Origin of the sequence: Mycolicibacterium sp. Y3, assembly GCF_051188035.1 — a bacterium.
GTDB lineage: Bacteria > Actinomycetota > Actinomycetes > Mycobacteriales > Mycobacteriaceae > Mycobacterium > Mycobacterium fluoranthenivorans.
This window is the reverse complement of the sequence record NZ_JAVQLT010000001.1, coordinates 3,154,120-3,211,790: the sequence shown is the minus strand read 5'-3', so window position 1 is coordinate 3,211,790 and position 57,671 is coordinate 3,154,120. Positions and strand designations below refer to the sequence as shown.

Genomic DNA, 57,671 nt, shown 5'->3' with positions numbered 1-57,671 from the left:
GTCCTTCCATGATGCGCTCGACCTGCTCGTCGCCCGCCGCATCGAGGTCGACCGGCTCATCTCGCACCGCATCGGCCTCGACGGCCTGCCCCAGATCGCTCCACGCGCCGCCCGCGTCGAGGACGGGATCGTCAAAGTACTCGTCGACTTCGACGCACCCACGCCGGTTCACAGGTAGTTCCCGCGGGTGTCACGCTATGACGCCCGGACACCTGCAGGAGAATCGACGAGGTGCAGCTGTCGCCCCACCTCGTAGGCCCGACACTGATGGTCGTGTGCGCGGCGATGGTGCTCGCCGCCGCCGCCATCTACTGGTCAACAGCGCTCGGCTCGGCGTGGACGGTGCCACGCGCCGCGGTGCGTGCGGTGCTGCAGCTTGGTGCGGTCGCCGCCATTCTGGCTTCCGCGCTGAGTAACCTGCGGACGTCACTTGTTGTGTTGGGGATCATGTTCGTCGCCGCGACGGTGACCGCAGCGCGCCGCAGCCGATCCAACCGTTCCTGGCTACTCGCGGTAGCACTTGCGACAGGAATGATTTCGGTGGTGCCACTACTGCTTTCGACCGGGCTCGTGCCGATGACCGGTATCGCCATCGTGCCCATCGCCGGCATCCTGCTGGGAAGCACCATGACCGCCATCGCGGTCGCCGCCCGGCGGGCACTCGACACGCTTGCTACGCGCGCCGGCGAGGTCGAGGCATTACTCAGCCTGGGGTTCAGCGACCGCCTGGCGCGAATGGAAATCATCGGTCCTACCGCCGCGGATGCCCTCCTGCCCAATCTCGACCAAACCAGGACGGTGGGTGTGGTGACCCTCCCAGGCGCCTTCGTCGGGGTGCTGCTCAGTACCGGATCTGCGATGCTAGCCGGCGCTGTCCAGATCCTGATCCTGGTGTCGATACTGCTGTCGCAAACCTGCGCAGTCGCCGTAACGCTGGAGTTGATCGCATCAGGCAAGATCAACCGCACCGACCGAGCTCAAGATTCGCCGTGGCGACATGGGTTGCGGCGCAGTCGGCCACCGGCTGACACACCGGTGTGAGGGGCCACATGGCTCCAGAGTCCGGGTCCAATGGCCCTAGATCCGGCTCAACCGCCGCGCTTACGGTCCGGGTGTCCCGAAAATCGGATCCGGCCCGGATCCCCACGCGGGAGGAGGACACACGGCGATCACTGCCCGCAAGAACACCTACGCTCACGCCACCTGCATCGTGAGAGTGAAAACCTCACCACCACAATCCAATACAGCAGATTCCAGCCACGACCGCTTCGCGGCAATATCGCAGCCCATGGCATGCGACCGCGCCACGGTGAAACCCCGGAAGAGCGTGAAACAGTGCCAAACCTACTTTGCCCGGTATGCCATCGCTCCATCCCGGTGCCGAAAGAACACAACCAGAAGACCCCTGACCACACCGACAACAAAGGACAACCCTGCCGGGGAAGCGGGCGTAAGCCGAGTGACCCGTAAGTGACACGACTTCCTCCTAGCGCCCACGCTCCGGGGCCTTCTCCGTCTGCACACGACGCTGTGGGAGGCGATCACGGGAGATTTCGCAGCAGCCGACTCCGCGGCCAGCTAAGCTCACGGCGTACAGCACGATCAGATCGAGGCGGTGCGCACGCGCCCAGTGATCCGTCCTGATTCTGTGGACCACGTAACGGTGGGCAATGGGTTCGTTTGTCTATGCTCACGCCTTCCTCCCCGGCCCGGTGCCATCGAGGGGATGTCACCGTGCCGGGTGGAAATACCGGGCGCCGGTGAGACATCGGGCAACCGTTGATGACCGAGACCGGGTGGACCGAATCATCCTGACTCCGTTGGATTTCCGGCTGGCCACCCACCGATGCGGCATTCCCCCGTCGCCAGCTGATCGTCGTGTCGAGCCCGCTGTGCCGTTGTTCGATATCGCCGCACTCAGCCGTGAACAGGTCCTTGGCGTCGACGTCAACGCGGTGGAGGACGTGGTGATCGTTGTGGATCACGATGCTGCCCTTGGGGAGAAGGCGGTACTCATGCCGAGTTCCCCTCAACTGAGGAATCTCACCTGGATTCAACAACTCCATTCCGTGAATCGTCCCGGAGCCTGCCTGCTGTGCCGTTGACGATTTCGCTCTCCAGCTGCGCGCCGTCGACTGTCGCCGGCAGGTTGACTCTCAACATGAGACACCCTCGCTCGAGCTTCTACGGGACATCTAGGCCGCGCGGGGCATATCGCCCGCCGCTCGTGCCGCCGGGAGTGACGCCGGACGGCCCACGGAAGTGGCCCAACCGACGATGCTCAGATAGAGCCCGGTCAGGGCGACGATCACCGTGCCCACCTGCCACCAGGGCGCCTGGGCAACGACGTCGTTTCCCCATGACAAATAGGCATAGGGGAAGGTCATCAACGCCACGCCCTTGAATGCGGTGAGCCATCCCAACAGTGAGACGATCGTCGCGGGAGCCCCACGCCAGTACGGGTGCAAAACGATGATGGTCAGACCCATCGGCAGGACGAATGCGCCGGTGACCCACGGCCATACGACGTCTGCGTCAAATTGAGCCAGCAGTGTCCGCAGGGCGGAGGCGCGCGTCAGCATCGTGGACGCGGCAACGAGAAGGTAGGGCCCGAGAACTCGGGCGAACAGGCTCGTGCGGGTGTGCAGGTGCGGTAACGCTCTCATGGTGCGTCTCCTTCGGACAGCGGCTACGCCGGTGGTGACCTGATGGGGACCCACGAGATCCCCTGAGTCATTCGACCCCCGCACCGGCCCCTGGGAGTAGGGACCGATGCCCTGCCTGTGGGGGACGATGGTCCCGAACCCCACCCTGACCTCGGTGTGCAGCGGTACTTCCGCCCAGCCGGCTTTGCCGACCGGACGGCACGTTAATCTCTTGGTCGCGGCGCGTTGCCGCGTTTGCTAGGAGGTATTACCCATGCGCTCTTTCAGCGTGGCAGTGGTCGTCACGGTGGCCGCCACATTCGGTTGCTCTGGCGTGGCGGTGGCAGCCCCGAAGGACTACTGCGCCGACCTCAAAGGCGGCAATACCGGCAGCACGTGTGAGATCCAACTCTCCGATCCCGCGTACAGCGTCGACATCAGCATTCCGCTGGACTACCCCGACCAGAAGTCGGTCGCCGACTACATCTCGCAGGCACGCGACGCGTTCCTCAACTCGGCCAAGTCCGGCGCGCCCCGCACCTCACCGTACGAGTTGAGCATCAAGCCGACGAAGTACAACTCGTCGGTGCCGCCGCGCGGCTCGCAGGCTGTGGTGTTCACGGTGACCCAAGACCTCGGTGGGGGCCAGCCGCAGACGACGTACAAGGCGTTCAACTGGGACCAGAGCTATCGTAAGGCGATCACCTACACGGCCGCGCCGGACGACAAAGAACATGCGCCGTTGTGGCGGGTGGACGATCCGCTGAAGACCGTCGCGCCGATCGTCCAGACTGAACTGCAGCAGCAGCTGGCGCCGCCGCCACCGGTCGCGACCACGCCTCCTACGCAACCGGGGCAGCCCGCCACGACCACGGCCACGACAACGACCACCGCGCCTCCGCCACCGCCGTTGCCGTTCGCGCAGGCCGCGCTGTACAACCCCGCCAACTACCAGAACTTCGCGATCGTCAACGACGGGGTGATCTTCTTCTTCGACCAGGGCGTGTTGCTGCCCGCCTCGGCCGGGGGTTTGCACGTGCTGGTGCCCCGGTCGGCGATCGACCCGATGATCGCCTGACCCCGTCGCGACATTGCCGGTAGTGCGCTCGGCACTCGCACTTTCGCGCAGTAACTGCAATGTCGCGGCGGAAGGTCAGTTCCTCTGGTCCGGGCGGTCGTGAAGCGTGATGTGGTACCCGTCGGGATCGGCGAAGGTGAAGGTTCGGCCGAAGGGTCCGTCGATCGGCGCGGAAACGATGGTGTGCCCGTCGGTGACGAGCGCGTCGTGGATGTCTTGAACGTCGTCGGCGTGCAGCCAGATTGCGGCACCGATGCCAGGCCGCGCAGCGGAGGCAAGATCGGTGCCGGTTACGACGTCGCGCAGCGCGAATGTGATCGGCTTGGTCCCGAAGACGACCGCGTGCGGGGGCCCGACCGGCGAGCGCACGAGGCCGAGGTACTGCTCGTAGAAGGACCGGGAGGCGTCGAGGTCGCGCGCCTGCAGTGAGATGAAATCGGGGCCGGTGACGGACATGGTGCATCCTTTCGTCGTGTCAGTTTTCTGACACCATTGACCGTATGTCAGAATACTGACATGGGTCAAGGCGGTGGTGGCATCGACGTCGGTACGTCACTGGGTTACGCATTGAAAGAGGCCTCGAGTGCTCTGCGTGCAGCCATGGAGGAGGTGCTGCGACCGCTCGGGATGAACATCACGCGCTACGCCTGCCTGGAGCTACTGGCTCAACGACCAGGCTTGTCGAACTCCGAACTCGCGCGGGGTGCGTTCGTGACGCGGCAGTCGATGAACGTGCTGCTGCAGACCTTGGAACGCGAGGGCTACGTCAGCAGACCAGAGGAGGCGCCCGTGGGGAAAGCCCTTCCTACCCAACTCACCCCGCGCGGCCGCAAGGCTCTACAGGAGGCGACGACGGCGGTCCGGGCTGTCGAAGACAGAATGCTGTCCAGCTTGTCCGAGGCCGATCAGGCACGGGTGTTTCACGCACTGCAGAACATGATTCGTTCTCTGCGCGATGGCAGCGCAGGTGCGTAGCTCGGCCCCGGCGACACCCGAACGTCGGGAAAGAGACGCGACGACTGAAGTGCGATGAGACGCGCCGCGAAATACGTTGTCGTGCCAGCCTGCAACGCCTTCAGCTCAAGCTCGCGTCCACCCTGTGCGGCAGCCTGCGCGGTGGAAATCTGCGAGTTGACGGCTCGGAGCTAACATCCGGCCCTGGCGAGCACACCCCCGACTTTGGCTCCGCCGAACCGCACGAAGTCCTCGATGGCCGCATCGGAGCTGGGCTGCAGGACAACGGTGTCCGCAACGGCGTCGACCCAGGGCCGCACATCACAACCCGATACGACCTGGGGCACGGATGTGACGAACGGTCCGTTTGTGCAAGCTCGCTGAACTCGGGCGCGCCGACCCTCTTGCTGTTCGCTCGCCCGAGCGAACAGCAAGAGTAGAGGGCGTCCGTTATTCCGCTTGGCGGAAGTACGGTTCTACCGCGCCGCTGAGCTTGACGACCATCGGATTTCCGCGGCGATCCTTGGCGGTAGGGACTTCCACACGCACCCAACCCTCGGCAACGTCGTATTCGACCACGTTGGTTTTCTCGGCGCCGTTGAAGCGAATACCCACGCCGCGCAGGAGCGCCTCTTCGCTGTAGAACGGACTACGCGGATCGATGGAGAGGTGATTCGGTGGAACGTCGGTGTTCTGATCCTGGGACATGATCGCTTTCGTTGAATGCTGCGTGGGTTTTCGATTTTGATTCTCTGAGAACCTACGCGACCGTGTAATCGCGGGTTCCACGTAGGCCTGGACGTGCGCCGCCCGTGGAGTGCATCGCGTTGGCCGGGGACTCGTCGCACGTCCGGGCGATTCCCCAAAAACAAGAAAGACCAGCTCAAGGCTGGTCTTTTTGTCGGGCTGACAGGATTTGAACCTGCGACCACTTGACCCCCAGTCAAGTGCGCTACCAAGCTGCGCCACAGCCCGCGGTGCCGCCGGGATCGCCGGCAGCGAGCGAAACTCTACCTCAGCCGGGCCGCCCGACCACAATCGCCCCATCGGTTTCGGCTGGGCGCTCGGCCGCGACGGGCTCGGCCGCCTCGGGCGCTCGCGACACCCGCCAGGCGTACACCACCAGCGCCGCCCACACCGCCGCGATGCCGGCGTAGATCACCGTCGACACCGGTGCGTGCACGCCGAAGTACATGAGCAGCTTCTGACTGTTGGTCAGCACGATCACACCACCGACGCCCGTACCGAGTAGCGCGGGACTGACCCGGCTGACCAGCCAGGCGGCCAGGGGTGCCGCGATGACACCGCCGACCATGAGGCCGACCACGACGGGCCAGTGATCCAGGAAATCCTGCCGCAGACCGACCAGGAATCCCAGCGATGCCGACACCGACACCAGGAACTCCGAGGCGCTCACCGACCCGATCACGGTGCGCGGCGCGGTCTTGCCTTGAGATAACAGCGTGCTGGTGGTCACCGGCCCCCAGCCGCCACCACCGGAAGCATCGATGAATCCACCGAACAGGCCCAGCGGAGCGAGGAACTTCGCACTGTGACTGGTCCCCCGCACCCCGAAGTTCAGCGGTGTCCGCATCGAGAAACGAAGGAGCACATACACACCGATGCCCAGCAGGATGGCCGCCATCAGCGGGGCCGCCTGCTCGGTGGACAGCGAGGACAACACCGTCGCGCCCAGGAACGCACCGGCGGCGCCGGGAACTCCGAGCTTGGCCACCAGCGCCCAGTCGATGTTCTTGAACTTCCAGTGCGACATCCCCGAGGCGAAGGTGGTGCCGACCTCGGCGAGGTGCACCGCTGCACTGGCCTGCGCCGCCCCGACGCCGGACAGCACCAGCAGTGTCGAGGCAGTGACACCGAACGCCATACCGAGGGCACCGTCGACAAGCTGCGCGCCGACACCGACGAGCGTGAAGATGAGAAGCGAACGCATGGCTGCTTTCAGGGGGTTCGGTCACCTGGCGGCGACCGGATGGACGGGTGGGGGCGTCAGGGACGCGGACAACACCACTCGTCGAAAGCCATCAGGCGGCGCGACGGCCAGAAGGGCTCCAGCGCGGACAACGCGGACGGCGAGGCCGCAAGAGCGCGCTCAGCCATCGGTGTCCTCCTAATACAAGCCGTCGACAGACTACAGGGACAACAACCGGTAAAGCCCAATCAATCCCACTGCGACGATGACCGCACGCAGCACATTGGGTGACAACCGCCGGCCGTAATGGGCGCCGAGGAAGCCACCGATCAACGACCCGATAGCGATCAGTCCGGCGGCTGTCCAGCTGATCCGGTCGAACGCCACCGCCGTGTAGGCCACCGCAGCAACCACGTTGACCAGCAGCGATAGCAGATTCTTGGCCGCGTTCATGCGCTGCATCGACTCCGGCAGCAGCGCACCCATCGCGCCGATCAGCAGAATCCCCTGGGCAGCGGTGAAGTACCCGCCGTACACGCCGACTGCGAAGGTGGCCAGCACCACCGCAATCATTCGGCGCGTCGAGACGTGCTCTGCGGACTGGCCGGACACCTCAGCCCGCCGCCGCGCCCAATTCTGGATGCGCGGGCCGATGACCACCAGGATCAGTGCCCCGATCAACAGGACCGGCACGATCTGGGTGAACACCTTCTCCGGCAGGTGCAGCAGCAGCCAGGCGCCCAGCGCGGCCCCGGTCAACGAGGCGGGGATCTGCCATTTCAGCCGGTCCCACTGGCCGCGCAGTTCCTCCCGGTAACCCCAGGTACCCGATACCCCGCCGGCCACCAAACCGACGGCGTTGGACATCGTCGCAGTGACCGGTGGAAATCCGAGCGCCACCAGCGTGGGGAACGTGATCAGCGTTCCGGAACCGACGACCGCGTTGATCGCGCCGGCACCGACACCGGCCAGCGCGATGAGCACCATGTGCGCAACAGACACTCAGAGCACCCTACTCACGCGGTGGGCGCACGTTCCGTGACGGTCACCGTGACAAGACGGGCACAGATCACCGGCGTTTGGGCGGAGCTCCGCGCTTCTCCCGGACCCGCACATTGATCCGCACCGGGCTGCCCTCGAAACCGAACGTCTCACGCAACCTGCGCTCCAGGAACCGCCGATATCCGGCTTCCAGGAACCCGGTGGTGAACAACACGAACGTGGGCGGCCGGGTGGTCGCCTGGGTGGCGAACAGGATCCGGGGCTGCTTACCGCCACGCACCGGCGGCGGGTGCGCCGCAACGACCTCCTTGATGAAGGTGTTCAGCCGGCCGGTCGAAATTCGCCTGTCCCAGGACGCCAGCGACGTCTCCAGTGCCGGAACGAGTTTCTGCACCGCACGACCGGTCATGGCCGAGATGTTCACCCGAGGCGCCCACTGCACCTGCGCCAGCTCACGGTCGATCTCGCGATCCAGCTGATATCGGCGATCCTCGTCGACCAGGTCCCACTTGTTGAAGACCAGTACCAGGGCGCGGCCCGCCTCGATCACCATCGTCAGCACCCGCTGGTCCTGTTCGGTGAGTGGCTGCGATCCGTCGATCAGCACCAAGACCACCTCGGCGGCATCGATGGCGCTGTGCGTGCGCACCGACGCGTAGAACTCATGACCGCTGGCCTGGCCGACCTTGCGCCGCAACCCTGCGGTGTCGACGAAACGCCAAGGCTTGCCGCCCAATTCGATCAACGAGTCGACGGGATCGACGGTGGTGCCCGCCACATCGTGCACGACGGAGCGCTCATCACCGGCCAGCCTGTTCAGCAGTGAACTCTTACCGACGTTGGGTTTGCCCACCAGAGCGACGCGGCGCGGTCCACCCGGCCCGCCGCGCACCTCGGAGACCTCGGGCAGGTCCTCGGTGACCAGATCGAGCAGGTCGGCCACTCCCCGCCCGTGCATAGCGCTGATCGGGTGCGGCTCCCCCAGCCCGAGCGACCACAGCGCCGCGGCCTCGGCCTCGGTGCGGTCGTTGTCCACCTTGTTGGCGGCCAGGTACACCGGCTTGCCGGCGCGCTGTAGCCGTTTGGCCGCCGCTTCATCGGCCGCGGTCGCCCCGACCACGGCGTCGACCACCATGATGATCGCGTCGGCGGTCTGCATCGCCACCGACGCCTGCTCGGCCACCTTCTGCTGCAAACCCTTGGCGTCGGGCTCCCAGCCGCCGGTGTCCTGCACGACGAAGCGCCGTCCCAGCCAGCTGGCGTCATAGGACACCCGGTCGCGGGTGACGCCCGGGATGTCCTGCACCACAGCCTCGCGACGCCCCAGGATGCGGTTCACCAGAGTCGATTTGCCGACGTTCGGCCGACCGACAACCGCGATCACCGGCGGCGGCGCATAGACCTCGTCCTCGACCACATCCTCGTCGGAAAAGCCGACCTCCCAGTCGCTCTCGTCGGACCAGGTGCCGTCCGCCGGGGAGTCGGAATCAGTCTCGGTCATGGGCACGCTCCGGCACGCTGGACCACGAGATCCTCCAAGTGGGTGACGACCTCGGACTCCGACATTGCGCTGGTGTCGACGATCAGCGCATCCTCGGCCGCCCGCATCGGCGATACCGCGCGCGAGGAGTCCAGGTGATCGCGCCGCACCACATCGGCGAGCACCGCTTCGTAGTCGTCGGGCAGTCCGTTGGTGATGTTCTGTGCGTTGCGCCGCCGGGCCCGCTCCTCGGCCGACGCGGTCAGATAGATCTTCACATCCGCATCGGGCAGCACCACGGTGCCGATATCGCGGCCCTCGACCACCACCGCGCCCTCGCCGGCGGCCAGTTCGCGCTGCAGTTGCACCAGCTTCGCCCGCACTGCGGGTACCGCCGAAACCGCGGAGACCGCCGCGGTCACCTCGTCGCCGCGAATCTCGCGCGAAACATCCTCGCCGGCAAGGAAAGCGGTGTCGAAATCGGGGTCGTATCCGACGGCCAGATCGACCTCATCGGCCACCTCGGCCACCCGATCGGTGTCCGACAGATCAACCCCGGCACGCAGTACCGCCAACGTGACGATCCGGTACATGGCACCGGTATTGAGGTACCTGGCACCCAATGCGTGCGCCAAACCCCTTGATACCGAAGACTTTCCAGTCCCCGCGGGCCCGTCCAGGGCCACCGTCAACGCCTCGCTCACATCCCCACCGCCTTGTACAACTCGCCGATCTCCTTGCGGGTCAACACCCGGATACTGCCCGGCCGCATCTCACCCAGATTCACCGAACCGATATCGGTGCGCACCAGTGCCTGGACCGGGAAACCCACCGCTGCCAGCAGTCGCCGCACGATCCGCTTACGACCCTCATGCAGCGTCACCCGCACCAGCGTCTTGCCCGGCAGCGTGTCGACCAGGGCGAAGTCGTCGACGGCGGCCGGGCCGTCGTCCAGTTCCACACCGGCCTTGAGCTTCTTCCCCAGCCCGCGCGGCACATTGCCCAACACCGTCGCCACATAGGTCTTCGGCACCTCATAGGACGGGTGCATCAACCGGTGCGCCAACTCACCGTCGTTGGTGAGGATCAACAGTCCTTCGGTGTCAGCGTCCAGCCGGCCGACGTGGAACAGGTGCTTGTTGCCGCGCACCCGGTGCTCCACCAGGTCCCCGACACAGGGCCGGCCCCGGTCATCCGACATCGTCGAATGCATCCCGCGTTCCTTGTTGATCGCCAGATACATCAGGTCGTCGTTCAACCGGACGCGGGTGCCGTCCACCCGGATCTCGGCGTTCTCCGGGTCCACCCGGGTACCGAGTTCGGTGACGATCCGTCCGTCGACCTCGACCCGGCCGTCCAGGATCATCCGTTCGGCCACGCGGCGCGAGGCGACCCCGGCCTGCGACAGCACCTTCTGCAGTCGCACGCCTTCTTGCTCGGTCATGTCAGTCCTTGTCCACATCGATGGCGGGGGGCGCTTGAGGCGGCACTGCTGCCGCACCTTCAAGCTTGGCGAATCTCGGCTCGTCGCTGAGGTTTTCGCTTAGATCGTCGATCACGTCGACATCGGGCAACAGTGGCGCGATATCGGGGAGATCGGTCAGTGACGACAGCCCGAGTCGTTCCAGGAACAGCTCGGTGGTGGCGAAAGTCACTGCCCCGCTGTCACCGTCCGTACCTGCCTCGATGATCAGGCCGCGCGCCAGCAGGGTGCGGATGACCGCGTCGACGTTCACGCCGCGCACCGCACTGACCCGTGCGCGTGTCACGGGCTGCCGGTAGGCCACCACCGCCAGCGTCTCCAACGCTGCCCGGGTGAGCTTGGTTCGGGCACCGTCGAGCAGCAGCCGCTCCACGTACGGGGCGTACTTGGCGCGGGTGTACATCCGCCATCCGCCACCGGTCTCGCGCAGGTCGATGCCGCTGTCGCGGGCAGCCAGCTCAGCCGCCAACTGCCGCAGTGTCGCCTCCACCCGTTCGGCGGACTGCTGCACCGCCGAGGCCAGGATGTCCACCGGTGCGGGGGTGTCGACCACGAGCAGCAGCGCCTCCAGCACCGAGTACAGCTGGGCGTCGTCGAGCTGTACCTCCGGGGCGGGACCCGACTCGTCGTCGAGTTCAGACGCTTCAGCGACCTCGGTGCCCAGATCGACACGTGGTTCCGTGTCGGTCATGTCGTCGGTCATCAGTCTTCTTCCACTGCGGCGGCGAGGTGTTCGTTGGTAGGCCGATCTCCGGTCCACGAAACCTGGAGCACACCAAGCGGTTCTGGTTGCTCGAATGCTACCGCCCTGGCCCGGTAGAGCTCCAATAACGCCAGGAAGCTGCCGACGATCTGCATCACGTCGCAGCCGGCGACCAGCTCGCCGAACGACGCCCATCCGCCGATCCCGCGCGTCTCCAGCAGCCCCATCAGCCGCATCGCCTGCTCGGGCACCGACACCGACTGCACGTGCAGATGGTCCAGCCGCACGGTCGGCACCGGCCGCGGGGTGAACGCCGACGCCGCGATCTCGGCGAACCGCATGGCGTCGACACCCAGTGTGACCTCGGGTAACAGCTCTTCGAAGCGCGCCTCCAACGCCACCGAGCGCGGATAGCTGCGCAGCGCCGCGGCCTCCAGCTCGGCGAACATCTCGGCGACATGTTTGAACGCCCGGTACTGCAGCAGCCGGGCGAACAACAGGTCGCGCACCTCCAGCAACGCCAGATCTTCTTCGTCCTGCACCTCACCTGCGGGCAGCAGCCGGGCAGCCTTGAGATCCAGAAGTGTGGCGGCAATCACCAGGAACGCCGTCGTCTCGTCGAGCTCGAGCTGACGACCGATGACCCTCGTGTAGGCGATGAAGTCGTCGGTCACCTGGTGCAGTGCGACTTCGGTCACGTCCATTCGATGGGCGAAGATCAGCTGCAGCAGCAGGTCGAACGGACCTTCGAAATTGCTCAGCCGGACTTGGAAACCCGTTTGCGCGGCGGCCGGCTCGGGTTCGGCGGTCACACGCCGAACCGGTAGATGACCTCGCGAGCCAACGACCGATACGCCTGGGCGCCACTGGATTTCGGCGCCCAGGTGGTGATGGGCTCGCCGGCGACACTGGTTTCTGGAAACCGCACGGTGCGGGCGATGGCGGTGTCGAAGACCAGATCCCCGAAGCGTTCCACCACCCGGGCCATCACCTCACGCGCGTTCACCGTGCGCGGGTCGTAGCGGGTGACCAGGATGCCGCTGATCTCGAGTTTGGGGTTGAGCCGGTCACGAACCTTGTCGACGGTATCGGTGAGCAGGGCCAGCCCGCGCAGTGAGAAGAACTCGCATTCGGTGGGGATGATCACCCCATCCGCGCAGGCCAGGCCGTTGACGGTGAGCAGCCCCAGCGACGGCTGGCAGTCGATCAGCACGTAGTCGTAGCGGTCCAGCACCGGATAGAGCGCGCGGGCCAGCGATTGCTCCCGGCCCACCTCGTTGACCAGCTGAATCTCCGCGGCAGACAGGTCGATATTGCTGGGCACCAGGTCCAGGCCGCTGACCCGGGTCTTGATGAGCACCTGGTCGATGGACACCCGCGGTTCGATCAGCAGGTTGTGCACCGTGTGTTCCAGCTCGTAGTGCGGAACGCCCAGCCCGGCGGAGAGCGCACCCTGGGGATCCAGGTCGACCAACAGGACGCGCCGTCCGTATTCGGCCAGGCTGGCACCCAGATTGATGGTCGACGTGGTCTTGCCGACGCCGCCCTTCTGGTTACACATCGCGATCACCTTGGCCGGACCGTGCGTGCTGCGCGGGGTTGGCTCGGGGATGTCGCGGGCCGGGCGGCCGGTGAGGCCCACTTCGGGCTGCGGCTCGATACCGAGGTGGAGGCTGCCGTCGTCGCTCATGCGGCCCCTTCCTCCTCGGCGAACATCGCAGCAGAGTCTAGCCGTGGAGATGGGCCTGACACCGCAGACCCGCTGGGTAAGGTCACGATATGGGTCTCACACGGCGTGCCCCCTTTCTGCGCTGGTCCTTCCTACGGCTGGCCTGGGGTGCCCGCAACATCAGCAGGACCGGTCAGATCGGTGACGGTCGCGAAGCCGCGGCGGCCGAATACGTCCTGCGCGAGTCCCGCCCCGGGGACATCGATGACGTGCTGGCCGCCATCGACCGGTTCGCCTACGAGCAGTCCTTCCTCATCAACGTCGGCGACGAGAAGGGCGCGCTGCTCGACGCCGCCGTGCAGCGCGCCAACCCAGCCGTGGCGCTGGAGCTGGGCACCTACTGCGGGTACAGCGCGCTGCGCATTGCCCGCGCCGCCCCCGCGGCCCGGGTCTTCTCGGTCGAGCTTTCGGCCGCCAACGCCGAGATCGCGCGCCGGATCTGGGCGCACGCCGGGGTCTGGGACCGCATCACCTGCGTCGTCGGCACCCTCGGCGACGGCGGCGCCACCCTGGACACGCTCGGCTTCGCCACCGGCTCGGTGGACTTCGTCTTCATCGACCACGACAAGAGCGCATATCTGACCGACCTGCAGAGCATCCTGGACCGCGGTTGGCTGCACACCGGTTCGATCGTGGTCGCCGACAACGTCAAGCTGCCGGGTGCGCCGAAGTACCGCACCTACATGAAGCAGCACGAGGGCCGCAGCTGGCAGACCGTCGAACACCACACGCACGCCGAGTACCAGACGTTGCTCCCGGACCTGGTGCTGGAGTCCCAGTACCTGGGCGCCTGACCGGCGCCGGGCAGGCTCGAAGCCATTCAAATCCACTGCCGGTCAAGGGTATTGGCGGCACGCTCAGCACCCGAGGATGCCGGCTCAGACCGCCCGCGGGTGTGCGCCCGCCCATACCTCACGCAGCGCGTTGACCGTCACCAGCGTGTAGATCTGCGTGGTGGTCACCGAGGAGTGGCCAAGTAATTCCTGCACGACACGCACGTCGGCGCCCCCCTCGAGCAGATGTGTGGCGAAGGAGTGGCGCATCGTGTGCGGGGACACCGCGGCGGTCACCCCCGCGTGTTCGGCGGCGTCCTGGAGCACCTGCCAGGCACTCTGCCGGGACAAGCGGCCACCGCGGGCGTTGAGAAAGATCGCCGGGGTGCCCTTGCCACGCCGCGCCATATCGGGCCGGGCCCGCACCAAGTAGGTATCCAGCGCCGCGACCGCGGGCCGCCCGATCGGGACGAGACGCTGCTTGCCGCCTTTGCCGCGCAGCAGGACCGATCGCGAGGTGGTGTCGACATCGTCGATATCCAGCCCGACGGCCTCCGAGATGCGCGCGCCGGTCGAATACAGCACCTCCAGCAGCGCCCGGTTTCGCAGGCTCAGCGGCCCGTCGGAATCGCGGTCCCCACCGGCGGACTCCAACAGCGCGACCACCTCGTCGACGGTCAGGCTCTTGGGTAGCCGCCGCGAGGGGGTAGCCGGCTTGACCTCGCGGGCGACGTCGACCTCGAGGACGCCTTCGGCCGTCAGGAATCTGTGCAGGCCCCGGACGGCGACCAGGGCCCGGGCAGCCGATACCGCTGACAGGGCTGTCGCCCCGGTCTCCGGGTCGCCCTTGCGCAGCGCGACGAGGAACTCGCTGACATCGGTCTCGGAGACGTCGCGCAGGTCGGCGGTGCCGCGCTCGGTGAGGTGCTCGGTGTAGCGGCGCAGGTCACGCCGGTAGGAGCTGATGGTGTTGGCTGCCACGCCGCGTTCGATGACCAGGTGGTCGAGATATCCCCGCACCTGCTGTTCGATCGCGTTGACAGCCGTGGTCACGGGTGGCCTTGCCGGGCGGCGAACGCCCGCGGCCGGTCCGGCCAGGGTGCGTCCGCCGGTCGCAGGGCGGAACGGTCCGGCAGCGCATGGGCGGCCAGGATTCCGGCGACCGCAAGCGAGTTGACGATCTCGCCGGCGAACACCCGTGCGACGGCGGTAGCCAGCGGCACCCAGGCCAGCGTCAGGTCGGCTTCCTCGTCGCGCACCTCGGGCCGGTCCACCTCGGTCAGCCCGGTGGCCAGGAAGATGCGCACGCTCTCGTCGCTGAATCCCGGTGTGGAATCCACGTCGACGAGCACCGCCCACGACGCTGCCGCGAGCCCGGCCTCCTCCTTGAGTTCGCGGGCCGCGGTCTCCACCGGCGGCTCGCCGCCAAGGTCGAGCAGCCCGGCGGGCAGTTCCCACAGCCGACGCCCGAGGGGATGGCGGTACTGGTAGACCAGAGCGATGTTGTCCTGGTCGTCGAGGGCGACGACAGCCACCGCACCGTAGTGCTCCACCACCTCCCGGCGGGCGGTGTGCCCGCCGGGCATCCGTACCTCGTCGGCGCGCAGCGCGAAGATCTTTCCGACGTAGAGCGTTTCCGATTCGAGGGTGTCGAACTGGTGCTCAGCCACGGTGTGCGGGCTCGGTGAGCGCTTCGGCCTCGGTGCCGTTGGCCCGGGCGAGGGTGAGCTCCTCCAGGGGCAGCCGCTCGCCGGCTTTGTACTGCAGTGCTGCCCCGATGAACGCCGCGAATAACGGATGCGGACGGGTGGGCCGGCTCTTCAGCTCCGGGTGGGCCTGGGTTCCGACCAGGAACGGGTGCACCTCGCGGTCGTACTCGACGAACTCCACCAGATGCCCGTCCGGGGACGTGCCGGAGAACTTCAGGCCGCTCTCCGCGATGCGATCGCGGTAGGCGTTGTTCACCTCGTAGCGGTGCCGGTGCCGCTCGGACACCTCGGTGGCGCCGTAGGCCTGCGCCACGATCGAATCATCCTGCAGCACCGCCGGATATGCGCCGAGGCGCATGGTGCCGCCGAGATCGGCCTCACCCGCGACCGCGTCGAGCTGGTCGGCCATGGTGGAGATCACCGGATCCGGGGTGTCGGGGTCGAACTCCGACGAGCTCGCCTCGGTCAGCCCCACCGACCGCGCAGCCTCGATCACGATGCACTGCAGACCCAGACAGAGCCCGAGCACCGGCACGCCGCGCTTGCGTGCATACCGGATGGCGCCGATCTTGCCGTCGATCCCCCGGATACCGAACCCGCCGGGGATCAGCACCCCGTGCACGTCGTCGAGTGCGGCGATCGCCCCCGCTTCGGTCTCGCAGTCGTCGGAGGCCACCCAGCGGATATCGACCTTTGCACGGTGTGCGAAGCCACCGGCGCGCAGCGCCTCGGCCACCGACAGGTAGGCGTCCGACAGGTCGATGTACTTGCCCACCAACGCGATCCGAACAGTTTCCTGCGGCTCGTGCACACGCTGAAGCAGGTCGTTCCACTGCGTCCAGTCCACGTCGCGGAACGGCAGATTCAGTCGGCGCACCACGTAGGCGTCGAGTTCCTCGCGGTGCAGCACCTTCGGGATGTCATAGATCGACGGTGCGTCCGGAGTCGAGATGACCCCGTCGATGTCGACGTCGCACATCAGCGCGATCTTGTTCTTCAGCGGCTCGGGCACCTCACGGTCGCAGCGCAGGATGAGCGCGTCCGGGGAGATACCGATGCTGCGCAGTGCGGCCACGGAGTGCTGGGTCGGTTTGGTCTTGAGCTCGCCCGAAGGTTTGAGGAACGGGACCAGCGACACGTGCAGGAAGAAGCAGTTGTCCCGGCCGACCTCGTGGCGGACCTGCCGGGCGGCTTCCAGGAAGGGCAGCGATTCGATGTCACCGACGGTGCCACCGATCTCGGTGATGACGATATCGGGCCGGTTGCCCTTGGCGTCGGGTTCGGCCATGGCCAGGATGCGGTGTTTGATCTCGTCGGTGATGTGCGGGATGACCTGAACCGTGTCGCCGAGGTACTCGCCGCGGCGTTCCTTGGCGATGACCGCCGAGTACACCTGGCCGGTGGTCACATTCGCCGAACCCGAGAGGTCGCGGTCCAGGAAGCGCTCGTAGTGGCCGACGTCGAGGTCGGTCTCGGCACCGTCCTCGGTGACGAACACCTCACCGTGCTGGAACGGGTTCATGGTGCCCGGGTCCACGTTGAGATACGGGTCGAGCTTCTGCATGGTCACCTGCAAACCGCGTGCGGTGAGCAGCTGCCCGAGACTACTGGCCGTCAGGCCTTTACCCAGTGAGGACGCCACACCACCGCTGACAAAGAGGTGTTTGGTCGCGGTCTGCGGGTGCTTGCGTAACTTCACTTGACCGGGCAAGAACAACCTCCGTGGCGATGGGGCAAGGCAACTGACTGTTACCTGGGGCCTGCCGACCCACGGAATCTCACCTTAACACCGACGCCGACAAGCTGTCGCTGGCGCGCCGATGGTCTCCGTCACTGCGAGCGTTTCACTGGGGCACGGTCACCGAGGAGGCGCCCCGCCCGATCCCGAACTGGCCGGGCTTGCCTCCGCGTACCAGATCGGCCAACGCCAGCACACTGGTGATCCGCCCCGACTCGGCGTTGACGTCGTCGACGGTGGTGACTGCCGAGGACAGCGCCGCGTCGGACCGGGCCACCGCGACCGCGGCGGTACCCGTCGCCGAGCCGTCCCGGCCGGCCAGCACGGTGCCCGCGCCGTGGGGTGCCAACCCGGCGGCGAACCGGGCCACGGTGGACCCCCGGTTGCCCGCGTCGTCACCGAGGTCGCCGCCGGTGATGATCACCGCGGTGTTGGCGGCGCCGATGTGTTGGGCGTCATAGGAGATGAAGCCTGTCTCGCGCAGAGCGGCGAGCACCGTGTCACGCTGGTCGTCGACCACCGCGGGATCCTTGCCGGACAGCAGCGCGATACCGAGCAGGTCGCCGGCCTGCGAACCCTGGTCCACGGATTTGGTGGACAACTGACGTCCGGCCGGCAGGATCGGCGAATTCACCACCGAGAGCAGCTTTTCCGAGGAGTTGGCATCGACGAACTGCGGGGTCAGCGAGATGGCTCCGGTGACGGTGGCGCCGCTCTGGGTGGCCAGCCGGGTCACCGCGTCGACGTCGTCATCGGCGGCATCCGGGGTGCGGAAGATCACCACGGATTTGCCACCCAGGGTGTCCCGCAGAATTCTCGGCGCCATCATGCTATCGAATTCACCAGCGGCGCTGAGCTTTTCGTTCAGAGCATTCTTGTCATCGGTCAGGGTGTTGATCTGCTCATGCAGATCGGCCTTGTCCTTACGCAGCCCGGACAGCACGGTGTCGGACAACAGGCCCGATCCCAGCACCACTCCGACTGCCAGGGCCAAGAAGACCGCCGCCAGCGAAATCGCGTGTGACCGAAGGGAGATCATCAGCTGACCAGACCCTGAGCCCAGAGCAGGAAGCGGTTCCAGTAGTCGGCCACCCAGTCCAGGACGACGGCATCGGTACGCGACACCCAGAGCGCGACGATGACCGCGATCAGCATGGCCAGCACCAGCAGCGCGATCGCGCCGCCGGAGATCCGGCTGCGGTACAGGGTCGCCACGGCCTTGGCGTCGACCAGCTTCTCCCCCACCTTGAGGCGGGTCAGGAAGGTCGAGGGATTGCTCTGCTGCCGGGAGCGGTCGAAGAACTCCTCGATCGTGGCGCTGTGACCTGCGGTGACGATCAGCGCGGCGCCATGGTGGTGGCACAGCAGCAGCGCCAGGTCGGCGGCCGAGCCGGCCGCCGGGAAGGTCATGGCGCCGACACCGAGGTCCTGGATACGTTCCAGGCCGGGGGCGTGACCGTCGGCATCTGCGGGCAGCACCACCTGGGCGCCGCACCGGAGCGCGTCGCTGCTGATGACGGCAGGGTCGCCGACGATGAGCTGCGGCCGGTAGCCGGCCTTGCGCAGCACGTCGCTTCCGGTGCCGACACCGACGAGGACCGGCTGGTACTCCTTGATGAAGGGCTTGAGGGCTTTGAGATCGTCGGCGGCCGAGGGCCCTTCGGCCACCACCACGACATGCCTGCGATCCATGTCGACGTCGATATCGGGGATGCCCATCCCGTCGATCAGCAACGGGCTCTCGCTGCGGATGAACTCGATGGTGTTGCCCGCGAACGCTTCCAGATGGGCCACCAGACCGCTCTTGGCCTCCACCATGAGCTCGTGGATCTCCAGGTCATTGCGTTCGGTGCCGTGCGCGATCCTGCGGTCGCCGGTGTAGACGCCGCCGTTGTTGACCCGGACCCGGGCGCCGTCCTTGATCTTCTTGAAGACCTCGGGACCCGCTTCGTCGATCAGCAGAATGCCGTTGGCCACCAACACTTCCGGCCCCAGATTGGGATATCGGCCCGAGATCGACGGGGAGGCGTTGACGACGGCGGACACGCCCGCTTCCACGAGGGCGTCCGCGGTGATCCGGTCCAGATCCAAGGCGTCGAGGACGACGACATCCCCGGGACCGACGCGGCGCAGCAGTCGGTCGATGTCGCGATCAACGCGGGCGGTACCGATGACGCCCGGCTTTGAGCTGGCATTACGCGATAGCAGCGCTGACATCTTCATGGGGCCGATTCTGTCGGCCAACCCTCAAGTTGAGGTGGAGGCGCGCCGTAACACCAGCCCCACAAGTTTTCTTTTGTCACATCTGCAACAGCAAGAGCATCTCATTCGCGTTTCGCCGCGTAGTGCCGCGCGGCCTTGGCCCGGTTGCCGCAGGTGGTCATCGAATGCCAGCGGCGGGTGCCGTTTTTCGAGGAGTCATGGAACCAGAGGATGCAGTGCGGATGGGCGCACTGCTTGATCCGGTGGGGAGACTCCGAGAGCAGGTGCAGCAGATTGTCCACGGCCAGCCAGCCGGGCAGCCATTGCGGCTCCGGTACGTCCGGCTCGTCCTGTGGCCCGGAATCGGCGAGCCGGCGCCGGATACGTCCGTGGTCGAGCACCCCGTTCACGTCGTCGGCCGATCCGCCGCTGACCGCCTGCAGGATCGCCTCGCGAGTGAGGATCAGCGCATCCAGGGTCGGCCCATCGGCAGCGCACCGGTCGGCAAGATCGTTGGTCTGCAACCAGCACTGCAACCCCGCCGTATCGGACAGCAGATCCTGTGGACCGTCGGCCGACGCCCACCGGGTGTTCAACAGGTCCAGCGCAAGGGGTTCCCCGACATGCGGGCGCGGATCGCGCATAACTGAGATTAACCACCCCTCCCTCTAACCGTTCAATAACCTTTAGACGGTTGACATCGACCTGTTCCGATTCCAACCTTCGATTGTTGTTTTAATGGTTACTCCGGAGGAGCAAAATGGCGACCACGACCGCACCCGGGCACATCGGCCTCAATGTCACGGACCTGGAACGGTCGGTGTCCTTCTACCGTCGCGCCCTGGGTTTCGACCAACTCGGAGCCAGCACAGAAGGCGAACACCGGTACGCCTTCCTGGGGTCGGACGGCGTCCTGCGGCTCACCCTGTGGCAGCAGAGTGACGGCACGTTCTCCGCACACACGCCGGGCCTGCACCACCTTTCGTTCCAGGTGGACACCATCGACCAGGTCCGGGCGGTGGAGGCGGTATTGAAGGAGTTGGGCGCACCGTTCGCCCACGACGGCGTCGTGGCACACCGCGAGGGCGCAGCATCCGGCGGCATCTTCTTCAGCGATCCCGACGGCATCCGGCTCGAGGTGTACGCCCCGAGCGGTGCGGACACCGAGCCCGCGCCGAACGGCTCGGCACCCACCTGCGGATTCTTCTGAGTCGCTGCGATGACTCTCTATCACGCAGGTGAAGCAGCGGTTCAACAACGCCTGGGACAGAGCGCGATCGCCGAGCGCGTCGGCCGCATGGTGCGCGCGGAGATCCCGGCCGCTGCCGCGGACTTCCTGGCCGAGCAGCCGATGGCGGTGGTCAGCGCGGCCGACGACGCGGGCCGGGTGTGGGCCGGCCTGATCACCGGCCGACCGGGTTTCCTGCGCGCCGAGGACCCGCGGACCATCATGATCGGGGCGCTGCCCGCATCAGGCGATCCGCTTCGCGAGATCCTGGCGCGCCCGCACCGGATCGGGATGATCGCGGTCGAACCACAGACCCGACGCCGGATGCGGGTCAACGGGATGGCCGATCCGGTCGACTTCGGTTCAACGGCCGGCCTGCGCGTCCACACCGACCAGGTGTATTCGAACTGCCCGAAGTACATATCGCGCAGGAACATCGAGCAGGTGCGAGGCGAACCGGCGCGGCCCGCGGCCCGTCATGCGGCGGAACTGGACGCACACACCGCGCAGGTCATCACCGCCGCCGACACCTTCTTCATCGGGTCGGCGGACACCGACGGCAATGCCGATGCCTCGCACCGCGGCGGCAATCCCGGCTTCCTTCAGGTGATCTCACCAACCCGGCTGCGCTGGCCGGACTACCGCGGCAACTCGATGTTCATGACGCTGGGCAATATCGACGTCAATCCGCAGTGTGGGTTACTGATCCCCGACTGGCGCACGGGATCGACCATCCAGCTCACCGGCACCGCCCGGATCGGCTGGGAACGCCACGATGCCGCCGGTGCGCAGTGCTCCATCGACTTCACCGTGTCCGAACTGGTCGAGCTCACCGAGGCAAGCCCGCTGCGCTGGGGTGCCGCCGAGCTGTCCCCCGCCAACCCGGCCTGACCGGCCCTAGGGGGCGTTGCGCTCCTGCTGGGCCGCGTCGAGCAGTTCGCGCGCATGCGCACGACCGGTGTCGGTGTCGCCCAGACCGGCCAGCATCCGGGCCAACTCGGCGACGCGGTCGACCTCCTCCAGGCGCACCACCCGGCTGGACTTGGGCCCGCTCTCCACCACCAAGTGGGTGTCGGCGTAGGCGGCGACCTGCGGCAGGTGGGTGACGACGATGACCTGGTGGGTGCGCGCCAGCCGTGCCAGTCGCCGGCCGATCTGCACCGCGGCCCGGCCCCCGACACCGGCGTCGACCTCGTCGAACACCATCGTGGTGCCGGCCGCCGACGCCGCCAGCACCACCTCGAGGGACAACATGACGCGCGACAGTTCACCGCCGGAGGCGCTCTTGGCCAACGGCAGCAGGTCGGTACCGCGGTGCGCGGCGAACCCGAACTCGACGGCGTCCACACCGTCATGGCCGGCGTGCACGACGGTGCCGCCAGGCAAGGTGACCGGCGCGGAATCGTCGGCACGCGCCGGCAGGGCCGATACGGTGATGCCGAACTCCGCACCGCTCATGGCAAGCCCGGCGAGTTCGGCCGTGACCGCCTTCGCCAGACCTTTGGCGGCCTTGGTGCGGGCCTTGGTGAGATCGGCCGCCACCACGATCAAGCGGGCGTGCAGCTCGTCGACCCGGGCACGCAGGCCTGACAGCGCCTCCTCGGAGACGTCGAGCTGAGCCAGCCGTTCCCGGGATTCCTTCGCCCACGCAAGTACGCCGTCGATATCGGCGGCATACTTGCGCGTCAGCCCGCGCAGTTCGGCCTGACGCGACAGCTTGCTCTCCAGAGTGCTTGCATCACTGGGCAACTCGGCCAGGTAGTCACCGAGCTCGGTGGACACGTCACCGATGACCGCCACCGCCTCGGCAAGCCGCTGCCCGAGCGTCTGCAACACGGAGTCATCGGTGGCCTGTAACGCCGCCTTGGCCTGGGCGACCGCACTGGCGGCCGAGGCGGACTCGCCCGCATCGTCATCGGGTGCGCCGGCCAGCGCGGCCCGGGCGGCCGCGGCAGCCTCGCGCAGGGCGTCCAACTCGGAGAGCCGACGGATATCGGCGACCAGCGCGTCGTCCTCACCCGGCTGCGGTGCCACCTCCTCGATCTCGCCGAGGCCGAAGGTCAACCGATCAGACTCCAGGGTCAGTTCACGCGCCCGCTGCGTCCGGTCGATGAGATCGCGACGGGCCGACAGCCACTCCTCGCGTACGGCTCGATACTTGGCCAGCGGCGCACTGATATCGGCGAACCGGTCCAGCGCCGCGCGCTGTTCGTCCGGGCGCATGAGCCGCAGCTGATCGTTCTGGCCGTGCAGTGCCAGCAGTTCGTTGGTGAACGAACTCAGCGATTTGGCCGGCACGCTGCGGCCACCCAGATATGCCCGCGACGGGCCGTACCGGCTCACCGACCGCGCGGCGATCACACTGTCGTCGTCATCGCGTTCGGCGCCGGAGGAATCGAGGATGTCGTCGATGCGTCCGACCACCTCGGTGTGCACATCGGCGGTGCTGAACCGGCCCTCCACCACGGCGCGCGGCGCCCCGGTGCGCACCCGGTTCGCATCGGCGCGAGCGCCGCCCAATAGGTGCAATCCGGTGACCACCATGGTCTTACCGGCACCGGTCTCACCGGTGAGCACCGTCAGGCCCCGGTCGAATTCAGCGGTCGCGGTGCTGATGGCGCCCAGCGACTCGATACGGATCTCGGAGAGCACTACTGGCCGCGCCATCCCGTGACGGGCAGGCGGAACTTGCGCACCAGCCGGTCGGTGAACGGTGCACTGTCCAGCCGGATCCACTTCAGCGATGTGCCGCAGCGCGTCACCTCGACCCGCGCACCGGCGGGCACCACCATCTCGCGGCGCCCGTCACAGAACACCATCGCGTCGTGTCCCTCGGCTTCCACCTCGATGGCGATCGCGGCATTGGGGCTGGTGACCATGGGTCGGGCGAACAACGCGTGAGCATTGTTGGGCACCACCAGAATTGCCTCCAGATCCGGCCAGAGAATCGGCCCGCCGGCCGAGAATGCGTAGGCGGTGGACCCGGTCGGTGTCGAGACCAGCACCCCGTCGCAGCCGAAGGACGACACGGGCCGGCCGTCGACCTCGAGCACGACGCCGAGCACACCCAACCGCGGCCCCTTCTCCAGGCTGGCCTCGTTCAGCGCCCAGCCGCGTTCCCGGATCGTGCCGCCCTCACGGACCACGATGTCCAGGGTCATCCGGTTCTCGACCCGGTAGTTGCGGTTGATCACGTGTTCCAGGACCGTGTCGAGCACCTCGGTTTCGGCCTCGGCGAGAAACCCGATGCGGCCCAAGTTGATTCCCAGTACCGGGATGTCGACGTTGCGGGCCAGTTCCGCGGCCCGCAGAAACGTCCCGTCACCGCCCAGTGCGAGCACCACCTCGCAGCCCTCGGCCGCCCGCTCATCGGGGTCCACCACCTCGATGTCGATCCCGAGGGCGCGCATATCGTCCGGATTGAGATGCAGCGCACCCCGATCGACGGCTTCGGCGGTGAGCACCCGCAGCCCGATCCCGTGATCGCCGAGTACCTTCTCGACCCGGCGAGCGGTTTCGGTGGCTTCGGCGCGGCCGGTATGGACGACCACCAGGACGGTGCGTTCGCAGGTCATTGCGGTCCTTCGTCAATGGCGCGCGCAATCGCGCGCTCGAGATCGTCACCCTGCAAGGGGTGGTCGGTGGCCGTCCGCAAACGTAAGAAGAACTCGACATTGCCCGACGGCCCCGGCAGCGGACTTGCGGTGACATCAACAGTGTGCCAATGCAATTCAGCGGCCCGCCGCGCAACCCCAAGTACCGCGTCGGCGCGCAGCGCCGGATCGGAGACGACGCCGCCCGCACCCACCCGGTCCTTGCCGACCTCGAACTGAGGTTTCACCATCGGCACGATATCGGCGTCGGCGGAGGCACAGCGGGTCAGTGCGGGAAGCACGGTGGTCAGCGAGATGAACGACAGATCCGCGACCACCAGGTCCACGACACCACCGATCGCCTCCGGGGTCAGCTCACGCACGTTCGTGCGTTCCAACACGCTCACCCTGTCATCCGATCGCAGCGACCAGGCCAGCTGCCCGTACCCGACATCCGCGGCCACGACGTGCGCCGCGTCGCGGTCCAGCAACACCTCGGTGAAACCGCCGGTCGAGGCGCCCGCATCCAGACAGCGGCGCCCCTGCACCGGCACACCAAATGCGTCGAGTGCGCCGATCAGTTTGTGCGCGCCGCGCGAGACCCAGGTCTTCTCGTCGGCCGCCACGGTCAGCGCGGCATCCACCGACACCGCGGTGGCAGGTTTGACGGCGGGCAGTCCGTCGATGCGTACCCGGCCCGCGCCGATCAGCTCGGCAGCCTGCTGCCGCGACCGGGCCAGCCCACGTCGCACCAGCTCGGCGTCCACTCGCGCCCGCCGCGTCATCGGCTCAGTGCTCCCGGATCGCTTCGCCGCGGCCCTCCACCGATTCCAGGGCACGAACCAGCAGGTCGTGAGCCTGTTCCAGGCGGATCGCGACAGCGTCGATATCGAGGGACTCGACGCCAACCACCGCCGGATCGGGCAGGCCGGCCAGCAGTGCGGCGATATCGGTGCGGATCTGCTCGGGATCGGTACTCATGTCAGGAGATCACGCTAGTCGATCCGGTCAGCTCAGCAGCGACCAGCGTTGCAGAGCGGTACGGGCCGTGTCGTCCGCGGCGGTGACATCGACAGGGCCGCCGTTCGGCCCGGCGGACCACACCGCGGAAGCGACGGCGCGCACCACGCTCAGCTCGTCCCCCGCATCGGCGCCGGTGGCGCGCACGGTGACCACGGATCCGTCCGCGTCGACCTGCCAGGCGGGGTGCGCCGCGATCCGCAGTGTGTCGCCCTCTGTATGCAGCGATCGCAGATCGGGCGCGACGAACACCGGCCGCTGGTCCGGGATGGCGTGCACCATATCGGCGGCGGTGTTCACGCCGGTGAGCACCATCAGACTGGGCAACCCGGCGGCATTGGCCCCCTCGATATCGGTGTCGAGGCGATCCCCGACGACCAGAGGGCTGCCGAAGCTGCCGCGGGCCAGGGCATCGTTGAGCAGAGTCGGCGCCGGCTTGCCGGCGACCTGAGGATCCTGATCGGTCGCGGTCCGCAGCGCGGCGACCATCGAGCCGTTGCCGGGCAGCAGCCCACGCTCGGACGGCAGTGTTCGGTCGACGTTGGCAGCCACCCAGATCGCCCCGGCACGAATGGCCAGCGCCGCCTCGGCCAGATCGCTCCATCCGGTCGACGGCGAATGCCCTTGGACCACCGCCACCGGGTTCTCATCCAGGGTGCGCACGGGGCGTAGTCCGACTCCGCTGATCTCCGCGGCCAGCGACTCGGTCCCGACGATCAGGACGGCGGATCCGGCCGGCAGCTGGGCGGCGAGCAGCCGCGCCGCGCTCTGGGCGCTGGTGACGACATCGGCTTCACCGGCGGAGAATCCAAGCTCCTGCAGGTGTTGCGCGACCTCGGAGGCGGACCGGGACGCATTGTTGGTGACATACAGCGCACGCGGGCCCACCGAAGCCAGACTCTGCACCGCTCCGAGGGTGGGTTCGTGGCCGCGGAACACGGTGCCGTCCAGATCCAGGAGCAGGCAGTCGTGCTCCTGTACGAGAGTCCCCATGTCAGCCCAGCTCGGTGAGGCGCTCTTCGGCATCGGTGACGCCTTCGACGTCAGCGGCCGCGGCGTGGATGAAAGCCTGCACCGCTTCATCGTTGCGGCCGAGCGCGACCAGTGTCTCGGCGTAGGCGTAGAACAACCGCGCACCGGTTTGGTCGGTCCTGGTCGGATCCAGCGGTGGGCTCGACAGCAGGGCAAGTGCCTGCTCGTGCTGACCGAGGTCGGAACGAGCGCCGGCGATGACGATACGAAGCTCATCGGCGTCGTCGCCGGTCAGCTGTTCGGCCTCGGGTGTGCGGGCGAGTTCGATCGCCCGTTCCGGCCGGCCGACGCCACGTTCGCAGTCGGCGATCATCGGCAGCAACGACGACTTGCTGCCCATGCGGCGGGCCGCCCTGAGCTCGGCGAGGGCTTGCGCCCAGTCGCCACAGAAATAGGCCGCGATACCGACCGCTTCGCGGACCGCGGCGATACGGCCGGACCGCGCTCGGGCGGCACGCGCATGGGCAAGTGCGGCCTCCGGGTCCTCGTCGAGCAGTTCGCCGGCCGCCACCAGATGCCTGGCCACCACGTCGGCGGTGGATTTGTCCAGGGTGATCAGCTCGCTGCGAATCTCCGGAGAGAGCTGCTTTGCCTCGATCTCCTTGGGAATCGCCGGGCCGGCGGCCCGCTCGGCATCACCGTCGGAAGGGCGGTGCGATTGCTCACGACGGCCTCGATCCGGACCCGAGGAGCGAGGTGCGTTCGGACGATCGCGAGATCCGCGTCGCGGTCCACCGTCGGTACGGCGCGGACGTCGTTCGCCGCTGCCATCCTGCCTGTCCTGCGCCACGCTGGCCTTCCTGGTCGCTCTTCGTAGTAGACACTGTTGCTGGGAAGCCTTGTTCCCCGCAAACGTTGTGTACTGGGAAAGGATAGCCGGGTGCCGGCGAAACGCGACAGTCGCGCGAATTCGGCAGATTAAATCCGGAGAATATTTGTCCGGTGATACACAAATGCCTCGGCCCTCCAACTTTGTGGTTGGAGGGCCGAGGGCTTTAAATTGTGTTCGGCGGTGTCCTACTTTTCCACCCGAAAGGGTAGTATCATCGGCGCTGGTAGGCTTAGCTTCCGGGTTCGGGATGGGTCCGGGCGTTTCCCTACCGCTATGGCCGCCGTAACTCTATTCACTTTTCAGTGACCCCCTTCTTGAGGGGGAAATCTGTGGGTGTGTTTTGGTGGTGGGGTGCAGTCAAAATATTGTTTGATCTGCTGTGGATATTGTGTGGTTGCGGGCAATGTGTTGTGCGTCTTTTTTCTTACACATGGTTTTGATTTGTTACCCCACTTTTGTTGGGGTGTGTGTAAGTTTTCGGCCGGTTAGTACCAGTTCCCTGAACCTATTACTAGGTGTACAGGTCTGGCCTATCAATCCCGTGGTCTGCGGGGGGCCTTATCCCTCTAAAAGGGTGAGAAGCCTGGTCTTGGAAGAGGTTTCCCGCTTAGATGCTTTCAGCGGTTATCCTGTCCGAACGTAGCTATCCAGCCGTGCCCCTGGTGGGACAACTGGTAAACCAGAGGTTCGTCCGTCCCGGTCCTCTCGTACTAGGGACAGGTTTCCTCAAGCTTCTGACGCGCGCGGCGGATAGAGACCGAACTGTCTCACGACGTTCTAAACCCAGCTCGCGTGCCGCTTTAATGGGCGAACAGCCCAACCCTTGGGACCTGCTCCAGCCCCAGGATGCGACGAGCCGACATCGAGGTGCCAAACCATCCCGTCGATATGGACTCTTGGGGAAGATCAGCCTGTTATCCCCGGGGTACCTTTTATCCGTTGAGCGACACCCCTTCCATTCAGAGGTGCCGGATCACTAGTCCCGACTTTCGTCCCTGCTCGACATGTCCGTCTCGCAGTCAAGCTCCCTTGTGCACTTACACTCAACACCTGATTGCCATCCAGGTTGAGGGAACCTTTGGGCGCCTCCGTTACATTTTAGGAGGCAACCGCCCCAGTTAAACTACCCACCAGGCACTGTTCCTGAACCGGATATACGGTTCGAGGTTAGAGGCCCAATACGGTCAGAGTGGTATTTCAACAATGACTCCACACACACTGGCGTGCATGCTTCACAGTCTCCCACCTATCCTACACAAACCGAACCGAGCACCAATACCAAGTTGTAGTGAAGGTCCCGGGGTCTTTTCGTCCTGCCGCGCGTAACGAGCATCTTTACTCGTAGTGCAATTTCGCCGAGTCTATGGTTGAGACAGTTGAGAAGTCGTTACGCCATTCGTGCAGGTCGGAACTTACCCGACAAGGAATTTCGCTACCTTAGGATGGTTATAGTTACCACCGCCGTTTACTGGGGCTTAAATTCTCCGCTTCACCCTTACGAGTTAACGGGTCCTCTTAACCTTCCAGCACCGGGCAGGCGTCAGTCCGTATACATCGTCTTGCGACTTCGCACGGACCTGTGTTTTTAGTAAACAGTCGCTTCTCACTGGTTTGTGCCACCCCCCACCGCTGCCGGCCGCAAAGACCATGACAGTAGGAGGTCCCCCTTCTCCCGAAGTTACGGGGGCATTTTGCCGAGTTCCTTAACCATAGTTCACTCGTACGCCTTAGTATTCTCTACCTGACCACCTGTGTTGGTTTGGGGTACGGGCCGTGTGTGAGCTCGCTAGAGGCTTTTCTCGGCAGCATAGGATCACCGAATTCGCCTCAATCGGCTATGCATCACCTCTCAGGATTCATGAGACCCGGATTTACCTAGGCCTCTCCCTACCGGCTTGCCCCAGTATTACCACTGACTGGTACGGCTACCTTCCTGCGTCACCCCATCGCTTGACTACTACCAGAGAAGGTCCCGCGCAGCCTGTGCAATCCTCACACCCGAAGGTGATCGGTAACGCACATTTTGGGCGGTTAGTACCTCTGATTCATCATGGGCGCGCACACACGGGTACGGGAATATCAACCCGTTGTCCATCGACTACGCCTGTCGGCCTCGCCTTAGGTCCCGACTCACCCTGGGCGGACTGGCCTGCCCCAGGAACCCTTGGTCTTTCGGCGGGCAAGGTTCTCACTTGCCTTATCGCTACTCATGCCTGCATTCTCACTCCCACACCCTCCACAGCTCCATTACCAGGCTGCTTCACTGGGTGCAGGACGCTCCCCTACCCATCCAACAAATGTTGAATGCCGCGACTTCGGCGGTGTGCTTGAGCCCCGCTACATTATCGGCGCACAATCACTTGACCAGTGAGCTATTACGCACTCTTTCAAGGGTGGCTGCTTCTAAGCCAACCTCCTGGTTGTCTTCGCGACTGCACATCCTTTTCCACTTAGCACACGCTTAGGGGCCTTAGTCGGCGATCTGGGCTGTTTCCCTCTCGACGCACGGAGCTTATCCCCCGCCGTCTCACTGCCACGCTTACACTTACCGGCATTCGGAGTTTGGCTGACGTCAGTAACCTTGTGAGGCCCATCGGCCATCCAGTAGCTCTACCTCCGGCAAGAAACACGCAACGCTGCACCTAAATGCATTTCGGGGAGAACCAGCTATCACGGAGTTTGATTGGCCTTTCACCCCTACCCACAACTCATCCCCTCAGTCTTCAACCTAAGTGGGTTCGGGCCTCCACGCGGTCTTACCCGCGCTTCACCCTGGCCATGGGTAGATCACTCCGCTTCGGGTCCAGAACACACCACTACACCAACCCCTACGGATTGGATACGCCCTATTCAGACTCGCTTTCGCTGCGGCTACCCCACACGGGTTAACCTCGCGACATGTCCCTGACTCGCAGGCTCATTCTTCAAAAGGCACGCCATCACCCCACGACAAGTCGAGGGCTCTGACGGATTGTAGGCACACGGTTTCAGGTACTATTTCACTCCCCTCCCGGGGTACTTTTCACCATTCCCTCACGGTACTAATCCGCTATCGGTCATTGGGAAGTATTCAGGCTTACCGGATGGTCCCGGCAGATTCACAGCAGATTTCACGGGCCCGCTGCTACTCGGGGACAGTTCCACAACAGGGTGCACATTTTCGCGTACCGGGCTCTCACCGTCTACGGCAGGCCATCCCAAGACCACTTCCGCTAACACACACCTTTATCACTGTTGCCCTCATCGGCGGATGAGAGAAGAAACGCCCCACAACCCCGCACACACAACCCCCGCCGGGTATCACATGCATACGGTTTAGCCATCCTCCGCTTTCGCTCGCCACTACTCACGGAATCACTTTTGTTTTCTCTTCCTACGGGTACTGAGATGTTTCACTTCCCCGCGTTCCCCCCCACACCCTATATATTCAGGTGTGGGTAACACGACATCACTCGTGCTGGGTTTCCCCATTCGGACATCCTCGGATCCACGCTCGGTTGGCAGCTCCCCGAGGCATAACGCAGCCTCCCACGTCCTTCATCGGCTCCCAATGCCAAGGCATCCACCATGCGCCCTTAAACACTTACAACACAAAAAAACCAGAATAAAGAAAAAAGAAATTGCACATCACAACACACAAAACAATGAAACCACCAACCCGAAGGCCAACAGCCACACATTCTGCGTGCAAGATGCTCGCAACCACTATCCACAAATCAAACACCACACCCCACCACCAAAGCAGGGCAACAACAAACACCACCAACCCCAACGGGTCGAAGGCCGACAACCCCACCCCAAAAGGTCGGGCATCGCAGGGCCTGTTGTCTCAAAGCCCAATAGTGTGTCTGGCAGTTCTAGCCCCCGAAAAAGGGACCGAAGTTTGTCGTGCACCAGACCAACCTCCACTACAGAGGCCGGCCATCCAACGAATCGACCAAGGTCACCGAACTCCCACACGATGTGGGCGGGCCTGGTTCTCGTGGTGCTCCTTAGAAAGGAGGTGATCCAGCCGCACCTTCCGGTACGGCTACCTTGTTACGACTTCGTCCCAATCGCCGATCCCACCTTCGACGGCTCCCTCCACAAGGGTTAGGCCACCGGCTTCGGGTGTTACCGACTTTCATGACGTGACGGGCGGTGTGTACAAGGCCCGGGAACGTATTCACCGCAGCGTTGCTGATCTGCGATTACTAGCGACTCCGACTTCACGGGGTCGAGTTGCAGACCCCGATCCGAACTGAGACCGGCTTTACAAGGATTCGCTCCACCTCACGGCATCGCAGCCCTTTGTACCGGCCATTGTAGCATGTGTGAAGCCCTGGACATAAGGGGCATGATGACTTGACGTCATCCCCACCTTCCTCCGAGTTGACCCCGGCAGTCTCCTACGAGTCCCCGGCATAACCCGCTGGCAACATAGGACAAGGGTTGCGCTCGTTGCGGGACTTAACCCAACATCTCACGACACGAGCTGACGACAGCCATGCACCACCTGCACACAGGCCACAAGGGAACCAATATCTCTACTGGCGTCCTGTGCATGTCAAACCCAGGTAAGGTTCTTCGCGTTGCATCGAATTAATCCACATGCTCCGCCGCTTGTGCGGGCCCCCGTCAATTTCTTTGAGTTTTAGCCTTGCGGCCGTACTCCCCAGGCGGGGTACTTAATGCGTTAGCTACGGCACGGATCCCAAGGAAGGAAACCCACACCTAGTACCCACCGTTTACGGCGTGGACTACCAGGGTATCTAATCCTGTTCGCTCCCCACGCTTTCGCTCCTCAGCGTCAGTTACTGCCCAGAGACCCGCCTTCGCCACCGGTGTTCCTCCTGATATCTGCGCATTCCACCGCTACACCAGGAATTCCAGTCTCCCCTGCAGTACTCAAGTCTGCCCGTATCGCCCGCACGCCCACAGTTAAGCTGTGAGTTTTCACGAACAACGCGACAAACCACCTACGAGCTCTTTACGCCCAGTAATTCCGGACAACGCTCGGACCCTACGTATTACCGCGGCTGCTGGCACGTAGTTGGCCGGTCCTTCTTCTGCACATACCGTCACTCGCGCTTCGTCTGTGCTGAAAGAGGTTTACAACCCGAAGGCCGTCATCCCTCACGCGGCGTCGCTGCATCAGGCTTGCGCCCATTGTGCAATATTCCCCACTGCTGCCTCCCGTAGGAGTCTGGGCCGTATCTCAGTCCCAGTGTGGCCGGTCACCCTCTCAGGCCGGCTACCCGTCGTCGCCTTGGTAGGCCATTACCCCACCAACAAGCTGATAGGCCGCGGGCCCATCCCACACCGCAAAAGCTTTCCACCACACCCCATGAAGAATGCGGTCATATTCGGTATTAGACCCAGTTTCCCAGGCTTATCCCAAAGTGCAGGGCAGATCACCCACGTGTTACTCACCCGTTCGCCACTCGAGCACCCCGAAGGGCCTTTCCGTTCGACTTGCATGTGTTAAGCACGCCGCCAGCGTTCGTCCTGAGCCAGAATCAAACTCTCCAAACAAAAACCCCCACACCCAAAGGCGCAGGCAGAATTCGAATCAGAAAAATCCGATCACTAACAAAAGACACCAAAACTGGCATCCAAAAAAACAGCCACCCACCAAACTCAGGAAGACGGGAATCCCCCCAAAAACGAGTGGCCAAAAAACAACAAACAAAAACCACCAAACACACTATTGAGTTCTCAAACAACACGCCCGATTTCGCTCGCACAGCAATCCCGCGGCTAAAAGCCGCGGTCCGTCCTGCGGGCAGTGAGTAACTCCCCTTTAAGGGAACTTCTCTCGGATTTGGTCTTCGCTCTCCGGCCTTGGCCGTTTCGCTCTGACCTGGAATAAGTTACGGCAGGGCTAACAGCGAGTCAAATCGCCAGGTCAGAGACCTATTTTCGCTGGTCAGAGCCGGTGACCCGGCGCACCCCCGCAATGTGGCGCTTGCCACGCCGCAACACCAACCAACGGTCTCGCAGAAAGTCCGTCGATTGTGGTATCCATTCGCCGTTTTCCACGCGTGCGTTATTGACGTACACCCCGCCCTCCGCGACTGCCCGCTTGGCTTCCCCACGACTCTTGGACAGTCCGGTCGCCACCAGCAGGTCGGTGATGGCGTCCGGATCACCCGGCGCCAACTCGGCGACCTCCCCGTTGGCGGCTTCCGTCAACGCCGCCGTGAGCGTGGATTCGTCCAGGTCAGCGATTTCCGCGCGGCCGAACAGCGCCTGACTGGCCAGCTCCACCGCATCGGTGGCCGCCTGACCGTGCACCAAGGTGGTGAGTTCGCGCGCGAGCCGGCGCTGCGCGGCGCGTTCGTGCGGCCGCTCTTCGGTCGCCTCGCGAAGCTCCCCCAGCTCCTCGGCGTCCAAGAAGGTGAACCAGCGCAGGTAGCCGAGGACATCGGCGTCCCCGGTGTTCACGAAGTACTGGTACCAGGCATACGGCGACGTCAACTCGGGGTCGAGCCACACATTGCCGCCACCGGTCGACTTGCCGAATTTCTTGCCCTCGGAGTCCGTGACCAGGGGTGTCGTCATCGCGTGCACCGTCGCACCGGACTTCTGCCGGACCAGCCGCGCCCCGGCCACGATGTTTCCCCACTGGTCGGAGCCGCCGATCTGCAGCGCGCAGCCGTGCCGTTGGTGCAGCTCGACGTAGTCATTGGCCTGCAACAACATGTAGCTGAACTCCGTGTAGGAGATACCGTCGCCTTCGAGCCGGCGCCGCACGGTGTCACGGTCGAGCATCACGTTGACCGAGAAGTACTTGCCGATATCGCGCAGAAACTCGACGGCCGACAGCTCCCCGGTCCAGGACAGGTTGTTCTCCACGATGGCACCGGTCGGCGAATCGTCGAACTCCACGAACCGCTCCAGTTGACCGCGGATCCGGTCCGCCCAGTCGGCCACGGTATCGGCGGTGTTCAGCGTCCGCTCACCGGTCTCACGCGGGTCGCCGATCATGCCCGTCGCCCCGCCGGCCAGCACGATCGGTCGATGTCCGGCCTGCTGGAATCGGCGCAGGGTCAGCAGCGGCACCAGATGCCCGGCATGCAGGCTGGGTGCAGTCGGGTCGAATCCCGAATAGACCGTCATGGGACCGGCGGCGAGATCCGATGCCAGCGCGTCCCGATCAGTCGACTGCGCGATCAACCCGCGCCATTCCAGTTCTTCGAGGATTCCGGTACTCACGCTGTCGATCTTTGCCTACCGCGCCGCTCAGTCGCTACCGCCCGGCGCCGGAGCCCGCGGGCTGCGCCGGTAGGCCGACACCTCGGGATGGCCGGGCAGCCAGAATCGCCACGGCCGATCGGCGGCGGTGCTCACCCCCACCCTCGGGCCGGCAACGCCGTCGACAGGGCCGGTGGGCGGCTTGAGCCTGATCCGGACCTCGCATGCGTCATCGTCGAGGTCGATTCCGTTGTCCGTCATGAGAATTCCCAAGGCTGAACACAGATTTCCCGGGCCGCGCGCCAGCGCTGCCGTGGGGACGGCCAGACCCCGGCGACTACGCGCCACCTCCACACCCCCGGTGATCACCGCGGACCGCAGCAGCACGGCGGCTGCGAAACCCTCAGTGCCACATACGACATTGGCGCACACGTGGATCCCGTAACTGCGGTAGGTGTACATCCGTCCAGCCGGACCGAACATCACCGCATTGCGCGGGCGCGGACCTCCGTAGGAATGCGCCGCCGCATCCGGCCATGGCTGACCCGGCGGGCCACCGTAGGCCTCCACCTCGACGATGGTCGCCAGCACGCCACGGCTCTCGAGTTCGGCGCCCAGAAGCGACCGCGCGGCGGTCACCGGGTCGACTGCCAGCGCATCCAGGCTCCCCCGTCGCTCCGATCGCCCCATGCCCTCAGATTGTGCCCGGCCCCTTGACAGCCCCACCCACCGGGCGCACTATTCATCACATGATGACTTCATCAAATGATGAATTAATTCACGGGCGTGCGGAGCCCGCGATCTCCATCGAGAATCTGCAGGTCGTCCGCGGCGGCCGACCCGCGATCGCCGATCTGTCCGTGCAGATCGCCCGGGGCACCATCACCGGCCTGCTGGGTCCGTCGGGCTGCGGAAAGACCACCCTGATGCGGGCCGTCGTCGGGACCCAGATCGTTGCCTCGGGCACGGTCACCGTGCTCGGCCGGCCCGCCGGCTCCGCCGACCTGCGCCGCCGCGTCGGTTATGTCACCCAGGACGCCACCATCTACCGCGACCTGCGTGTGATCGACAATGCCCGCTACTTCGCCGCGCTCTACGGTTGCGACGCGCAGGCAGCCGAGGACGCCATCGCCGCGGTGGGGCTGAGCGATCACCGAACAGCGTTGTGCGACAACCTGTCCGGCGGTCAGCGCACGCGGGTTTCGCTGGCTTGCGCATTGGTGTCACGGCCGGACCTCCTGGTGCTGGATGAGCCCACCGTCGGCTTGGACCCGGTGCTGCGGGTCGACCTGTGGGAACAGTTCGACCAGCTGGCCCGGGCCGGAACCACTCTGCTGGTGTCCAGCCACGTCATGGACGAAGCCGACCACTGCGGCGACCTGCTGCTCATGCGCGAAGGCCGCCTCCTCGCCCACACCACGCCCACCCGATTGCGAGAGGACACAGGATGTTCGTCACTGGAGGAAGCGTTCCTGTCCGTCATCCGGCACACCACCGCAGCCGCCACAAGCTGAGCCCACAGGCCTACCTGGCCACCACCGGCAGGATCCTGCGCCAGCTGGCCGGCGATCACCGCAGCGTGGCGATGATCGTCCTGGTGCCCACCTTGGTCATCACGTTGATGTACTTCATGTTCGACAATGTCGCGGGCGGTTCCCACCGCGCGGGCACGCCGTCGCCGTTCAACAACGCCTGCTTGATCATGCTCGGCGTCTTTCCCCTGATCGTGATGTTCCTGATCACCTCGATCACCATGCAACGCGAACGGGTGTCCGGCACGCTCGAGCGGATCCTGACCACCCCACTACGCCGGTTCGACCTGCTCGCCGCCTACGGGACGGCGTTCTCCATCGCGGCAGCCGTCCAGGCCACCCTGGCCTGTGTCGTCGCGTTCTGGCTGCTGGGCTTCGACACCGCGGGCAGCCCGGCGCTGGTCTTCTTCATCGCCATCGTCAACGCGGTCCTCGGCGTGGGCCTGGGCCTGCTGTGCAGCGCATTCGCCCGCACCGAATTCCAGGCGGTGCAATTCATGCCGGTGGTGATCGCGCCGCAGCTGCTGCTGTGCGGCATCGTCGTCCCCAGGGCGGCGTTGCCCGAGTGGCTGCAGTGGGTCAGCAACACGATGCCTGCCAGCTACGCTCTGGAAGCATTGCAGCAGGTCGGCGCGTACAGCGAACCCACGGCGATCGCGCTCCGCTATATCGCGGTGGTGATCGGTTTCGCGGTCGTCTCACTCGCGTTGGCTGCGGCGACCCTGCGACGAAGGACTCCGTGACCGACCACACCGAGCGAAAACGCCCCGGACGACCGCCCGGCGCGTCGGATACCCGCGAGCGAATCCTGGAGCACGCCCGGGAACTGTTCTCCCGCAACGGATTCGACAAGACATCGATCCGGGCCATCGCGACCGCCGCCGGGGTGGACGGCGCGCTGGTGCACCACTACTACGGCACCAAGCAGCAATTGTTCGCCGCGGCCATCCACATTCCGATCGACCCGATGCAGGTGATCGGCCCGCTGCGAGAGACGCCGGTCGACGAGATCGGTCTGGTGCTGCCGACGCTGCTGTTGCCGCTGTGGGATTCCGAGATCGGCAAGGGCTTCATCGCCACCCTGCGCTCACTGCTCGGTGGTGCCGACGTCAGCCTGGTGCGCTCGTTCCTGCAGGAAGTGATCACCGTCGAGGTCGGCTCCCGGGTGGACGACCCGCCCGGTTCCGGGGCCATCCGCGTGCAGTTCGTGGCCTCCCAGCTGGTGGGAGTGGTGGTCGCGCGCTACATCCTGGAGTTGGAGCCGTTCGCGTCGCTGCCACCCGAGTCGATCGCCAAGACGATCGCACCGAATCTGCAGCGCTACCTCACTGGTGAGCTGCCGAGCCTGAGCTGACCAGACGGTCGTGCTCGGCGTCCTCGGTCACCGCGACCGCTTCGTCGATCAGCAGTACCGGAATGTCGTCGACGATCGGGTACATGCGGCGCAACCTGGGGTTGTACAGGCCTTCGCCGGTGACGTACAGCAGCGGGCCGTGATCCTCGGGGCAGACCAGGATGCTCAGAAGTCTGGAGTCGACCACGACGTCGCTATCCGCCGCCCAGCGGCGGGCCACTGATGCTGAAGCCACCCAGAATGCCGCTGTTGGTCGGATCGTAGGTGTTGATGCCGATGGTGGTCGGGTTCGACGGCGCCTGGGTGCGGGCCTGCGTCTTGCGCTGGAAATCGACCGTGGCCTTCAACGCGCTGATCAGCGGCGTCTGATTCGGTCGCCGGTCCAGGCCGTCCTTGAGGTCGGCATAGTTACCCCGCGACGGCATGAACCCCAGGGCCCGAAGCTTGAGCGCATCGTGGATGAGGTTGGAGATCTGGCCGCCGCCCGCCCCGGTGTCGTACTCCGCGGCGATGTCGTCGAGGACGTCGGCGCTGGCGACACCGGATCCGAAGGCGGCCATCAGGCCGGTGGCCACGGCGATGCCTGCGATGGCGCGGCGCCAACCGTTCGGCCGTGAAACTTCCGGTGCCATTGATCCTCCACTGCGTTTCGACGTCACGGGGAGCCTAACAGCGCCGCCGCCACCGGGCACGGGGCTCGTGGTCACGCCGGGTCGCTCCGCCGCTGGCCCGCCGTCACAAGTCCCCAAGCTCAGCACGCACCGCCGCCGTCAGACGCTTGTACTGACTCGTATCGGCGTCGAAATACCAACTGTTACGCGACGCCCTCGGGATCCCCGCCGCACGTAGCGGGCCGACCAGCGGACGATAGGACGCACTGAGGGTCATATGCGGTGTCACGTACACGATGTCCGGGCCCACACCGACGGGCAACGCCGCCAGTGCCTCGGACACCTCCGCGCTCGGCGCGCTGCCGCCCGGGCGCAACGTCACCGCCGTCACCGCGAGGATGCGGCCGCCCGACTCCAGGCTGTAGGTGACCGACAGGTCGACCGCGCCGACGCGGCTGACGGCGTCGTTGACCGCAGCGGTGAACACCGGTCCGCGCTCGGTGCGGATGACGGCGCTGCGGTTGTCGACCAGCCAGTAGTCACCGTCCTCGTCGCGGCGGAACAGCGATTCGGTGGACACCCAGGTGTCCGCCGGCGCGAAGACACCCCGCTTGACCAGGGCGGTCGGGTCGACCGGGCCACGCGGTCGCGCGAGCAGCACACCCACCTCGTTGACCTGCGCCAGTCGCACGAACCCGTGCTCGTCCTCCAGGATGATGTCGTCATCGGCGTCATAGGCGGCCAGCTGCACCCGGCCACCGCCCGGCAACGGCCTGCCCTTGCTGCCGAACTTGACGCCCGACACATTGGCCAACACGGCCTGCCCGTCGGTGGTGGCGAAGAACTCCACCACATGCGCCGGATCGAAGACCTCGACCACCCGCCGCCACAGGCCCGCCGGCATACCGGATCCGATGAACAGCCGCACCGGGTGATTGCCGGACAGCACGAACGACGGATCGTCGATGACCTCACCCAGCATCGCCCAGGTGTAGGACACCACCGTCACGCCGTACTGACGGATCTCGTGCAGGAAGCGATCCGGTGTCAGCCCCCGGGACAGGGCGATGCGCGCCCCGCCCACCACGGCGCCACCCAGGCTCACCAGCAGCCCCGACTGGTGGTGCAACGGGGTCAGGCAGTACACGGTGTCGCGGTTGCCCAGATTGGCCGCCGAAGCCGTGCCGAACGCCGACAACGCCCACCGGAAGTTGGTGATCTGACGGGGCACCAATTCGCCGCCGGCGCTGGCGAACGCCACAAAGGCCAGGTCGCGGGCGTATCCGGGGTTGGGTCGATACCACCCCGGCAGCTCGACCTGATCGGGATCGATCTTTTCCATATCGGTGACGTCCGGGTCGCCCTGCAGATTCAGGTCACGCGATTCACCGCCGCCGAGGACCAGCACCCGGATGCCGAGCCCACGGGCCACGTCGAGGTTGCCCGGGTCGGCGAGCACATCGGCGATCCCGCCCAGGCGCACCACCTCGTGCAGGTCGGCATCCGGTGGGATCAGCACGGCCACCGCACCGAGCCGGGACAGCGCGGCGATGGCGACCAACGCGCTGGGGCGGGTGTCCATCAGCAAGCCAACCCGCACACCCTGCCGGATACCGACCCCGATCAGGCCGCGCACCACGTTGTTGACGCGACGGTCCACCGCTTCGTAGGTGTGCACGCGGCCGTCGAACAACAGGAACTCGCCGTCGGGATTGTGCATGGCCTGTTCGGACATGATCCGGCCCAGCGAGATCCGGGTGTGGTCATTCACCTGCCCCAGACGCGCCAGCCTGGGCAGCGTGCGTGCGGTCTCGACGGCCAGCGTGCGTGCCGATTTCTGCGCTGCCACAACGGCATCCGCGGCGGTGCGGGCCAGGCCGAACGCCACCTCGGTCGCCGCCGCGGTACCCGCGGCCACCCGGGAGGCGAACGCAACACCACTGTCCGTCGCCGCGGTCTCCGACCGGACCGCCATCGGCACCACACCGTCGGGCAGGGCCCCGTCGCCGCCGCGCCATTTGACCCACGCGGCAACCGTCGGCCACGACTGAGCGGCCGCCTTGGAACCTACGACGAGACCGAAATGTCCAGTCCTGATCAGATATTCGTACACATCGGCCTTGGGCGCGGCGCGCTTGATCCCGCGTACCGAGGCCGGCTGGCCGATATCGTCGACCTCACCGACCACCGCCAGGATCGGGCAGTCGATATCGGCGAGGGTGACCAGATCCCCACGCACAGAGAACCCACCGGACATCATCCGGTTGTGCGCGATGAACTGCTTGAGCAGTTCGGAGATCGCCGGTCCCGACCAGGCGATCCAACCCTCGGAGTCCAGGAAGCGTCGCTGCTGTTCCCGCGGCAACAGCGCCTCGCGGTCATGCAACTGGCGCAGGAAGTCCAGCCGGGCCTGCGCGGTCTTCAGCGGATCCAGCATCTGGAAACCGGTGCGCGCCAACCACCCTGGAATGTCGATACGGGAGAAGACGTGGTCGGCCATGAAGTTCGCCGCCACCGCCCCCATGTTCGGGGGGATACCCATCGGCAGCGCGGCCAGGGTGTCCACCGGCGAACCGAAGGTGATGATGCTCGCCAGGTCCTTGGCACGGCGGTAGGCCGCGGTCTGGTAGCAGAACATCCCGCCCTGGGAGTAGCCGATCAGATGGACGTCATGCCCGGTCACTCGTTTGACGGTGTCGACGGCCTCGCTCAGCGCGACCACGTGGTCGGCGAGGTTGCGCTGCATCCCGCCCTCGACCTGGTCGGGTGAGCCGAAGTCGATGACCCAGGGATCGAGTCCCGAGGCATGCAGGATCCCGGCGGCGCCGTCGGCGCGGGTCACGTCCCACATATCGGCCGACATCATCATCGGGTGCACCATGAGCACCGGTGCACCGGGCGCCGCCGCACCCGGACGGCTGTCCGGCGGAAAATAACGGCGCAGCTTGTACATCGGGACGCTCTCGATGATCTGGTACGGCGACGGCACCGCGCCGGTCTCCAGGCCGCCGTAGCGGAGCACCTCGATCCCGTTCTGGGCGGTGGCCAGAAGACGGCCGACCGGTCCGGTGATCAACGAGAAATCGACCAACGCCCGCTCCCCTACGTATCACGAGTTCAATCCCCCGATTGCCCCGACATCATGGCACAGCAACAGCTGCCGGCCACCGCGAATATGGTCGGTGAATGGACGTCACGACGTCCGCCTAGCCTTAGGGGGACATGGCGCATCTTCTCGGGGCAGAAGCCCTCCACCTCGAATACCCGACCAAGGTCGTCTTCGACTCCGTCTCCCTCGGCGTGAACGAGGGCGACCGGATCGGAATCGTCGGCCGAAACGGCGACGGCAAATCCAGCTTGCTGGCCATGCTGGCCGGCCGGGTGAAGCCGGACGGCGGCCGGGTCACGGTGCGCGGCGGCGTACGCATCGGCGTCCTCGACCAGGCCGACACCCTGGATCCCACCGACACCGTCGGGCACGCGGTGGTCGGCGATACGCCCGAGCACGAATGGGCGGGCGACCCACGCGGGCGGGATGTGATCGCCGGTCTGCTCAGCGACCTGGACTGGCACGCGGTGCTGGGCACCCTGTCCGGCGGGCAACGCCGCCGGGTGGCGCTGGCCAGGCTGCTGGCCGGCGACGACGACGTCCTGGCACTCGACGAGCCGACCAACCATCTCGACGTGGAGGGCATCACCTGGCTGGCCGAGCATCTGAAACGGCGGTGGAGCCCGAACGCCGGCGGACTCCTGGTGGTCACCCACGACCGCTGGTTCCTCGACGAAGTGTGCACGGTGACGTGGGAGGTGCACGACCGGATCGTGGAGCCGTTCGACGGCGGCTACGCGGCCTACATCCTGCAGCGGGTCGAGCGGGACCGCCAGGCCGCCACCATCGAGGAGCGGCGGCAGAACCTGGCCCGCAAGGAGCTGGCCTGGCTGCGCCGTGGGGCACCGGCGCGCACGTCGAAACCGAAATTCCGGATCGACGCCGCCAACGCCCTGATCGCCGATGTCCCGGAAATCCGCGACAAGGTGGCACTGCAGTCGCTTGCCGTGACGCGACTGGGCAAACAGGTGATCGACCTGCTCGACGCGTCGGTGAGCTACGACGGCCGCGAGGTGCTGCACGGCGTCGAGTGGCTCATCGCCCCGGGTGAGCGCACCGGCATCCTCGGCGTCAACGGTGCAGGTAAGTCGACGCTGCTCGGCCTGGTCGACGGTTCGGTGCAGCCGACCGAGGGCCGGGTGAAGCGCGGTAAGACGGTGAAGGTCGCGACGCTGACCCAGGGTGTGGACAAGCTGGCCGGACACCTCGACGACCCGGTACGGGTGGTGCTGACCCAGCTGGCCAGCACCTACACCTTCGGATCGGGCTCCAAGGCCCAGGAACTCACGCCCAGCCAACTGCTGGAACGCCTGGGCTTCGCCAGCGCCCAACTGTCCACTCCGATCAAGGACCTCTCGGGCGGCCAGCAGCGCCGGCTGCAGTTTCTGCTCATCCTGTTGGAGCAGCCCAACGTGCTGATCCTCGACGAGCCGACCAACGACCTGGACACCGACATGCTGGCCGCGATGGAGGACCTGCTGGACTCCTGGCCCGGCACGCTGATCGTCGTCAGCCACGACCGGTACTTCCTGGAACGGGTCACCGATCAGCAGTACGGGATCCTCGGCGGCCGGTTGCGGCACCTGCCCGGCGGCGTGGACGAATACCTCCGGTTGCGCGCCTCGCATGCCGCCCAGACCGGCCCCGCGCCGGCCAAACCCGTGGCCCAGGAAGGGCTCTCCGGTGCCGATCTGCGGGCGGCGCAGAAGGAAGTGGCCTCGATCGAACGCAGGCTGGAGAAGCTGACCGGACAGATCGACACGGCACACCAGCGCCTTGCCGAACACGATCAAGGCGATTTCGAAGGGCTGCAAGGGCTTACCGGCAAGCTTCGCGACCTGGAGACCGAGGTCGCCGAACTCGAGGAGAAGTGGCTGGAGCTCACCGAGATGCTGGGCTAAGTCTCGGAGTGCCCCGGTTACGATGAGCCGGTGCGCTACTTGCTGATGCCGGTGACGCTGTTGGTCCGTCACTTTCCACAGCTGGTGGCCTGTTATCTGCTCGGCTACCTCGGCCGTACCGCCGCCATCGAGTGGGCGGCGTGGGCCGGCTACGACAATGACCTCTGGGCATCGCTGATCATGCCGCTGGCCGGTATGGCACGGCTCGGCTCATATGTGGGGATGTTCCTGGTGCTGCGCAGCGGCATCCCCGCACTCGCCGCGCTGCCACCGCGCCCGTCCCGCCAGATCGATGTGTTCGCCACCATCGTCGTGCCGTTCTTCGCGATCTACCTGGCATGGCAGATGTTCCGGGAGGACTGGCTGTCCTTCGAGTACCGCGGCTTGTATTACAAGCTCGGCGCGATGTCCACGTCGAGCGGTCCGGTCGAGTTGCATCCGGAGCTGCTGCCGGTAAGCACGGTCACCATCGTGATCATCGTCGCCGCACTGGTGGCCCGATTCCTGTTCGGCCGGGTGAAGGACAAGATGCCGGCCTGGCTGCTGCCGGTCCGCGTCTACCTGGACACGCTGTGGGTGTTCCTGGTGCTCACCTTCTCGGCGAGTCACGGTGTGACGTTCCTGATCAATCCGTCGGCATGGGTGTCGGAACGACGGATCATCGTGTGGTTCAACGACACCCGCGAAGGCGTGTTCTCGCACTTCCACCCGCTGGAGGCGGCGTGGGACGGCGCGATGTGGGCGCTGAGAACCGTGTTCGGCGGTGCGGCGGTACCGCTCATCTGGCTCGCCGTCGCGTGCATCGTCTACGGCGCCACAGCCAAGCCCGACTGGCACGCCGCCGCCCGGCGTGTCGGCGGGGACCGGGTCGGCAGGTGGATCGAGCGTTCGGCGACCGCCCGGACGCAGCTGAGCACCGGGTGGAAACGCGTTCCCGGCAAGGTGCGCAACGAGGTCCACGATCAGTTCACCGGACAGCTCGGCAAGTTCAAACCCATCACCGATTCGGCCCACGTCATCGCCGCCGGCGGTATCTTCGCGGTGTCGCTGTACGTATTGGCCTATCTAGGCCTGGCCTGGCTGGACATGTCGGGCAGCTTCTTCCGGGCACAATTGGGGTCGGGGTACCTGTTGCGTGGGATGGCCTGGCTGCTCGGTCCGCATGACATCACGTTCTGGTACGGCACGTGGGACCTGATGGCACTGGTCTCGCACTCGATCATCGAGCCGCTGCGGATCTGTCTGATCGCGACCACGCTGGCTTGGTGTCTGGACCGCAGCGCTGCGGCGATACCTGCACGGCCTACAGCCGAAGTCGGATCAGAATCGAGCCATCCGATTTCCTGACGTCGACGGCTGTCGGCTCGGCGCTCGCCGGAATCAGGAAGCTCCACTCCATCGCCGTGGCCGCACCGCACGGCGCCCCGGCGACGGCGCGCCAGGACCGGTCGCCGTCGACGAGGTAACCGGTGCACGGAATCCCGTCGGCCGGCGATCCCGATCGTTGGACGGCGACATTCATCCGGACGGTGCCCTCGGGGACCGGCGCCCCGGACCCGAGCTGCGTCGTCGAGCGACTGACATTGCGGACCGACCAGGTCAGCCCGTCGACCTCGATCGGTTGATGCGCGGCGGCTTCGTGCGCCGGACGGACGGTGCGCGCATAGTCCTCCCACGACGGCAGCAGGGTGAACCAGGTGATCGCCGCCAGCGCGATGGCGGCGACGGCGGTACCGATGAGATTGCGCTGCCACAGTCGCGTCGTCATGTCCCGACCTGCGTTCCCGGCGGGATTTGGATGAGGTCGGTGCGCTGAACCCGCGAATCATCAAGACCAATGGTGAAGACCAGCCGGGAGTCCTGCCGTCCGTCGCCGGTCCACGCGCGCACGGTGATGTCGCCGCGCCCCGGCGCCACGAGTTCGGCGGGCACGTCGAAGACCCACGATCCGCGCACGGTGATACCGGGAGCCAACGAGCCGGCGAGCGGCATGAATCCGAGGCGCTGGGTGAGCGCATACGTGTTCGGCCCGACGAGCAACTGGACGGTGGGCACCTGGTCGGTGTGGGTCGTCATCGCCTCGCCGTCCACCGCCACCCAGGTGCTCACCGCGTCGACCAGGATCGGACGGTACTCCTGCTTGCGGATCCGTGGGCCGATGCGCACGCCGGTGACCTGCGCAGTGAGGGTCCGGCCGGTGGCCTGTTGTCCCATCCCGGCGTCGACGTCGAACGGGGCGTACACGTCGTCAGGGGCGGGCAGGTTGTGCCACATCCACGCCGCGACCGCCACAACCACGGCGGTGGCCAGGGCGTAGGGCGCCCGCATCACGGCCGGCCTCCGACCGGGCCGGTCAATTGGCCACCGACCGGGACGGTCAATTCACCGTAGTCGTTGCCCAGAATCCAGCCCTGTCCGGCGGTCACGTTCAGCCTCCGCATTTCTTTCCAGACCCGGACGGGCAACTCGCTGCCGACCGACAGCGCGGTCTCCGGCAGCTGCCACAGCAGCACGATCTGGTCGGTGAGACCGGGACCGAGCCGCCCCGCGATCGTCCCGTCTGCCACCCGCATCGGCGCCAGCACCCTGGCCCTCGGCTGATCGACCAGTTGCACCGGCTTGTCCACCACGCCGGGCAGCGTGCCGATGTTGTGTGCGGTGACCACCAGACCGAGATAGCGGCTACCCGGTTGCGCGGGGAACAGCAGCCGGTTGCCGGCCCGCACCTCGTTCACCAGCGTGGCGCGCTGCACCGTCATCTCGAACTCGCCGGTGTTGAATTGATCGCCGGGTTTGAGCTCGGTGACCTGCTTGTTCACCGTGTCCAGCCCACCGAACGCAGCGGTGCCCGCGAGTACCACGATCAGCCCGGCCCGCCGCCACTGTGTGACACCCCAGCCCGAAAGCCACCGCCGGACACGCCCGGTGACGGTCACGGTGCTCCCCCCGGGCTCCATGGCTGCCGATGATACCTAGCGCAGCCGGACCCTCAGCAGGTCGAGTGCGTCACGCACCGCGCCCAGTTGCTTGGCCACCTGGACGGGCGCGGTACCGCCGCGGGCATCGCGGGAGTCGACCGAGCCGGCGATGGTCAGCACCTCACGCACCTCGGCGGTCAGCCCGGGATGGATGCCGGCGAGTTCGTCGTCGGCGAGTTCCTCCAGGCCCACCCCGCGCGCCTCGGCCGCTTTGACCGCCGCGCCGGCCGCCTCGTGCGCGACGCGGAACGGGATGCCCTGGCGCACCATCCATTCGGCGATGTCGGTGGCCAACGTGTAGCCCAGCGGAGCGAGTTGCGCCATCCGGTCGGTGTCGAAGGTCAGGGTGCCGACCAGTCCGGCCATCGCCGGCAGCAGCAGCTGCAGCTGCGCCACCGAGTCGAACACCGGCTCCTTGTCTTCCTGCAGATCGCGGTTGTAGGCCAGCGGCTGTGCCTTCAGCGTGGCCAGCAGGCCGGCCAGGTTGCCGATCAGGCGGCCGGACTTGCCGCGGGCCAACTCGGCGATATCGGGGTTCTTCTTCTGCGGCATGATCGAGCTGCCCGTCGACCAGGAGTCGTGCAGCTTGGCGTAGCCGAATTCCGTTGTGCTCCAGAGGATGATGTCCTCGGACAGCCGGGACAGATCCACCGCGATCATCGCGAAGACGAACGCCGCCTCCGCGGCGAAATCGCGGGATGCGGTCGCGTCGATCGAATTGTCGGCCGCCGAGGCGAATCCGAGCTCCGCGGCGATGGCGTCGGGATCGAGGCCCAGCGACGAACCTGCCAGCGCCCCGGAACCGTACGGGGACACCGCTGCCCGCTTGTCCAGATCGACGAGCCGGTCCGCGTCGCGCAACAGGGGGTGGGCGTGCGCCAGCAGGTGATGGGCCAGCAGCACCGGCTGCGCGGACTGCAAGTGCGTCTTGCCCGGCATGATCGCCGTCGGGTGAGTAGCAGCCTGGGTGGCCAGCGCGGCCGCCACGTCGAGCACACCGTCACCGATGGTCTTGATGGCGTCGCGCAGCCACATCCGGAACAACGTGGCCACCTGGTCGTTTCGCGACCGCCCGGCCCGCAGCCGGCCACCGAGTTCGGGCCCGACCCGGTCGATCAGGCCGCGTTCCAGCGCGCCGTGCACATCCTCATCGGTGGGCAGCGGACCGAAGCTGCCGTCCGCGACGTCTTCGCCGAGACTGTCCAGGCCGGCGAGCAAGCCGTCGCGCTGCTCGTCGGTGAGCAGCCCGGCGCGGTGCAACACCCGGGCGTGCGCCTTGGAGGCGGTGACGTCATAGGGAGCGAGCACCCAGTCAAAGTGCGTCGACTTGCTCAGCGCGGCAAGGGCTTCCGAGGGGCCGTCGGCGAACCGGCCACCCCACAGCGACCCTTCGTTGGTGCTCACGATCGACGTTCTTCGCGCAAGCGGCTCATCACAATCCCAGGTCGCGCTTGGCCGAGATCTTGCTGGACAGTCCGTGCACGTGCACGAACCCCTTGGCCGAGGACTGGTCGAAGCTGTCGCCCTCGTCGTAGGTGGCCAGATTGAAGTCGTACAGCGAGGTGGGGCTGCGCCGTCCGTTGACGGCGATGTGCCCGCCGTGCAGCACCAGCCGGATCTCGCCGGTCACATGCTCCTGGGTGTGCGCGACGAACGACTCGAGGGCGCGCTTGAGCGGTGAGTACCAGAGTCCGTCGTAGACCAGCTCGCCCCACTTCTGGTCGGTGCCGCGCTTGTAGCGGCCCAGCTCGCGCTCCAAGGTGACGTGCTCCAGCTCGGTGTGCGCGGTGATGAGCACCATCGCCCCGGGAGCCTCGTAGATCTCGCGGCTCTTGATACCGACGAGGCGATCCTCGACCACGTCGAGTCGGCCGACACCCTGGGCGCCGGCACGCCGGTTCAGCTCGACGATGGCTTCCAGCACGGTGACCGGGCGGCCATCGATGGACACCGGCACACCGCGGTCGAATCCGACGATGACCTCGTCGGGGGTGCTCCAGTTGAGCGTCGGGTCCTCGGTGTAGTCGTAGACATCCTTGGTCGGCGCGTTCCAGAGGTGCTCCAGGAAGCCGGTCTCCACCGCGCGGCCCCACACGTTCTGGTCGATCGAGAACGGTGAACGCTTGGTGACGTTGATCGGGATGGCGTTCTCCTCGGCGAAGGCGATGGCCTTCTCCCGGGTCCACGCGTAATCGCGCACCGGGGCCAGCACCTGCAGGTCGGGAGCCAGCGAGGCGAAGCCGACCTCGAACCGGACCTGGTCGTTGCCCTTGCCGGTGCAGCCGTGTGCAACGGTGCCGCCCTTGTGCTCACGGGCGGCGGCGACCAGGTGCTTGACGATCAGCGGCCGGCTGATGGCCGACACCAGCGGGTAGCGGTCCATGTAGAGCGCATTGGACTGGATCGTCGGCAGGCAGTACTCGTTGGCGAACTCGTCGCGGGCGTCGACGACGACGGCCTCGACGGCCCCGCAATCCAGGGCACGCTGCCGAACCACCTCCATGTCTTCGCCGCCCTGGCCGAGGTCGATGGCCACGGCCACGACCTCACGGCCGGTCTCCTTGCCGATCCAGCTGATCGCTACCGAGGTGTCCAGACCGCCGGAATACGCCAGGATGACGCGTTCGGACATGCAAAATCTCCTAATTTTCTCGGTTCTCGGAACTGCTATTCACTTCAAGTTTTCGAACATGGTCGCGAGCTCGGCGCCGGTCATCGGCTCACGCGCTATCACGAAGATGGTGTCATCACCGGCGATGGTGCCGACAACCTGGGGCAACGACGCCCGGTCGATGGCACTGGCCAGGTAATGCGCTGCGCCCGGCGGAGTGCGCAGTACGGCGATGTTCGCGCTGGCGTCGGTGGACACCAGAAGTTCGCCGAGCAACTTCGTCACCCGCTCGGTGCCACCGGACACCCCACGCACCGGGCTGCCGTCCTCAGGCACGACGTACACGCCGACCCCACCGTCTGCGCCGCGCAGTTTCACCGCGCCGAGCTCCTCCAGATCCCGCGACAGGGTGGCCTGGGTGACGTCGATCCCCTCCTCGGCCAGCAAGGCCGCGAGTTCGGTTTGGCTGCTGATCGGATTCGACGACAACAGCGTGACGATGCGGGCCTGTCGTCCGACGCGGGTCGGCGAGCTCATGGTCAGGAACGCTCCAACAGCCACACCAGCAGCGCTTTCTGCGCGTGCAGCCGGTTCTCGGCCTCGTCGAACACCGCGCTCTGCGGACCGTCGATCACCTCGTCGGTGATCTCGTGTCCACGGTGCGCCGGGAGGCAATGCAGCACCACCGCATCCGGGTCGGCGAGCTTGACCAGCTCGTTGTTGACCTGGAACGGGCGGAACGGGCGTACCCGGTCCAGGCCGTCGTTCTCCTGACCCATCGACGTCCAGGTGTCGGTCACCAGGACGTCGATCCCCTCGGCGGCGGCCTTCGGGTCGCTGCTGAGGGTGACGGTCGCCCCGGTCTCGGCGGCGCGGCGTTTGGCGGCGTCGACGAACTGCGGATGCGGTTCGAAACCGGCGGGCGCGGCGATCGTCACGCTGATTCCTGCCGTGACGCCGCCCAGCATCAGCGAATGCGCCATGTTGTTGGCGCCGTCGCCGAAGTAGGTCATCTTCAGCCCTTTGAGGCCGGATATCCCGCCCTTGCGTTCGGCCAGCGTCTGCAGATCGGCCAGCACTTGGCAGGGATGGAACTCGTCGGAGAGCGCATTGACAATCGGGACGGAGGCACCACTCGCCATGGCGGTCAGGCGTTCCTGGGCAAAAGTGCGCCACACGATGGCATCGACATAGCGCGACAGCACCACCCCGGTGTCCTCGAGGGTTTCCTCGCGACCCAGCTGGGTGCTGCGCCCATCGACCACCACGGCGTGCCCGCCCAGTTGCGCGATCCCCATCTCGAAGGAGAACCGGGTGCGGGTGGAGTTCTTCTCGAAGATGACGGCCACCCCACGGGGCCCCTCCAGCGGGCGCTTGCTGAACGGCGCCTTCTTGAGTTCAGCGGCCAGGGCCAGCACCTCGGCCTGTTCGGCCGGGCTCAGGTCGTCATCGCGGAGGAAATGTCGCAGTGTCATGAGGCATCCAGTATCGCGGGCAGGGCAGTCAGGAACTGCTCGATCTGCGCTTCGGTGATGATCAGCGGCGGGGCCAGCCGGACCACATCGGGTGCGGCGGCGTTCACCAGGAAGCCGGCGTCGCGTGCGCCTGCCTCGACGGCCTTGGCGCTGGGTGCCGTGAGCACGATGCCCTGCAGCAGGCCCTTACCGCGGACGTGGTCGACGAGCGGATGGCCCAGTTCTTCGATCCCGTGGCTGATGGTCTTACCCAGCACTCCGGCTTTCGCGATGAGATCCTCGTCGGCCAGGGCCTTGAGCACACCCAGGGCTGCCGCGGTGCACACCGGGTTACCGCCGAAGGTGCTGCCGTGCAGACCCGGGGTGAGCAGGTCGCCGGTCGCACCGAGGGCCAGGCAGGCCCCGATCGGCAGGCCGCCGCCAAGGCCCTTGGCCAGGGTGACGATGTCCGGGGTGATGCCGTCGTGCTGATGCGCGTAGAAGGCGCCGGTACGCCCGACACCCGTCTGCACCTCGTCGAGCACCAGCAGCGCACCGTGTTTCGCGGTGATCTCGCGCGCCTTGACCAGATAGCCGGCCGGCGGAACGACCACGCCGCCCTCCCCCATGATCGGCTCGAGGAACACCGCCGCGGTGCTGTCATCCACGGCCCGCGCGAGCGCCTCGGCATCGCCGTAAGGCACGTGGGTGACATTTCCGGGCAGCGGCTCGAACGGCGCCTGCTTGGCCGGCTGGCCGGTCAAGGCCAGCGAGCCCATGGTGCGGCCGTGGAAAGCGCCTTCGGCGGCAACGATATTCGTCCGCCCGGTCATCCGGGTGATCTTGAAGGCGACCTCGTTGGCCTCGGTGCCGGAGTTGCAGAAGAACACCCGCGCGGGATGGCCGAGGTGGTCGACGAGTTTCTCGGCCAGCGCGATTCCCGGCTCGGTGGCATACAGATTCGAGGTGTGGCCCAGCGTGTTGAGCTGCGTGGTGACGGCGTCGATGACGGCCCGGTGGCGATGACCGAGCAGGTTCACCGCGATCCCGCCGAGCAGGTCCAGGTAGGACTTGCCGTCGACGTCGGTGACCACCGCGCCCTCCCCGCTGGCCAGTGCCAACGGTGGGGTGCCGTAGTTGTTCATCATCACCGCTTCCCAGCGGGTTTGGAGACTGTGCTGCTTCTCCGAGTCGCTCATGAGCCGACCACCTTCGTACCGGTCCCTTCGTCGGTGAAAAGTTCTACGAGCACACAATGTTCGACGCGGCCGTCGATCACGTGGGCGCTCGGCACGCCGTTGGTGACCGCGCGCAGGCAGGCCTCGATCTTGGGCACCATGCCCGAGTCGAGGGTCGGCAGCAGTTGCGTCAGTGTGGCGGTGTCGATCTCGCTGACCAGTGAGGTGCGGTCGGGCCAGTCGGTGTAGAGGCCTTCGACATCGGTGAGCATGAGCAGCTTCTCGGCGCCCAGCGCTTCGGCGACCGCGGCGGCTGCGGTGTCGGCGTTGATGTTGTGCACCACACCGTCCTTGTCCGGAGCAATGGTGGAGATCACCGGAATCCGGCCGGCGGCAATGAGATCGAGCACCGCCGCGGCGTTGACCTGCTCGACGTCGCCGACCAGTCCGATATCGGTCGGCACGCCGTCGACCAGTACGCTGCGCCGCACCGCGGTGAGCAGGTGGGCATCCTCACCGGTGATCCCGACGGCGTACGGGCCGTGGGCGTTGATCAGCCCGACCAGTTCGCGACCGACCTGACCGAACAGCACCATCCGGGCCACATCGAGCACTTCCGGTGTGGTGACCCGGAATCCGCCCTTGAACTCACCGTCGATACCGAGCTTCTTGAGCATGGCGCTGATCTGCGGACCGCCGCCGTGCACGACGACCGGGTGCACACCGCAGTTGCGCAGGAAGACCATGTCGGCGGCGAAGGCGGCCTTGAGGGTGTCGTCGGTCATGGCGTTGCCGCCGTACTTGACGACGACGATCTTGCCGTTGAGCTGCTTGAGCCAGGGCAGCGCTTCGGCCAGCACCCGGGCTTTGGTGCTGGTGGACGTGGTCCCGGTGCTCACGATGAGTAGGCCGAGTTCTCTTCGACGTACCCGTGCGACAGATCGGTGGTCCTGACCGACGCGGTATCGGTGCCCACGGCGAGGTCGATGACGACCTCGATATCCGCGCCGGACAGATCAGCCTCGCGGGCACCGGGGGCGCCGGCCCCGTCGATGCACACCGGATAACCGTTGAACGACACACTGATCCGCTGCGGATCCAGCTTCACCGGCGCAATGCCGACAGCAGCCAGCACCCGGCCCCAGTTCGGATCCGAGCCGAACAGCGCGGTCTTGACCAGGCTGTCGCGGGCCACCGCGCGGGCGGCCACCAGCGCATCGTCCTCGCCGGCAGCGCCCCGGACCGTGATGGTGACCCGCTTGGTGACACCCTCGGCGTCGGCCTGCAGCTGGGCGCACAGATCGTCACACACGGCGAACACCGCGTCGTCGAGATCGTCCTGGCTGGGCGTGATCTCACTGGCGCCGGAGGCCAGCAGCAGCACGGTGTCGTTCGTCGAGCAGCTGCCGTCGACGTCGAGGCGGTCGAAAGTCCTTGCGGCGGCTCGCCGGAGCGCGGTGTCCAGCGATTTCGCGTCGGCAACCGCGTCGGTGGTGATGACCACCAGCATGGTGGCCAGCGACGGGGCGAGCATGCCGGCACCCTTGGCCATGCCGCCGACGGTCCAGTCCCCGGGGTGATGCAGGGCGACCTGCTTGGGCACGGTGTCGGTCGTCATGATGGCCCGCGCAGCCTCTTCGCCACCGGTGAGTCCACCGGCCATCTCGTGCACGATCTCGGTGACCCCGGCGAGCACCTTCTCCATCGGCAGCCGGTCCCCGATGAGGCCGGTCGAGCACACCGCCACCTCGATGGCGCCGGTCTCGGTCCCCCAGTCGGACAGCGCCGCGGCGAGTGCCTCCGCAGTGGCGTGGGTGTCCTGGAATCCCAGCGGGCCGGTGCAGGCGTTGGCGCCGCCGGAGTTCAGAATGACCGCGCGCAACCGCCCGGTGGTGAGCACCTGTTGGGACCACTGCACGGGTGCGGCCTTGATCTGGTTGCGGGTGAACACTCCCGCGGCGCCGTGATCAGGACCTTCGTTGAACACCAACGCCAAGTCCAGCGCGCCGGATACCTTGATACCAGCCGAGATTCCGGTGGCCCGGAAACCCGCGGGGGCGGTGACGCCCTGAGTACGGACGAGTTTCCCGTCCCGGGTCACGTCGTTCTTGCCCTCGGCGCTCACGGTGCCACTCCCACGATGGACAGTCCTTCTGTTTCGGGCCAGCCGAGGGCCAGGTTCATCGATTGCACGGCGGCACCTCCGGTGCCTTTGGTCAGGTTGTCGATCGCGCAGATCGCCACCAGGGTCTTGGCGTCTTCGTCCACCGCGACGGCCAGCTGAGCGGCGTTGCTGCCGATCACCGAACCGGTCTTGGGCAGCTGCCCCTCCGGCAGCAGGTGGATGAAAGGTTCATCGTCATAAGCCTTTTCATAGACGGCGCGGATCTCACCGGCAGTTGCGGCGGTGCGCGCGGTGCAGGTGGCCAGGATGCCGCGCGCCGTGGGGATGAGCACCGGGGTGAACGACACGGTGACGTCCTTGTCGGTGACCTTGCGCAGGCCCTGCGCGATCTCCGGGGTGTGCCGGTGCTTGCCCGCGATGTTGTAGGCCCGCGCCGACCCGATGACCTCGGAGCCGAGCAGGTCCACCTTGGCGGCCTTGCCGGCTCCCGACGTGCCACTCACGGCCACGACGGTGACATTCGGTTCCACCAGGTCGGCGGCGACGGCGGGCAGCAGCGCCAGCAGCGCCGCCGTCGGGTAGCAGCCGGGCACCGCGATCCGGGTGGCCCCGTTGAGTGCTTCCCGATTGCCGGGCAGCTCGGGCAGGCCGTAGGGCCAGGTGCCGGCGTGTGCGGACCCGTAGAACCGCTCCCAGTCGGCGGCGTCGGTGAGCCGGAAATCGGCACCACAGTCGATGATCACGGTGTCGCCGAGCTGTGCGGCCAACGCCGCCGAATGTCCGTGCGGCAGTCCGAGGAACACCACGTCGTGGCCGGCGAGCACGGCGGCGTCGGTGGGCTCCAGCACCCGGCCGGCCAGCGGCAGCAGGTGCGGGTGATGCTCGGCCAGGGTGCTGCCGGCACTCGCCGCCGCTGTCAGGGCACCGATGGTCAGACGCCCGTCGGCGTATGCGGGGTGGCCCAGCAACAGTCGCAGGATCTCGCCGCCCGCATAGCCGCTGGCACCGGCGACAGCTACCGAAGTCATGCCTCGATCTTTGCATTGTTATGCAGTCGATTGCAAACTCATTAATCAGCAGCGCCGAGATCGACGATTTGGCGGCCTCGACCTGGCACTTTCCCGCCCGATTGATCAATTGGGCGGGAGGGGGTCAGGTGCGCTGGGTGGCTCCGACCTGTTCAGCGGCGGCCGCCACCGCGGCATCGCGCGCCGCGCTGGCCTCGTCCTCGGTGAGGGTGCGGTCGGCGGCCCGGAACCGCAGTGCCAGGGTCAGCGACTTACGCCCCTCCCCGATCTGCGGGCCGGTGTACACGTCGAACAACCGGATGTCCTCCAGTAGCTCGCCGGCCCCGGCACGCACCACGTCGACGACCACTTGGGCCTCGACCTCCTCGGCGACGATGAGGCTGACGTCCTGGAACACCGCCGGGAACGGTGATACCGAGGGGGCGGGCAGCCGCTCCACGATCGGGATCGCGTCGAGGTTCAACTCCACCGCGCAGGTGCCCGCCGGTAATCCAGCACGCTCGACCACCGCCGGGTGCAGTTGCCCCGCAAAGCCGACGGAAGTCTCCCCTGCGAAGACCTCGGCGCAACGGCCCGGGTGCCACGGCAGCTCTCGGGCGGCCCGCAGAGTCAGTTCGGTTCCGACCGCGCGGCCGATCACCCGTACTGCCTCGAACGCGTCCGCGGCCTCGACCTTGCGGCCGGCACCCCAGGGCCCGGCCGGCTCACGCAGTCCGGTAAGCACCACACCGACATGTTCGGGCTGTCGCGGCAGCGATGCGTCCAGCCCGGCGATCTCCTCCTCGGTCGGCCGCCGGTCTGTCGGGATGCGCTGCACCGCGCGGGTGTCGGCGGTGGGCAGCACCACTTCGGCGATGGCGAACAGCGCGGTGTCGACCGCGCCGCGGGACACGTTGCGCACCAGGGCTTCCAGCAGTCCGGGCAACAGCGTGGTCGCCAGATGCGGACGGTCGGCTTCCAGCGGATTGAGCACTGTCGTGGTGTTCCGGCGCGGATCGTCGGGTCCCAGTCCCCAGGTGTCGAACACCCCGGCCGGCAGGAACGGGGTCGGCAACACCTCGACATAGCCGTTGAGTGCCAACGACTTCCCGACCGCACGACGGCGCTTCTGCACCGGTGTCAGGCCACGTCCGGCGGGCGCGTGCGGCAACACCGACGGGATGAGGTCGAGCCCTTCCAGGCGCAGCACCTCCTCCACCAGATCCGCAGGCTCCCGCAGATCGGGACGCCAGCTCGGCGGGATCGCGGTGATCACCCCGTCGGCCACCGACACCTCGGCACCGACCTGGGCAAGGCGACGTGGTGTCACGCCCTCGGCGTAGGTGACCCCGGCGGTGCGATCGGGTAAATCGATCGGCATGCTCACCGCTGGATGCGTCCAGTCGGTGCGCGGCGGATCGCCACGCCAGTCCGTCAGTTTGGGTTGTACTGTGCCACCGGCTATCTCGACAAGCAGAGCGGCACAACGGTCCAAGGCGGCCACCGAAATGGCCGGGTCCACGGTGCGCTCGTAACGGCGTCCGGCCTCACTGGAGAGGCGCAGCCGGCGCTGGGTGCGTGACACCGCGGCCGGATCCCACACCGCAGCTTCCAGCAGCACGTCGGTGGTGGAGTCCCGGACCTCGGTGGTGCCGGCACCCATCACGCCACCGATCGCAGCGGTCGCCACGTCGTCGACGATCAGCACGTCGCCGGCGTTCAGCGCGCGGGTCACATCGTCGAGCGTGACCACCTGCTCGCCCTCTTCGGCGAAGCGCACGTTGAATGCACCGTTGATCAGGGACTGGTCATGAGCGTGCATCGGGTGCCCGATCTCGAGCATCACGTAGTTGGTGACGTCGACCGCGGGCGAGATGGCCCGGATACCGGACAGCAGCAGCCTGCGCTGCAGCCACCATGGCGACACCGCGGCGGGATCGATCCCGGTGACCGGCCGCAGCCCGAACCGCTGCACCCCGGTACCGGGTTGTACGGTCAGCGGCCAGGCCTCCCCCTCGACCGGCAGCGCCGGGACATCGGCGGGGTCCACGAAGTCCAGATCCAAAGCGCACGCGATATCGCGTGCCATACCGCGGATGGACAGGCAGTAGCCGCGGTCCGGGGTGATGGCCAGGTTGAACACCACGTCGTCCAGGCCCAGCACCTCGATACCGGATGCTCCCGGCTCGGCGGTGCCCGGCGGCAACACGATGATCCCGGACTGCTCGGCACCCAGGTTCAGTTCGGCGGCCGAACAGATCATGCCGTCGGAGGTACGGCCGTAGGTCTTGCGCTGGGCGATGCGGAAATCTCCCGGCAACACCGTGCCGGGCAGGGCCACAACCACCAGGTCACCGACTGCGAAATTCCGTGCACCGCAGACGATATCGCGTGGCTCCGGTTCGCCGACATTAACCTTGCAGGCCCGGATCGGCTTCTTGAACTCGGTGAGTTCCTCGATCTCGACGACCCGGCCCACGGTCAGCGGACCGGTGACCGGCCCCAGCGGCAGGATCTCCTCGACCTCGTGGCCGATGCGGACCAACGTCGCTTCGAGCTCGTCGACGCTGCAATCCCAGCCCGGCGTGCCGGCCCGGATCACGTCACGGAGCCAGCTGTAGGGAATACGCATCAGGCGCCCACTCCGAACGGCAGGGAGAACCGCACGTCACCCTCAACCATGTCGCGCATATCGGGAATTCCGTTGCGGAACTGCAGGGTTCGCTCCAATCCCATACCGAAGGCAAAGCCCGAATACTCAGCCGGGTCTATTCCGCAGGCGCGCAGCACATTCGGGTTCACCATGCCGCAGCCACCCCATTCCACCCAGCCGGGCCCGCCCTTCTTGTTCTCGAACCACACGTCGACCTCGGCCGAGGGCTCGGTGAACGGGAAGAAGTGCGGCCGGAACCGGGTGCGGCCGCTCGCGCCGAACTCGGCGCGTGCCAGCGCGTCCAGCGTGCCGCGCAGGTGCGCCATGGTCAGGCCCTTGTCCACCGCCAGCCCCTCCACCTGGTGGAACACCGGGGTGTGGGTGGCGTCCAGCTCGTCGGTACGGAACGTCCGGCCCAGCGAGATGATGTACACCGGCAGGTCGCGCTCCAGTAGAGCGCGGATCTGCACCGGGGAGGTGTGGGTGCGCAGCACCTGACGCGAGCCGTCCGGGGCGATCTGGAAGGTGTCCTGCTCGCTGCGGGCCGGATGATCCGGCGGGAAGTTCAGCGCGTCGAAGTTGAACTGCTCGGTCTCCACCTCGGGACCCTCGGCCAGCTCCCAGCCCATCGCCACGAACGTGTCCGCGATGCGCTCGGTCAGCAGGGTGATGGGATGTCGCGCCCCGACCGGCTGCCGGGTGGACGGCAAGGTGACGTCGATGCGCTCGGCGACCAGCACCGCCGCGTCGCGTTCGGCGCGCAGCTGCACCAGCCGGTCGTCGAAGGCCTGTTGTGCCTGTGTCCTGGCGATGTTGACCCGCTTACCCGCGTCGGCGCGTTCGGTCTTCGG

Annotated in this window: 55 protein-coding genes, 1 tRNA gene and 3 rRNA genes (2 of these 59 only partly in view); 13 read left to right on the top strand and 46 right to left on the bottom strand. The window is 66.4% G+C overall.

The window, feature by feature from the left end:
- The 3 genes from QN239_RS15545 to QN239_RS15535 all read left to right on the top strand — a co-directional run.
- Positions 1-178, top strand: partial view of a zinc-dependent alcohol dehydrogenase gene (locus QN239_RS15545; protein ID WP_499011612.1) — the 3' end only. The gene continues 869 nt to the left of window position 1, outside the view; 178 of the gene's 1,047 nt are visible here — the last part of the coding sequence; its start codon lies off the left edge, out of view; the stop codon is at positions 176-178.
- A gap of 89 nt (positions 179-267) precedes the next feature.
- Positions 268-1,041 (top strand): ABC transporter permease, encoded by a 774-nt coding sequence (locus QN239_RS15540; RefSeq protein WP_499016811.1) that lies wholly within the window; start codon positions 268-270, stop codon positions 1,039-1,041.
- A gap of 755 nt (positions 1,042-1,796) precedes the next feature.
- Positions 1,797-2,105, top strand: coding sequence for a hypothetical protein (locus QN239_RS15535; RefSeq protein WP_499011610.1), 309 nt, complete (start codon positions 1,797-1,799; stop codon positions 2,103-2,105).
- 90 nt (positions 2,106-2,195) lie between these two features.
- On the opposite strand, the gene QN239_RS15530 is transcribed toward QN239_RS15535, so the two are convergent.
- Positions 2,196-2,666 carry a hypothetical protein gene (locus QN239_RS15530; protein WP_499011608.1) on the bottom strand — a complete coding sequence of 157 codons (471 nt, stop codon included), beginning with the start codon at positions 2,664-2,666 and terminating at the stop codon, positions 2,196-2,198.
- A gap of 253 nt (positions 2,667-2,919) precedes the next feature.
- Here QN239_RS15530 and QN239_RS15525 point away from each other — a divergent pair, with 253 nt between their 5' ends.
- Positions 2,920-3,723 carry an RsiV family protein gene (locus QN239_RS15525; RefSeq protein ID WP_499011606.1) on the top strand — a complete coding sequence of 268 codons (804 nt, stop codon included), beginning with the start codon at positions 2,920-2,922 and terminating at the stop codon, positions 3,721-3,723.
- Between the two features lie 75 nt (positions 3,724-3,798).
- Here QN239_RS15525 and QN239_RS15520 read toward each other — a convergent pair whose 3' ends face one another.
- On the bottom strand, positions 3,799-4,179 hold the full coding sequence (locus tag QN239_RS15520) for a VOC family protein (RefSeq protein ID WP_499011604.1): 381 nt from the start codon (positions 4,177-4,179) through the stop codon (positions 3,799-3,801).
- 60 nt (positions 4,180-4,239) lie between these two features.
- Between QN239_RS15520 and QN239_RS15515 the strand changes: the two genes are divergently transcribed.
- Positions 4,240-4,698 (top strand): MarR family winged helix-turn-helix transcriptional regulator, encoded by a 459-nt coding sequence (locus QN239_RS15515; RefSeq protein WP_499011603.1) that lies wholly within the window; start codon positions 4,240-4,242, stop codon positions 4,696-4,698.
- 170 nt (positions 4,699-4,868) lie between these two features.
- On the opposite strand, the gene QN239_RS15510 is transcribed toward QN239_RS15515, so the two are convergent.
- The 11 genes from QN239_RS15510 to QN239_RS15460 form a co-directional block, all read right to left on the bottom strand.
- Positions 4,869-4,997, bottom strand: a complete 129-nt coding sequence (locus tag QN239_RS15510) for a hypothetical protein (protein WP_499011601.1) — start codon at positions 4,995-4,997, stop codon at positions 4,869-4,871.
- 130 nt (positions 4,998-5,127) lie between these two features.
- Positions 5,128-5,385: a DUF3297 family protein gene (locus QN239_RS15505; protein ID WP_499011599.1), complete on the bottom strand. Its 258-nt coding sequence runs from the start codon at positions 5,383-5,385 to the stop codon at positions 5,128-5,130.
- A 193-nt stretch (positions 5,386-5,578) separates the two neighbouring features.
- Positions 5,579-5,652, bottom strand: a tRNA-Pro gene (locus tag QN239_RS15500).
- Between the two features lie 40 nt (positions 5,653-5,692).
- Positions 5,693-6,628 carry a sulfite exporter TauE/SafE family protein gene (locus QN239_RS15495; RefSeq protein ID WP_499011598.1) on the bottom strand — a complete coding sequence of 312 codons (936 nt, stop codon included), beginning with the start codon at positions 6,626-6,628 and terminating at the stop codon, positions 5,693-5,695.
- A 198-nt stretch (positions 6,629-6,826) separates the two neighbouring features.
- The gene (locus QN239_RS15490; protein ID WP_499011597.1) at positions 6,827-7,609 is read right to left on the bottom strand and encodes a sulfite exporter TauE/SafE family protein; all 783 of its coding nucleotides are present in this window, start codon (positions 7,607-7,609) and stop codon (positions 6,827-6,829) included.
- A gap of 67 nt (positions 7,610-7,676) precedes the next feature.
- Positions 7,677-9,110, bottom strand: a complete 1,434-nt coding sequence (gene der / locus QN239_RS15485) for a ribosome biogenesis GTPase Der (protein WP_499011595.1) — start codon at positions 9,108-9,110, stop codon at positions 7,677-7,679.
- Positions 9,107-9,793, bottom strand: coding sequence for a (d)CMP kinase (cmk, locus tag QN239_RS15480; protein ID WP_499011593.1), 687 nt, complete (start codon positions 9,791-9,793; stop codon positions 9,107-9,109). Before cmk ends, der begins: the two co-directional genes overlap by 4 nt.
- Entirely contained in the window at positions 9,790-10,533 is a 744-nt protein-coding gene (locus QN239_RS15475) for a pseudouridine synthase (RefSeq protein WP_267288918.1), read from the bottom strand. Before QN239_RS15475 ends, cmk begins: the two co-directional genes overlap by 4 nt.
- A 1-nt stretch (position 10,534) precedes the next feature.
- Positions 10,535-11,275, bottom strand: coding sequence for an SMC-Scp complex subunit ScpB (scpB, locus tag QN239_RS15470; protein ID WP_499011591.1), 741 nt, complete (start codon positions 11,273-11,275; stop codon positions 10,535-10,537).
- Positions 11,275-12,087, bottom strand: coding sequence for a segregation/condensation protein A (locus QN239_RS15465; RefSeq protein ID WP_499011590.1), 813 nt, complete (start codon positions 12,085-12,087; stop codon positions 11,275-11,277). Before QN239_RS15465 ends, scpB begins: the two co-directional genes overlap by 1 nt.
- Positions 12,084-12,965 (bottom strand): ParA family protein, encoded by an 882-nt coding sequence (locus QN239_RS15460; protein WP_170847393.1) that lies wholly within the window; start codon positions 12,963-12,965, stop codon positions 12,084-12,086. The genes QN239_RS15465 and QN239_RS15460 overlap by 4 nt, the downstream gene beginning before the upstream one ends.
- Positions 12,966-13,054: 89 nt before the next feature.
- On the opposite strand from QN239_RS15460, the gene QN239_RS15455 reads away from it, so the two are divergent.
- Complete coding sequence (locus QN239_RS15455) at positions 13,055-13,798, top strand: O-methyltransferase (RefSeq protein WP_499011588.1); 744 nt, start codon at positions 13,055-13,057, stop codon at positions 13,796-13,798.
- Positions 13,799-13,882: 84 nt separating this feature from the next.
- On the opposite strand, the gene xerD is transcribed toward QN239_RS15455, so the two are convergent.
- The 6 genes from xerD to QN239_RS15425 all read right to left on the bottom strand — a co-directional run bounded on the left by xerD (position 13,883) and on the right by QN239_RS15425 (position 20,070).
- Positions 13,883-14,830 (bottom strand): site-specific tyrosine recombinase XerD, encoded by a 948-nt coding sequence (xerD, locus tag QN239_RS15450; protein ID WP_499011587.1) that lies wholly within the window; start codon positions 14,828-14,830, stop codon positions 13,883-13,885.
- The gene (locus tag QN239_RS15445; protein WP_090361465.1) at positions 14,827-15,447 is read right to left on the bottom strand and encodes an NUDIX domain-containing protein; all 621 of its coding nucleotides are present in this window, start codon (positions 15,445-15,447) and stop codon (positions 14,827-14,829) included. The genes xerD and QN239_RS15445 overlap by 4 nt, the downstream gene beginning before the upstream one ends.
- Complete coding sequence (pyrG, locus tag QN239_RS15440; protein ID WP_499016809.1) at positions 15,440-17,185, bottom strand: CTP synthase; 1,746 nt, start codon at positions 17,183-17,185, stop codon at positions 15,440-15,442. Before pyrG ends, QN239_RS15445 begins: the two co-directional genes overlap by 8 nt.
- 145 nt (positions 17,186-17,330) lie before the next feature.
- On the bottom strand, positions 17,331-18,263 hold the full coding sequence (locus QN239_RS15435) for a copper transporter (RefSeq protein ID WP_090361468.1): 933 nt from the start codon (positions 18,261-18,263) through the stop codon (positions 17,331-17,333).
- Positions 18,263-19,447: a putative cytokinetic ring protein SteA gene (gene steA / locus QN239_RS15430; protein ID WP_090361472.1), complete on the bottom strand. Its 1,185-nt coding sequence runs from the start codon at positions 19,445-19,447 to the stop codon at positions 18,263-18,265. Before steA ends, QN239_RS15435 begins: the two co-directional genes overlap by 1 nt.
- 101 nt (positions 19,448-19,548) lie before the next feature.
- Positions 19,549-20,070, bottom strand: coding sequence for a CGNR zinc finger domain-containing protein (locus QN239_RS15425; protein ID WP_499011583.1), 522 nt, complete (start codon positions 20,068-20,070; stop codon positions 19,549-19,551).
- 116 nt (positions 20,071-20,186) lie between these two features.
- On the opposite strand from QN239_RS15425, the gene QN239_RS15420 reads away from it, so the two are divergent.
- The gene (locus QN239_RS15420) at positions 20,187-20,636 is read left to right on the top strand and encodes a VOC family protein (RefSeq protein WP_499011581.1); all 450 of its coding nucleotides are present in this window, start codon (positions 20,187-20,189) and stop codon (positions 20,634-20,636) included.
- Between the two features lie 9 nt (positions 20,637-20,645).
- Positions 20,646-21,545 (top strand): pyridoxamine 5'-phosphate oxidase family protein, encoded by a 900-nt coding sequence (locus QN239_RS15415; protein ID WP_499011579.1) that lies wholly within the window; start codon positions 20,646-20,648, stop codon positions 21,543-21,545.
- 6 nt (positions 21,546-21,551) lie between these two features.
- Here QN239_RS15415 and recN read toward each other — a convergent pair whose 3' ends face one another.
- The 11 genes from recN to QN239_RS15360 all read right to left on the bottom strand — a co-directional run bounded on the left by recN (position 21,552) and on the right by QN239_RS15360 (position 34,997).
- Positions 21,552-23,306 carry a DNA repair protein RecN gene (gene recN / locus QN239_RS15410; protein ID WP_499016808.1) on the bottom strand — a complete coding sequence of 585 codons (1,755 nt, stop codon included), beginning with the start codon at positions 23,304-23,306 and terminating at the stop codon, positions 21,552-21,554.
- Positions 23,306-24,229: an NAD kinase gene (locus QN239_RS15405; protein ID WP_499011577.1), complete on the bottom strand. Its 924-nt coding sequence runs from the start codon at positions 24,227-24,229 to the stop codon at positions 23,306-23,308. The genes recN and QN239_RS15405 overlap by 1 nt, the downstream gene beginning before the upstream one ends.
- A complete protein-coding gene (locus tag QN239_RS15400) occupies positions 24,226-25,032 on the bottom strand; it encodes a TlyA family RNA methyltransferase (RefSeq protein ID WP_499011576.1) in 807 nt (268 codons plus the stop codon). Before QN239_RS15400 ends, QN239_RS15405 begins: the two co-directional genes overlap by 4 nt.
- A 4-nt stretch (positions 25,033-25,036) precedes the next feature.
- Positions 25,037-25,228 carry a hypothetical protein gene (locus tag QN239_RS15395; protein ID WP_499011574.1) on the bottom strand — a complete coding sequence of 64 codons (192 nt, stop codon included), beginning with the start codon at positions 25,226-25,228 and terminating at the stop codon, positions 25,037-25,039.
- A gap of 27 nt (positions 25,229-25,255) precedes the next feature.
- Positions 25,256-26,260, bottom strand: a complete 1,005-nt coding sequence (locus QN239_RS15390) for an HAD-IIA family hydrolase (protein WP_499011572.1) — start codon at positions 26,258-26,260, stop codon at positions 25,256-25,258.
- Position 26,261: 1 nt separating this feature from the next.
- Positions 26,262-27,089, bottom strand: coding sequence for a tetratricopeptide repeat protein (locus QN239_RS15385; RefSeq protein ID WP_499011570.1), 828 nt, complete (start codon positions 27,087-27,089; stop codon positions 26,262-26,264).
- A gap of 214 nt (positions 27,090-27,303) precedes the next feature.
- Positions 27,304-27,416: ribosomal RNA gene (gene rrf, locus QN239_RS15380) — 5S ribosomal RNA — on the bottom strand.
- 180 nt (positions 27,417-27,596) lie between these two features.
- Positions 27,597-30,720 (bottom strand): 23S ribosomal RNA (locus QN239_RS15375).
- A 407-nt stretch (positions 30,721-31,127) separates the two neighbouring features.
- Positions 31,128-32,645: ribosomal RNA gene (locus tag QN239_RS15370) — 16S ribosomal RNA — on the bottom strand.
- The 16S, 23S and 5S rRNA genes sit together here, the layout of an rRNA operon.
- 381 nt (positions 32,646-33,026) lie before the next feature.
- Entirely contained in the window at positions 33,027-34,328 is a 1,302-nt protein-coding gene (gene tyrS, locus QN239_RS15365; protein ID WP_499011568.1) for a tyrosine--tRNA ligase, read from the bottom strand.
- 27 nt (positions 34,329-34,355) lie between these two features.
- On the bottom strand, positions 34,356-34,997 hold the full coding sequence (locus QN239_RS15360; RefSeq protein WP_499011566.1) for a DNA-3-methyladenine glycosylase: 642 nt from the start codon (positions 34,995-34,997) through the stop codon (positions 34,356-34,358).
- A gap of 59 nt (positions 34,998-35,056) precedes the next feature.
- On the opposite strand from QN239_RS15360, the gene QN239_RS15355 reads away from it, so the two are divergent.
- The 3 genes from QN239_RS15355 to QN239_RS15345 are packed head-to-tail and all read left to right on the top strand — an operon-like array spanning position 35,057 to position 37,193.
- Positions 35,057-35,821 carry an ABC transporter ATP-binding protein gene (locus QN239_RS15355; RefSeq protein WP_090364229.1) on the top strand — a complete coding sequence of 255 codons (765 nt, stop codon included), beginning with the start codon at positions 35,057-35,059 and terminating at the stop codon, positions 35,819-35,821.
- Entirely contained in the window at positions 35,755-36,582 is an 828-nt protein-coding gene (locus QN239_RS15350; protein ID WP_499011564.1) for an ABC transporter permease, read from the top strand. Before QN239_RS15355 ends, QN239_RS15350 begins: the two co-directional genes overlap by 67 nt.
- Entirely contained in the window at positions 36,579-37,193 is a 615-nt protein-coding gene (locus QN239_RS15345) for a TetR/AcrR family transcriptional regulator (protein WP_090364232.1), read from the top strand. The genes QN239_RS15350 and QN239_RS15345 overlap by 4 nt, the downstream gene beginning before the upstream one ends.
- Here QN239_RS15345 and QN239_RS15340 read toward each other — a convergent pair.
- The 3 genes from QN239_RS15340 to QN239_RS15330 form a co-directional block, all read right to left on the bottom strand.
- Positions 37,165-37,380 (bottom strand): Trm112 family protein, encoded by a 216-nt coding sequence (locus QN239_RS15340; protein WP_499011563.1) that lies wholly within the window; start codon positions 37,378-37,380, stop codon positions 37,165-37,167. The genes QN239_RS15345 and QN239_RS15340 overlap by 29 nt on opposite strands.
- A gap of 7 nt (positions 37,381-37,387) precedes the next feature.
- A complete protein-coding gene (locus QN239_RS15335) occupies positions 37,388-37,825 on the bottom strand; it encodes a hypothetical protein (protein WP_499011562.1) in 438 nt (145 codons plus the stop codon).
- A gap of 103 nt (positions 37,826-37,928) precedes the next feature.
- On the bottom strand, positions 37,929-40,895 hold the full coding sequence (locus QN239_RS15330; RefSeq protein ID WP_499011560.1) for an acyl-CoA synthetase: 2,967 nt from the start codon (positions 40,893-40,895) through the stop codon (positions 37,929-37,931).
- A 131-nt stretch (positions 40,896-41,026) separates the two neighbouring features.
- Here QN239_RS15330 and QN239_RS15325 point away from each other — a divergent pair, with 131 nt between their 5' ends.
- On the top strand, positions 41,027-42,814 hold the full coding sequence (locus tag QN239_RS15325) for an ABC-F family ATP-binding cassette domain-containing protein (RefSeq protein WP_090364238.1): 1,788 nt from the start codon (positions 41,027-41,029) through the stop codon (positions 42,812-42,814).
- A gap of 30 nt (positions 42,815-42,844) precedes the next feature.
- Positions 42,845-44,161, top strand: a complete 1,317-nt coding sequence (locus QN239_RS15320; protein ID WP_499011558.1) for a hypothetical protein — start codon at positions 42,845-42,847, stop codon at positions 44,159-44,161.
- Here QN239_RS15320 and QN239_RS15315 read toward each other — a convergent pair.
- From QN239_RS15315 to pheS, 13 genes are all read right to left on the bottom strand, one after another.
- Entirely contained in the window at positions 44,118-44,582 is a 465-nt protein-coding gene (locus QN239_RS15315) for a hypothetical protein (RefSeq protein ID WP_499011557.1), read from the bottom strand. The genes QN239_RS15320 and QN239_RS15315 overlap by 44 nt on opposite strands.
- Entirely contained in the window at positions 44,579-45,145 is a 567-nt protein-coding gene (locus QN239_RS15310) for a hypothetical protein (protein ID WP_499011555.1), read from the bottom strand. The genes QN239_RS15315 and QN239_RS15310 overlap by 4 nt, the downstream gene beginning before the upstream one ends.
- Positions 45,142-45,771, bottom strand: a complete 630-nt coding sequence (locus tag QN239_RS15305; RefSeq protein WP_499011554.1) for a hypothetical protein — start codon at positions 45,769-45,771, stop codon at positions 45,142-45,144. Before QN239_RS15305 ends, QN239_RS15310 begins: the two co-directional genes overlap by 4 nt.
- Before the next feature lie 15 nt (positions 45,772-45,786).
- Positions 45,787-47,196, bottom strand: coding sequence for an argininosuccinate lyase (argH, locus tag QN239_RS15300; RefSeq protein ID WP_499011552.1), 1,410 nt, complete (start codon positions 47,194-47,196; stop codon positions 45,787-45,789).
- 28 nt (positions 47,197-47,224) lie between these two features.
- Positions 47,225-48,424 (bottom strand): argininosuccinate synthase, encoded by a 1,200-nt coding sequence (locus QN239_RS15295; RefSeq protein ID WP_499011551.1) that lies wholly within the window; start codon positions 48,422-48,424, stop codon positions 47,225-47,227.
- Positions 48,425-48,463: 39 nt separating this feature from the next.
- Positions 48,464-48,940 (bottom strand): arginine repressor, encoded by a 477-nt coding sequence (locus QN239_RS15290; RefSeq protein ID WP_090364248.1) that lies wholly within the window; start codon positions 48,938-48,940, stop codon positions 48,464-48,466.
- A 2-nt stretch (positions 48,941-48,942) separates the two neighbouring features.
- Positions 48,943-49,878, bottom strand: coding sequence for an ornithine carbamoyltransferase (gene argF / locus QN239_RS15285; RefSeq protein ID WP_499011549.1), 936 nt, complete (start codon positions 49,876-49,878; stop codon positions 48,943-48,945).
- Positions 49,875-51,056, bottom strand: a complete 1,182-nt coding sequence (locus QN239_RS15280) for an acetylornithine transaminase (protein WP_499011548.1) — start codon at positions 51,054-51,056, stop codon at positions 49,875-49,877. The genes argF and QN239_RS15280 overlap by 4 nt, the downstream gene beginning before the upstream one ends.
- Positions 51,053-51,934, bottom strand: coding sequence for an acetylglutamate kinase (argB, locus tag QN239_RS15275; protein ID WP_499011546.1), 882 nt, complete (start codon positions 51,932-51,934; stop codon positions 51,053-51,055). Before argB ends, QN239_RS15280 begins: the two co-directional genes overlap by 4 nt.
- Positions 51,931-53,160, bottom strand: coding sequence for a bifunctional glutamate N-acetyltransferase/amino-acid acetyltransferase ArgJ (gene argJ, locus QN239_RS15270; protein ID WP_499011545.1), 1,230 nt, complete (start codon positions 53,158-53,160; stop codon positions 51,931-51,933). Before argJ ends, argB begins: the two co-directional genes overlap by 4 nt.
- Positions 53,157-54,188 (bottom strand): N-acetyl-gamma-glutamyl-phosphate reductase, encoded by a 1,032-nt coding sequence (gene argC, locus QN239_RS15265; RefSeq protein WP_499011544.1) that lies wholly within the window; start codon positions 54,186-54,188, stop codon positions 53,157-53,159. Before argC ends, argJ begins: the two co-directional genes overlap by 4 nt.
- 124 nt (positions 54,189-54,312) lie before the next feature.
- Positions 54,313-56,799, bottom strand: a complete 2,487-nt coding sequence (pheT, locus tag QN239_RS15260; protein ID WP_499011543.1) for a phenylalanine--tRNA ligase subunit beta — start codon at positions 56,797-56,799, stop codon at positions 54,313-54,315.
- Positions 56,799-57,671 carry the 3' portion of a phenylalanine--tRNA ligase subunit alpha gene (pheS, locus tag QN239_RS15255; RefSeq protein WP_499011541.1) on the bottom strand. The gene runs 189 nt beyond the window's last position, so 873 of the gene's 1,062 nt are visible here — the last part of the coding sequence; the start codon falls outside the window, past its right edge — the gene reads right to left on this strand; it ends in the stop codon at positions 56,799-56,801. The genes pheT and pheS overlap by 1 nt, the downstream gene beginning before the upstream one ends.

What these genes read in the sequence shown, in the direction of transcription:
- QN239_RS15290 (WP_090364248.1), bottom strand. Translation starts at nt 48,940, where the DNA reads ATGAGCTCGCCGACCCGCGTCGGACGACAGGCCCGCATCGTCACGCTG.
- argF (WP_499011549.1), bottom strand. Translation starts at nt 49,878, where the DNA reads ATGACACTGCGACATTTCCTCCGCGATGACGACCTGAGCCCGGCCGAA.
- QN239_RS15325 (WP_090364238.1), top strand. Translation starts at nt 41,027, where the DNA reads ATGGCGCATCTTCTCGGGGCAGAAGCCCTCCACCTCGAATACCCGACC.
- der (WP_499011595.1), bottom strand. Translation starts at nt 9,110, where the DNA reads ATGACCGAGACTGATTCCGACTCCCCGGCGGACGGCACCTGGTCCGAC.
- QN239_RS15425 (WP_499011583.1), bottom strand. Translation starts at nt 20,070, where the DNA reads ATGCGCGATCCGCGCCCGCATGTCGGGGAACCCCTTGCGCTGGACCTG.
- QN239_RS15455 (WP_499011588.1), top strand. Translation starts at nt 13,055, where the DNA reads ATGGGTCTCACACGGCGTGCCCCCTTTCTGCGCTGGTCCTTCCTACGG.
- steA (WP_090361472.1), bottom strand. Translation starts at nt 19,447, where the DNA reads ATGAAGATGTCAGCGCTGCTATCGCGTAATGCCAGCTCAAAGCCGGGC.
- QN239_RS15390 (WP_499011572.1), bottom strand. Translation starts at nt 26,260, where the DNA reads ATGGGGACTCTCGTACAGGAGCACGACTGCCTGCTCCTGGATCTGGAC.
- QN239_RS15400 (WP_499011576.1), bottom strand. Translation starts at nt 25,032, where the DNA reads ATGACGCGGCGGGCGCGAGTGGACGCCGAGCTGGTGCGACGTGGGCTG.
- QN239_RS15495 (WP_499011598.1), bottom strand. Translation starts at nt 6,628, where the DNA reads ATGCGTTCGCTTCTCATCTTCACGCTCGTCGGTGTCGGCGCGCAGCTT.
- QN239_RS15530 (WP_499011608.1), bottom strand. Translation starts at nt 2,666, where the DNA reads ATGAGAGCGTTACCGCACCTGCACACCCGCACGAGCCTGTTCGCCCGA.
- QN239_RS15515 (WP_499011603.1), top strand. Translation starts at nt 4,240, where the DNA reads ATGGGTCAAGGCGGTGGTGGCATCGACGTCGGTACGTCACTGGGTTAC.
- QN239_RS15335 (WP_499011562.1), bottom strand. Translation starts at nt 37,825, where the DNA reads ATGGCACCGGAAGTTTCACGGCCGAACGGTTGGCGCCGCGCCATCGCA.
- QN239_RS15305 (WP_499011554.1), bottom strand. Translation starts at nt 45,771, where the DNA reads ATGGAGCCCGGGGGGAGCACCGTGACCGTCACCGGGCGTGTCCGGCGG.
- QN239_RS15395 (WP_499011574.1), bottom strand. Translation starts at nt 25,228, where the DNA reads ATGAGTACCGATCCCGAGCAGATCCGCACCGATATCGCCGCACTGCTG.
- QN239_RS15355 (WP_090364229.1), top strand. Translation starts at nt 35,057, where the DNA reads ATGATGACTTCATCAAATGATGAATTAATTCACGGGCGTGCGGAGCCC.
- QN239_RS15505 (WP_499011599.1), bottom strand. Translation starts at nt 5,385, where the DNA reads ATGTCCCAGGATCAGAACACCGACGTTCCACCGAATCACCTCTCCATC.
- QN239_RS15315 (WP_499011557.1), bottom strand. Translation starts at nt 44,582, where the DNA reads ATGACGACGCGACTGTGGCAGCGCAATCTCATCGGTACCGCCGTCGCC.
- QN239_RS15360 (WP_499011566.1), bottom strand. Translation starts at nt 34,997, where the DNA reads ATGGGGCGATCGGAGCGACGGGGGAGCCTGGATGCGCTGGCAGTCGAC.
- QN239_RS15460 (WP_170847393.1), bottom strand. Translation starts at nt 12,965, where the DNA reads ATGAGCGACGACGGCAGCCTCCACCTCGGTATCGAGCCGCAGCCCGAA.
- QN239_RS15475 (WP_267288918.1), bottom strand. Translation starts at nt 10,533, where the DNA reads ATGACCGAGCAAGAAGGCGTGCGACTGCAGAAGGTGCTGTCGCAGGCC.
- pheT (WP_499011543.1), bottom strand. Translation starts at nt 56,799, where the DNA reads ATGCGTATTCCCTACAGCTGGCTCCGTGACGTGATCCGGGCCGGCACG.
- QN239_RS15520 (WP_499011604.1), bottom strand. Translation starts at nt 4,179, where the DNA reads ATGTCCGTCACCGGCCCCGATTTCATCTCACTGCAGGCGCGCGACCTC.
- QN239_RS15540 (WP_499016811.1), top strand. Translation starts at nt 268, where the DNA reads ATGGTCGTGTGCGCGGCGATGGTGCTCGCCGCCGCCGCCATCTACTGG.
- QN239_RS15405 (WP_499011577.1), bottom strand. Translation starts at nt 24,229, where the DNA reads ATGACCTGCGAACGCACCGTCCTGGTGGTCGTCCATACCGGCCGCGCC.
- scpB (WP_499011591.1), bottom strand. Translation starts at nt 11,275, where the DNA reads ATGACCGACGACATGACCGACACGGAACCACGTGTCGATCTGGGCACC.
- QN239_RS15420 (WP_499011581.1), top strand. Translation starts at nt 20,187, where the DNA reads ATGGCGACCACGACCGCACCCGGGCACATCGGCCTCAATGTCACGGAC.
- QN239_RS15350 (WP_499011564.1), top strand. Translation starts at nt 35,755, where the DNA reads ATGTTCGTCACTGGAGGAAGCGTTCCTGTCCGTCATCCGGCACACCAC.
- QN239_RS15435 (WP_090361468.1), bottom strand. Translation starts at nt 18,263, where the DNA reads ATGATCTCCCTTCGGTCACACGCGATTTCGCTGGCGGCGGTCTTCTTG.
- QN239_RS15280 (WP_499011548.1), bottom strand. Translation starts at nt 51,056, where the DNA reads ATGAGCGACTCGGAGAAGCAGCACAGTCTCCAAACCCGCTGGGAAGCG.
- argC (WP_499011544.1), bottom strand. Translation starts at nt 54,188, where the DNA reads ATGACTTCGGTAGCTGTCGCCGGTGCCAGCGGCTATGCGGGCGGCGAG.
- QN239_RS15525 (WP_499011606.1), top strand. Translation starts at nt 2,920, where the DNA reads ATGCGCTCTTTCAGCGTGGCAGTGGTCGTCACGGTGGCCGCCACATTC.
- QN239_RS15295 (WP_499011551.1), bottom strand. Translation starts at nt 48,424, where the DNA reads ATGTCCGAACGCGTCATCCTGGCGTATTCCGGCGGTCTGGACACCTCG.
- QN239_RS15415 (WP_499011579.1), top strand. Translation starts at nt 20,646, where the DNA reads ATGACTCTCTATCACGCAGGTGAAGCAGCGGTTCAACAACGCCTGGGA.